Below are 55,601 nucleotides of genomic sequence, written 5' to 3'. Positions count from 1 at the left end.
CGACATGCTTCTCGACGCCTCCCAATCCCAACTCGTTCTGGTGGACTACCAGGAACGCCTGATGCCTGCCATCTTCGAAGCCGAGGCCGTGGCTCGCAACGCGGTGCGCCTGGGCCAACTGGCAAGGTTGCTGAAGGTGCCGGCCTTCGCCACCGAGGAGAACCCTTCGGGCCTGGGTCCGAATCTGGCCGAACTGAAGCCGCTGGTGCAGCGCACCCTGTCGAAGATGCAGTTCAGCGCGGTGGAGGAGGGGCTGGCCGAATGGCTGCGCGCCCCCGCGCCCGCCGCACCGCGCGGCAATGCCCGCAGCCTGCCCAAGCACCTGCAGAAGCCGGCGCAGGCCGCCGAGGAACGCAACCAGATCGTCATCGCCGGCTGCGAGGCGCACGTGTGCCTTTTGCAGACGGCGCTGGACCTCATCGAGGACGAGTTCGAGGTCTGGGTCGTCACCGACGCCTGCAGTTCGCGCACCGAGCGCAACCGCGATGCCGCCTTCGACCGCCTGGCCGGCGCCGGCGCGGAACTGGTGACCACCGAGATGGTGGCCTTCGAATGGCTGCGTGGGTGCGAGCACCCGGCCTTTCGCGAGGTGCTGGCGCTGGTGCGCTGAGGGGCAGGGCCTGAGGTCCTGGCACTACGGCGGAGCCGGCGCGGAGCTGGCGCTTGGAAGCGGCTGGAGGCGCTGACTGACTAACGGGCAGCCCGGGACGCCGCCTTGTCAGCTTCCCGAAAGCCCAAGTCTCATAATTATGAATTCAGTTTCGGCTCAAATGCCGGGCCCTGAAGTCAACGAAGCAGGAGACAGCCAAGATGAGCGCCAGCAGCTATGCCGAGTTCTACCGCCGTTCGATCGACTCCCCCGAGGCGTTCTGGGCCGAGCAGGCCCGCCTGATCGACTGGCAGACGCCGCCGGCGCGCATCCTGGACGATTCCAGGCCGCCTTTCGTGCACTGGTTCGCGGGCGGCAAGACCAACCTGTGCCACAACGCGGTCGACCGGCACCTGGCGCAGCGCGCCGACCAGCCGGCGCTGATCCACGTCTCCACCGAGACCGGCAGCGAGCGGACCTACTCCTTTGGTCAACTGCACGAGGAAGTGCAGCGGGTGGCGGCCAGCCTGCGCGCGCTGGGCGTCGCCAAAGGCGACCGGGTGCTCATCTACATGCCCATGATTCCCGAAGCCGCCTTCGCGATGCTGGCCTGTGCGCGCATCGGCGCCATCCACTGCGTGGTCTTCGGCGGCTTCGCCAGCGGCGCGCTGGCCTCGCGCATCGAGGACGCAGCGCCCAAGGTGGTGGTGAGCGCCGATGCGGGCTCGCGCGGCGGCAAGGTGGTGGCGTACAAGCCGCTGCTGGACGAGGCGATCCGGCTGTCGAAGCACAAGCCCGAGGCGGTGCTGCTGACCGACCGCGGCCTGGCCCCGATGGAATTGAACCCCGGGCGCGACCACCTCGACAGCGATCTGGCGGCGGGCCTCAAGTCCACCGACGTTCCTTGCGAATGGCTGGACGCCACCGACATCAGCTACACCATCTACACCAGCGGCACCACCGGCCGCCCCAAGGGCGTGCAGCGCGACACCGGCGGATACGCGGTGGCGCTGGCGGCCAGCATGAAGCACATCTTCGACGGCCGGCCAGGGGAAACCTACTTCTCCACCAGCGACATCGGCTGGGTGGTGGGCCAAAGCTACATCGTCTACGGCCCGCTCATCGCGGGGATGGCCACGCTGATGTACGAGGGCCTGCCCACGCAAGGCATGGACCGCGGGCCGGACGGCGGCATCTGGTGGCAGCTGGTCCAGAAGTACAAGGTGACGGTGATGTTCAGCGCGCCCACCGCGGTGCGCGTGCTCAAGAAGCAGGATCCGGCGCTGCTCAAGAAATACGACCTGTCGTCGCTGCGCGCGCTGTTCCTGGCGGGCGAACCGCTTGACGAGCCTACCGCCCGCTGGATCAGCGAGGGCCTGGGAGTGCCCATCATCGACAACTACTGGCAGACCGAATCGGGCTGGCCGATCATCACGCTGGCCAGCGGCGTCGAGAACAAGCAAGCCAAGTTCGGCAGCCCCGGCGTCCCGATGTACGGCTACAAGGTGAAGATCCTGCACGAATCCACCGGCGAAGAGCTGACGGCGCCCAACGAAAAGGGCGTGGTCGTCATCGAAGGCCCGACACCGCCGGGCTTCATGCAGACCGTGTGGAAGGACGACGACCGCTTCGTCAACACCTACTGGAAGAGCGTGCCCGGGCGCATGGTCTATTCCACCTTCGACTGGGGCATCCGCGATGAAGACGGCTACTTCTACATCCTGGGCCGCACCGACGACGTGATCAACGTGGCCGGCCACCGACTGGGCACCCGCGAGATCGAGGAATGCATCTCGGGCCACAACGGCGTGGCTGAAGTGGCGGTGGTGGGCGTTGCCGATGCGCTCAAGGGGCAGGTGGCCATGGCCTTCGCGGTGCCCAAGGACTCGCTCGCATTGACCGACCCGGCACGCGCCCTGGCGCTGGAAGGCGAGGTGATGCAGCGCGTGAACGACGAACTGGGTGCCGTCGCGCGGCCGGCACGGGTGCGCTTCGTCTCGGCCCTGCCCAAGACGCGCAGCGGCAAGCTCCTGCGCCGGGCCATCCAGGCCGTGTGCGAGCAGCGCGACCCGGGCGACCTCACCACGATGGACGATCCGACTTCCCTACAACAGATCCGCCAACTCGTGCAAGGGTAAGGAGAAGGGCGGGTCTGGATTAATTGGATACCGCCGTCATCTGCTCGTAGTGGCACAATGCGAGGGTACTCAGGCCCTTCCAGCCACAGTCGCATCCGCCAACCGGTTCAGCCGTGTCGCGGAAGGTTTTCCAGCCAACTCGTGCTTCCTCAAGGGAAGCGAAGGTCAGCGCAACATGAGCGATTCATCGTCGTCGACGCCCGGCTCGGGCGTCTATCAAGCCTATCAGGGCAACACCTATCTCTTCGGGGGCAACGCGCCCTACGTCGAAGAGATGTACGAGAACTACCTCGCCAACCCCACCAGCGTGCCCGACAACTGGCGCTCGTATTTCGACGCGCTCCAGAACGTGCCCGCCACCGACGGGACCAATACCAAGGACGTCCCGCACCTGCCGGTCGTCAACGCATTCGCCGACCTGGCCAAGAAGGGCACCACGCGCGTGGTGCAGGCCAGCGGTGCCGATTCCGAACTGGGCCGCAAGCGCACCGCCGTCCAGCAGCTGATCGCCGCCTACCGCAACGTCGGCGCCCGCTGGGCCGACCTGGACCCGCTCAAGCGCACCGAGCGTCCCGCCATTCCCGAGCTGGAGCCCTCGTTCTACGACTTCAAGGACGCCGACCTCGAGACGGTGTTCAACACCAGCAACACCTTCTTCGGCAAGGACACCATGTCCTTGCGCGAGCTGCTCAACGCGCTGCGTGAAACCTACTGCGGCTCCATCGGCGCCGAGTACATGTACATCACCGACCAGGCGCAGAAGCGCTGGTGGCAGCAGAAGCTCGAGAGCGCCCGCACCAACCCGCAGCTGAGCGTCGACGAGAAGAAGCATGTGCTCGACCGGCTGACCGCCGCCGAGGGCCTGGAGCGCTTCCTGCACACCAAGTACGTCGGCCAGAAGCGTTTCTCGCTGGAAGGCGGCGAGAGCTTCATCGTTTCGATGGACGAACTGATCAACCAGGCCGGCCTCAAGGGCGTGCAGGAAATCGTGATCGGCATGGCCCACCGCGGCCGCCTGAACGTTCTGGTGAACTCGCTGGGCAAGATGCCCGCCGACCTGTTCGCCGAGTTCGACCACACCGCGCCCGAAGACCTGCCCTCGGGCGACGTGAAGTACCACCAGGGCTTCAGCTCCGACGTCACCACCGCCGGCGGCCCGGTGCACCTGAGCCTGGCCTTCAACCCCTCGCACCTGGAAATCGTGAACCCGGTGGTCGAAGGCTCGGTGCGTGCCCGCATGGACCGCCGCGGCGACCCGCACGGCAAGCAGGTGCTGCCGGTGCTGGTGCACGGCGACGCCGCCTTCGCAGGCCAGGGCGTGGTCATGGAAACGCTGGCGCTGGCCGAGACCCGGGGCTACTTCACCGGTGGCACCGTGCACCTGGTCATCAACAACCAGATCGGCTTCACCACCAGCGACCCGCGCGACAGCCGCTCCACGCTGTACTGCACCGACATCGTCAAGATGATCGATGCGCCGGTGCTGCACGTGAACGGCGACGACCCCGAAGCCGTGGTGCTGGCCACCCAGCTCGCCCTGGAGTTCCGCATGGAGTTCCAGAAGGACGTGGTGGTGGACATCATCTGCTTCCGCAAGCTGGGCCACAACGAGCAGGACACCCCCTCGCTCACCCAGCCGCTGATGTACAAGAAGATCGCCAAGCACCCCGGCACGCGCAAGCTGTACGCCGACAAGCTGGCCACCCAAGGCCTGGGCGAGACGCTGGGCGACGACATGGTCAAGGCCTACCGCGCCGCCATGGACGACGGCAAGCACACCATCGACCCGGTGCTGACCAACTTCAAGAGCAAGTACGCGGTCGACTGGAGCCCCTTCCTCAATAAGAAGTGGACCGACGCCGGCGACACGGCGATCCCGCTGGCCGAGTGGAAGCGCCTGGGCGAACGCATCACCACCACGCCCGCCAACTTCACCGTGCATCCGCTGGTCAAGAAGGTGCTGGACGACCGCGCCGCGATGGGCCGCGGCGAGGCCAACGTGGACTGGGGCATGGGCGAGCACATGGCCTTCGCCTCGCTGGTGTCCAGCGGCTACCCGGTGCGCCTGTCGGGCGAGGACTGCGGCCGCGGCACCTTCACGCACCGCCATGCCGTGCTGCATGACCAGAACCGCGAGAAGTTCGACGAAGGCACCTTCGTGCCGCTGCAGAACGTGGCCGACAACCAGGCGCCGTTCGTGGTCATCGACTCCATCCTGTCGGAAGAAGCGGTGCTGGCCTTCGAGTACGGCTACGCCTCCAACGACCCCAACACCCTGGTGATCTGGGAAGCGCAGTTCGGCGACTTCGCCAACGGCGCGCAGGTCGTCATCGACCAGTTCATCGCCTCGGGCGAAGTGAAGTGGGGCCGCGTCAACGGCATCACGCTGATGCTGCCGCATGGCTACGAAGGCCAGGGCCCCGAGCACAGCTCGGCCCGCCTGGAGCGCTTCATGCAGCTGGCCGCCGACACCAACATGCAGGTGGTCCAGCCCACCACGGCCAGCCAGATCTTCCACGTGCTGCGTCGGCAGATGGTGCGCAACCTGCGCAAGCCGCTGATCATCATGACGCCCAAGTCGCTGCTGCGTAACAAGGACGCGACCTCGCCGCTGTCCGAGTTCACCAAGGGCGGCTTCCAGACCGTGATTCCGGACAGCCGCGACCTCAAGGCCGAGAAGGTCAAGCGCGTCGTCGCCTGCTCGGGCAAGGTGTACTACGACCTGGCCAAGAAACGCGAGGAACTGGGCCGCGACGACGTGGCGGTCATCCGCGTCGAGCAGCTCTATCCCTTCCCGCACAAGGCCTTCGCGACGGAACTGAAGAAGTACCCGAACCTGGTCGACGTGGTGTGGAGCCAGGACGAGCCGCAGAACCAGGGCGCCTGGTTCTTCGTGCAGCACCAGATCCACGAGAACATGCAGGAAGGCCAGAAGCTGGGCTACTCCGGCCGCGCCGCCTCGGCCTCGCCGGCGGTGGGTTACTCGCACCTGCACCAGGAACAGCAAAAGGCGCTGGTCGACGGCGCATTCGGCAAGCTCAAGGGCTTCGTGCTGACCAAGTAAGAACGACGAGCCATCGTCAAACAAGAAACACGAAGCGCAAGGACCCTTCAAATGTCTATCGTAGAAGTCAAAGTTCCCCAGTTGTCCGAATCGGTGGCCGAAGCCACGATGCTGCAATGGAAGAAGAAGCCCGGCGAAGCCGTGGCCATCGATGAGATCCTGATCGAGATCGAGACCGACAAGGTCGTGCTGGAAGTGCCGGCGCCCGCCGCCGGCGTGCTGGCCGAAATCATCGCCGGCGACGGCGCCACGGTGGTGGCCGAGCAGGTCATCGCCAGGATCGACACCGCCGCCAAGGCCGGCGCAGCGGCCCCGGCCGCTGCTGCAGCGGCGCCCGCTGCTGCCGCACCCGCGCCCGCCGCGGCTGCTGCCGCGCCGTCCGGCACCTCGAAGTCCGACGTCGCCATGCCCGCCGCTGCCAAGCTGCTGGCCGACAACAACCTGAGCACTTCGCAGGTTGCCGGCACTGGCAAGGACGGCCGCGTGACCAAGGGCGACGTGCTGTCCGCCGTGGCCGGCGGCGCCAAGCCCGCGCCTGCCGTGCAGATCCCCACCGGCGCGCCCAAGACCAGCCTGCAGCAAGTGGCCGCCCCCGCCGGCGCGCCCGACCTTGGCGAGCGCCCCGAGCAGCGCGTGCCCATGAGCCGCCTGCGTGCCCGCATCGCCGAGCGCCTGCTGCAGTCGCAGTCCACCAACGCCATCCTGACCACCTTCAACGAAGTCAACATGGCCCCGGTCATGGAGATGCGCAAGAAGTTCCAGGACCAGTTCACCAAGGAACACGGCGTCAAGATCGGCTTCATGAGCTTCTTCGTGAAAGCGGCCGTGCATGCGCTCAAGAAGTTCCCGGTGCTCAACGCCTCGGTGGATGGCAATGACATCCTCTACCACGGCTACTTCGACATCGGCATCGCCGTCGGCTCGCCGCGCGGCCTGGTCGTGCCCATCCTGCGCAATGCCGACCAGATGAGCTTTGCCGACATCGAGAAGAAGATCGCCGAGTACGGCAAGAAGGCCCAGGAAGGAAAGCTCGGCATCGAAGAGATGACCGGCGGCACCTTCTCGATCTCCAACGGCGGCACCTTCGGCTCGATGCTGTCTACCCCCATCATCAACCCGCCGCAGTCGGCCATCCTGGGCGTGCATGCCACCAAGGATCGCGCTGTCGTCGAGAACGGCCAGATCGTCATTCGCCCGATGAACTACCTGGCCATGAGCTACGACCACCGCATCATCGACGGCCGCGAAGCCGTGCTGGGCCTGGTGGCCATGAAGGAAGCGCTGGAAGATCCTGCTCGCCTCCTGTTCGATATCTGAGAGGGCGAGTTCAATGGCTGACAAGCAATTCGACGTCGTCGTCATCGGCGGCGGTCCCGGCGGCTACATCGCCGCCATCCGCGCGGCCCAGCTGGGCTTCAACGTGGCCTGCATCGACGAGTGGAAGAACGCCAAGGGCGGCCCCGCCCTGGGCGGCACCTGCACCAACGTGGGCTGCATTCCCTCCAAGGCGCTGCTGCAATCGTCCGAGCACTACGAGCACGCCGGCAAGCACTTCGCCGACCATGGCATCCAGGTCGAGGGCCTGGGCCTGGACATCGCCAAGATGCTCGGCCGCAAAGATACCGTGGTGAAGCAGAACAACGACGGCATCCAGTTCCTCTTCAAGAAGAACAAGGTCGCCTCGTTCCACGGCCGCGGCTCCTTCGTGAAAGCGACGGATGCCGGCTACGAGATCAAGGTCAGCGGCGCTGCCGAAGAGACCATCGTGGGCCAGCACATCATCGTGGCCACGGGCTCCAACGCCCGCGCGCTGCCCGGCACACCTTTCGATGAAGAGAACGTGCTGTCCAACGACGGCGCGCTGCGCATCGGCGCCGTGCCGAAGAAGCTGGCACTGATCGGTTCGGGCGTCATCGGCCTGGAGATGGGCTCGGTGTGGCGCCGCCTGGGTTCCGAAGTGACCGTGCTCGAAGCCCTGCCCACTTTCCTCGGTGCGGTGGACGAGCAGATCGCCAAGGAAGCCAAGAAGGCCTTCGACAAGCAGGGCCTGAAGATCGAGCTGGGCGTGAAGGTCGGCGAAGTGAAGGCGTCCAAGAAGGGCGTGAGCATTGCCTACGAGAACGCCAAGGGCGAGGCGCAAAGCCTGGACGTGGACAAGCTGATCGTCTCGATCGGCCGGGTGCCCAACACCATCGGCCTGAACCCCGAGGCGGTGGGCCTGAAGCTGGACGAGCGCGGCGCCATCGTGGTGGACGACGAGTGCAAGACCAGCCTGCCCAAGGTCTGGGCCATCGGCGACGTGGTGCGCGGCCCCATGCTGGCGCACAAGGCCGAGGAAGAGGGCGTTGCCGTGGCCGAGCGCATTGCCGGGCAGCACGGCCATGTCAACTTCAACACGATCCCCTGGGTGATCTACACCTCGCCGGAAATCGCGTGGGTGGGCCAGACCGAGCAGCAGCTGAAGGCTTCGGGCCGCGCCTACAAGGCCGGCACCTTCCCCTTCCTGGCCAACGGCCGCGCGCGCGCGCTGGGCGACACCACCGGCATGGTGAAGTTCCTGGCCGACGCAACCTCCGACGAGATCCTGGGCGTGCACATCGTGGGCCCCATGGCCAGCGAGCTGATCTCCGAGGCCGTGGTCGCGATGGAGTTCAAGGCCAGCGCCGAGGACATCGCACGCATCTGCCACGCGCATCCGTCCCTGAGCGAAGCGACCAAGGAAGCCGCCCTGGCGGTCGACAAGCGCACGCTGAACTTCTGAGTGTGACGGACGCAAGCGCACCCTCGGTGCGCTCCGTCTACGAGGCGGAGCTGAAGGCGCGGGGTTTCGAGAGCGACCCCGCGCAGCTGCGCGCCATCGACGCGCTGGAGCGCTGCTGCCAGGACTGGGCCGAGTACAAGGCCCAGCGCTCCAACGCCTTCAAGAAGCTCATCAACCGCCCCGACATTCCGCGCGGCGTGTACATGTTCGGCGGAGTGGGGCGCGGCAAGAGCTTCCTGATGGACTGCTTCTACACGGCCGTGCCGCTGCGTCGCAAGACGCGGCTGCATTTCCACGAGTTCATGCGCGAGGTGCACCGCGAACTGGCCGACCTGCAGGGCACGGTAAACCCGCTGGACGAACTGGGCCGGCGCATGGCCAAGCGCTACCGGCTGATCTGCTTCGACGAATTCCACGTCGCGGACATCACCGACGCGATGATCCTGCACCGGCTGCTGGTGTCGCTGTTCGAAAACGGCGTGGGCTTCGTCACCACCTCGAACTTCAAGCCGGACGACCTGTACCCCGGCGGGCTGCACCGCGACCGCATACTGCCGGCCATCCAGTTGCTCAACGAGCGGCTGGAAGTCATCAACGTGGACAACGGCACCGACTATCGGCGCCGCACGCTGGAGCAGGTGCGGCTGTACCTCACGCCCAACGGCGCCGAGGCCGACGCCGAGATGCGCGACGCCTTCCGCCGCCTGGCCGAGAAGGCCGACGACGAGAACCCGGTGCTTCACATCGAGGCACGAGAAATACGCGCCCGGCGCAAGGCCGGCGGCGTGGTCTGGTTCGACTTCAAGACGCTGTGCGGCGGGCCGCGCTCGCAGAACGACTACCTGGAGATTGCGAGCCAGTTTCACACGGTGCTGCTTTCGGACGTTCCGCACATGCCGGTGCGCATGGCCTCGGAGGCCCGGCGCTTCACATGGCTGGTCGACGTCCTGTACGACCGGCGTGTCAAACTCATCATGTCGGCGGCGGTGCCGCCTGAAGAGTTGTATACCGAGGGCCCCCTGGCCCACGAGTTCCCGCGCACGGTTTCGCGGCTGCACGAGATGCAGTCCGCCGAGTTCCTGGCGCTGGAGCCGCGCTCGGTCGACACCCGCATCACATGAATTTGAGGCCTTTCATTCCCTACCTGCTGGCCATCGCGGCATGGCCGGCCTGCGCGCAGGCGCCCACGCCCGAGGCGGAAGCCGACGCCCAGAAGGCGCGCATCTCGACCGAGCGAAAGGCGGTGGAGGCGCGCTACGACCAGGATCGCGCCGTCTGCTTCCAGAAGTTCGCGGTCCAGGATTGCCTCAACGACGCCCGCCGCAAGCGGCGCACGCAGGTCGAAGACCTGAAGCGCCAGGAAGCCGCCATCAACGACGCCGACCGCCAGCGCCGTGCGGCGGCACAGCTCGACAAGCTCGACCAGAAGGCGCAGCCGTCGGCCGACGAAGCGGCGAATCGCGAGCGCGCCCTGCAGTCGCAGAAGGATCGGGAGCAGCGGGCGGCCGACCGCGAGACCAGCCGCCAGGAAAGGGAAGCGCAGGAGGCGGCCAACCGCCAGGCCTTCCAGAACAAGCAGCGTGCCAACGCGCAGGAGCAGGCCAGGTTGGCGGAGCGGCGTGCGCAGGAGGCGGTCGAGCGCCAGCGCTACGAAGACCGGCTAAAGAAGGCCGAGCAGGACAAGGCCGAGCTGGACGAGCGCAACGCCAAGCGCACCAAGCCGCGCGGAGCGCCATTGCCCACGCCGCCCTGAAAAAGAAAAGACTCAGCCGTTGCCCTTGGGCAGCGGCTCGAGTTTGAGAATGGCCAGCGAGATGTTGTCACCCGTCCCGCGGGCACGCATGCGGGCCTCTTCGATCAGCAGTTCGACCGATTCGCGCGGCGTGCGCTCGGCGATCAACGCACCCATTTCTTCCGGGGTGAAGTAATGCCAAAGGCCGTCGCTGCAGGCGAGCAAGGCATCGCCAGGCTGGAGCTGCGGGATGGAATGCGTGTCGATCGGCGGCGGCGCGGTGGACATGCCCAGGCAGCCCAGAAGGATGTTGGCTTGGGGGTGGTCCTCGATCTCTTCCGCGCTCAATTCGCCGCGGTCGACCAGGGCCTGCACGTAGGAATGGTCGCGCGTGCGTTTGGCCAGCCGGCCGTTCTGGAAGTGGTAGAGGCGCGAATCGCCTACGTGGATCCAGGTGCACTCGCCGCGCGGGTTCATGATGAACGCGGCCACGGTGCTGTGCGGCTCCTGCTCGGCCGACACGGCGGTGAGCTTGATGACCATGTGCGAGTCTTCCACCAACTGCTTGAGCAGGCCAGGGGCACTGTCGGTCTCGGGTGAATACTTGGCGAAGAGCTGCTTGGCCGTCAGCAGCACCTGGTCGGAGGCCTTGCGCCCGCCGCTGCGTCCACCCATGCCGTCCGCCACCACGCCCATCAGGCATCCCTGGAAATGGGGATGACCGATCATCATGACCTGGTCTTGCTGGTAAGGGCGGTCGCCCTGGTGAAGGCCGCTGGCGGCCGCGAGTCGAAAGCCTCTTGTCATCGGTGCTGCTGCGAGCGCCGGTGGCGCTGAGTGCCTTTCTTGGGTCGGGGGTATTGGACTATTATCAAGCGAAGAGGGTCCGCGTCCCATGTGAGTGTGCGCGCGGCGCAACTTTGGACTCGAATCTCCACTCTATTTCACGCCAATTGATCGAATGTCGCATGGAACATGCGGACCTGGACGCCACCATCGATCGATTGGCGGAGACTGCTCCGCCCGATGAACTGCTGCTGCGGCGGCTGAAGAAGCGTCGTCTCGCGCTGCGAGACCAGATCGCGCGGCTGGAACGCGAACTGGACCCGCAAGAGCCGGCCTGATGAATCCACTTGAAGAACGGGTGCGCGAAGTCTTCGCGCAGGGAGGCGCCCTGTCTCGCGCCGCAGAGGAATTCCGCGAGCGCGATGGACAGACGCGGATGGCGCTCGCCGTCGCGCAGGCCATCGAGCAGGGTGGGGCGCTCGTTGTCGAGGCGGGCACCGGCGTCGGGAAAACCTTCTCCTATCTGGTGCCTGCGCTGCTGAGCGGTGAGCGAGTACTTCTGTCGACGGCCACCAAGACGCTGCAGGATCAGCTCTTCGGCCGCGACCTGCCGCGCCTGGTGGAGTCTCTGGGCCTGCCGGTGCGCACCGCCTTGCTCAAGGGCCGCGCCAGCTACCTGTGCCTGCACCGCCTTGAACTGGCACGCCGCGATGCCTCGCCCGAGCGCGCCTCGCAACGGGCGCTGGCGAAGATCGAGCTGTGGTCCCAGTCCACCCGCACCGGCGACCTGGCGGAGCTGCCGGGCCTGGACGAGCGCTCGCCGCTCATTCCCTTGGTGACTTCCACCCGCGACAACTGCCTGGGTGCGCAATGCCCGCAGTTCCGCGCCTGCCATGTCAACCTGGCGCGGCGCGAGGCCTTGGCCGCCGACGTGGTGGTGGTCAACCACCACCTGTTCTTCGCCGACCTGGCGGTGCGCGAATCCGGTATGGCCGAGCTGCTGCCCTCAGTGCGGGTGGTGGTGTTCGACGAGGCGCACCAGCTCAACGAGACCGGCGTGCAGTTCCTGGGTGTGCAGCTGGGCAGCGCGCAGGCACTGGATTTCTCACGCGACCTGCTGGCCGCCGGCCTGCAGCATGCCCGCGGTCTGGTCGACTGGCAGACGCTCGCGGCCGGCGTGGAGCGCGCCGCGCGTGAGTTGCGGCTCGTCGTCGGGAAGCAGTGGCCCGGTGCCAAGCTGCGCTGGACCGATGCGGCCCCAGAAGGACTGCCCGAGCAGCCTTGGCAAAACGCGCTGGAAGAGGTGCAGCAGGCCTTCGAGCACGCCGCCGACGGCCTGGCGATGGTCAGCGAGCTCTCGCCCGATTTCGTCCGCCTGCACGAGCGCGCGTCCGAGCTCATCCGTCGAGCCGAGCGCTTTGCCCAGCCCTGTGCCGCCGAATCGGTGCGCTGGGTGGACGTGGGTAATCACCAGCTGCGCCTGATGGAGTCGCCGCTGGACATCGCCGAAGCCGTGAAGCGGCGCATGCTCAAGAGCGGCTCGGAGGAAGAGGCCGTCCAGGGCCGCAGCTGGATCTTCACCTCCGCCACGCTGGGCGATGAGCCGAAGCTGCGCTGGTTCACCGAGCCCTGCGGCCTGGAGGAGGCGACGGTACTGCGCGTGTCCAGTCCCTTCGACTACCTGCAGCAGGCGGCGCTCTACGTGCCGCGCAACTTCCCCAAGCCCAACGACCCGTCGCACAGCGCCCAGGTGGCGCGCCTGGCCGGAAGAGGAGCGGCGCTGCTGGGCGGGCGCACGCTGGTGCTGACCACCACGCTGCGCGCGCTACGCACCATCGGCGACGACCTGCGCCGCCAGTTCGAGCAGAGCGACACCGCCCGCTCGCTGGAGGTGCTGGTGCAGGGCGAGCTGCCCAAGCGCGTGCTGATGGAGCGCTTTCGCGAAGGGGCGGGCCAGGGGCGCCCCGGCTGCGTGCTGGTGGCGTCGGCGTCGTTCTGGGAAGGTTTCGATGCACCGGGCGACGTGCTGCAGCTGGTGGTGATCGACAAGCTGCCCTTTCCGCCGCCCAACGATCCGCTGGTGGAGGCCCGCTCCAAGCGCCTGGAGTCCCAGGGCCGCAGCGCCTTCAGCGACTACTTCCTGCCGGAGGCGGCGGTGGCGTTGAAGCAGGGCGCAGGCCGGCTGATCCGCCGCGAGAGCGACCGCGGCGTGCTGGCCATCTGCGACACGCGCCTCACGGCCATGGGCTATGGCAAGCGCCTGCTGGGCGCGGTGCCCGGCATGCGAAGGCTGGAGAGCGAATCGGCGTTCGACGCCGCATTGGCCGAGCTGGTCCAGCCGGCCGAGTGATCGGAATCAGAGCCGGCTGAGGCTTACCAGAGCTTCCACCACGGATCATCCTTGCCGCGGAAGCCGTTGCTGAGGTAGCTGCTCTGCGGGTAGTTGGTGGTGAGCACGCGCTGGGTGTCGTCGCGCAGCTGCGTCATGCCCAGGGCGTCGTAGGAGCGCAGCATGATGTAGAGCGCTTCCTCCACCGCCGGCACCTCGCGGTAGTCCGAGATGGCCAGCTGCGAGCGGTTGATGGCCGCCAGGTAGGCGCCGCGGTTGAAGTAGTAGCGCGCCACGTGCACTTCGTACTGCGCCAGCGAATTGACGATGTAGTTCATGCGCGCCCGTGCATCGGGTGCGTAGCGCGAGGCCGGGAAACGCGTGACCAGTTCCTTGAAGGACTCGAAGGATTCCTTGGCCGCCTTCTGGTCGCGCTCGGACAGGTCCTGGCGCGTGAAGGAGGAGAACATGCCCAGGTCGTCGTTGAAGTTGACGATGCCGCGCATGTACAGGGCGTAGTCGAAGGCAGGGCTGGCCGGATGCAGCTTCATGAAGCGATCGAGCGTGGCGACCGCGGCAGGGCGGTCGCCGCCCTTGTACTGCGCATAGGCCTTCTCGAGCTGGGCCTGCTGGGCCAGGGGCGTGCCGGCGGCGCGGCCCTCGAGCTTCTCGTACAGTGGCACGGCCTTGTCGAAGGCGCCGGAGTCGAACTCGTCCTTGGCCTCGGTGTAGATGCGGTTCGGGCTCCAGTTGGCCGTCTTGTCGACGTTGTCGCTCGCGCATCCAGCTGCCAGCACGACTGTCGCGGCAAGCGCGAGCCAGCAGGGGACAGCGGATAATTTGGTGCGAACCATCACTAGAAGCTTTCGTGAATCAGGAGCCCTCAATTATATCGACCGACCCTCTGGATGAAGCCGCCGACGCCTGGGGCCACGGCGAGGCGGAGCAGGCCAGCGAAATCCGCGAATTCAGCATTCCATCCGGGTTGCACAAGGAGCGGCTGGACCGTGTGCTGGCCGAGCTGATCCCGGAGTTCTCGCGCAACTACCTGCGCCAGCTGCTCGAGGCGGGCGCCGTGCAGCTCAAGGGCAGGGTGGTGACCAAACCCGCCACCCGCGTTCTGGCCGGCGAGCCCGGCCAGATCGAGCTGCGGCCCACCCCGCAAAGCCAGGCCTTCACGCCGGAGCCCATGGACCTGCGCGTCGTGTACGAGGATGCCCATCTGCGAGTCATCGACAAGCCGGTCGGTCTGGTGGTGCATCCGGCGCCGGGTCACTGGAGCGGCACGCTGCTCAATGGCCTGCTGGCGCACGACGCCCAGGCCGGCCACCTGCCGCGCGCAGGCATCGTGCACCGCCTCGACCGCGACACCAGCGGCCTCATGGTGGTGGCGCGCACGCGTGCCGCCATGGACGCGCTGGTGGCCATGATCGGCGCGCGCGAGGTCACCCGGCAGTACCTGGCCCTGGCGAACCGGGCCTGGCAGGGTGCGGACGCACGGCATGTGGACGCACCCATAGGGCGCGACCCGCGCAACCGGCTGCGCATGGCGGTTGTCGACCTGGCGCGCCATTCCGGGAAGACCGCACGAACGCTGATCGAGAAGGTCGACGGCTGCGACGAAGGCTGCCTGGTTCGCTGCACGCTGGAGACCGGGCGCACCCACCAGATCCGGGTGCACATGGCCTCCATCGGGCACCCGCTGGTGGGCGATGCCCTCTACGGCGGAGTGGCCACGCCCGAGCTGGACCGCCAGGCACTGCACGCGTTCCGCCTCGCGTTCCGGCATCCGGTGACGCAGGAGAACCTCGAACTGCGCTCCGAGCCGCCCGAGGACCTGCTGGCCGGAATGCGGGCCTGGGGGCTGGACTACAATCGCGCGTGAATGGGCCCGCTGGGACCCTGCCGGCCTTGCAAGCCGGCCCGCGTTGCACTTGCCCAAGTGCCGGCAACGCCTCCCTCGTACCTCCATCTGAACGCGCCTCCCAAGGCGCTCACCGGGATCCACGCGAAACATGAATACGGCGGATGCCAAGCGCATTCTCGAAACCGCCTTGATCTGTTCGGCCCAGCCGCTGCCCGTGCGCGAGCTGCGCGTGCTGTTCGACGACGAACTCGGCGCCGACACGATCAAGAGCTTGCTGGCCGAACTGCAGGAGGAATGGACGCAGCGCGGGATGGAACTGGTCAGCGTGGCCAGCGGATGGCGCTTCCAGAGCCGCCCCGACATGCGCGACCACCTGGACCGCATGCATCCCGAAAAGCCGCCGCGCTACACGCGCGCCGCGCTCGAGACCCTGGCCATCATCGCGTACCGGCAGCCGGTCACGCGCGGCGACATGGAGGACATCCGTGGCGTCACCATCAACTCGCAGATTCTCAAGCAGCTGGAAGATCGCAGCTGGGTCGAGGTCATCGGCCACCGCGAGACGGTGGGCCGGCCCGCCCTGTACGCGACCACCAAGCAGTTCCTCGACGACCTCGGCCTGGAGTCGCTGGATCAACTGCCCCTGATCGAATCGCCCGCGCAGCAGGGCGCCTACGCCGGTTCGCTTGCAGGGGCGATGCCTGACCAAGCCGCGCTGCCGATCGACGAAGCTGCTGCCGCAGAAGCGGCGGCCCCCGACTCGCCCGCGGCGCCGGTCCCTGCAGAGCAAGGTGCGGCGGTCGACGTGTCGCAGGCGGCCGCCGAGCCCGTCGCCGGGGATGCTGCGCCCGAAGACTCGGTCGAAGCGTCTTTCGGGCCCGAGCCCGACGAAGCGGGGGCTTCAGCGCAAGCGCCCGCCGAGGATGAAGCCGCCCCCCAGGCCGCGAACGAACAACAACACCCCAGCGAAGAAGAACCCGCTGCCGCCCACCTGCCTGCCCACGCCGTGGCGTCGAACGACCCGGCGCTGCCCGAATCGCCCGACGAAGAAGACGAAGGCGACGATACCGCTGGCAAGGCGCCCTCCGGAATTCCATCATGACCCCTGAAGATCCCGTCGTTCCCGAGTCCGTGCCCGAGCACGAAGCCGCGCCCCAGACCTCATCGGAGAATGCGCAGACGGCTGGCAGCGAAGAGGGAGCCGCCGGCGAGGCCACGCCCCCCAAGCGCCGTCCGCGCCGCCGCAAGGCCGACGCCGTGAGCGAGCCGGTGGCAGAAGAAGCGCCGGTTGAAGCGCCTGTTGCCGAAGCGACCCAGGCCGAGCCCGAGCCGGAACGCAAGCCGGAACGCAAGCCGGAACGCAAGCCCGAGCCCGAGTCTGAAGCGCAGACCGCAGCGCCCGCCGTGCAGCCGCAGCCGCGCCCCGAGCCCCGGCAGCAGGATGACCGGGATGACGAGTCCTTCGACGATGAGGATGAGGACGAGGAGGACGAGGACGAGGACGACCTCGATCGCGCCCGTCGCGCTGCCGATCGCGAGGCCCGCAATGCGCCGGCGCCCGAGCCCATCAAGTTCAGCGACGTGGTCTCCGGCCAGTTCGATGCCGACGAGGAAAGCCCCGACGTCGCGCCACTCAAGCGCGTACTGCTGCCTGAAGCCGATTCGCCCAAGCTGCACAAGGTGCTGGCCCAGGCGGGCCTGGGGTCGCGGCTGGAGATGGAGCAGCTCATCCTGCAGGGCCGCATCTCGGTCAACAACGAGCCGGCCCACATCGGCCAGCGCATCCAGTGGGGCGACCAGGTCAAGTTCAACGGCAGGCCGATCCGCTTCCGCATCGCGCCGCCGCCGGCGCGCATCATTGCCTATCACAAGCCAGCTGGTGAAGTCGTCACCCATGACGACCCGCAGAACCGCCCGACGGTGTTCCGCAAGTTGCCCCGCCTTCAGCAGGGCAAGTGGCAGTCCGTCGGGCGGCTGGACCTCAACACCGAGGGCCTGCTGCTCTTCACGAGTTCCGGCGAACTGGCCAACCAGCTGATGCACCCGCGTTTCGGCCTCGAGCGCGAGTACGCGGTCCGGGTGCTGGGCGCCCTCAGCAAGGAAGAGAAGCAGCAACTGCTCGATGGCGTGCGGCTGGAAGACGGCATGGCCCGCTTCGGCAGCATCGAGGACGGCGGCGGCGAAGGATCCAACTGCTGGTACCGCGTCACCATCTCCGAGGGCCGCAATCGCGAAGTGCGGCGCATGTGCGAGGCGGTGGGCCACGCGGTCAGCCGGCTGATCCGCATCCGCTATGGCGCCATGGTGCTGCCGCGCGGCCTCAAGCGCGGCGCCTGGATGGAGCTGGACGAGCGCGACATCCGCGCGCTGACCCAGGCCGCCGGCGGCCTGGCCGAGCGCCCGCAGCATCGCGGCGACCAGGAGGGCGGTCGTGGCAACAACAAGCGCAACAACAAGCAGCGGCGGCGCGGCCAGGGCCAGGGTCAGGGTCAGGGCGGTGGCAACAGCGGTGCCCGTGGCGAGGGCGGCTCGCAGATCCCCAATCCCATGGGTGACGGGCAGCGCAACCGCAACAACCGCAAGCGCGGCGGCCCTGGCGGCGGGCCGGGGGGCGGCCAAGGCCTCGGTGACGGCCAGCGTCGCGGCAATGGCGGCGGCGGCGGCAACCGGGGCGACAACCGCGGTGACCGCGCCCAGGGCGCCCAGCCGGACCCGATGAAGACCTCGCTGGGCTACATCGGCGCCGATAGCTTCTCGCGCCAGCGGCGCGAAGGCCGCGGTGGCGGTGGCGGCGGTGGTGGTGGCGGCGGCTTCGGCGGTGGCGGTGGCGGTGGCGGGAACTCCCGTCGCGGCGGCGGCGGTGGCGGCGGGCAGGGCGGCGGTGGCCGCCGGCGCGGCCGCTGAAACCGACTGGCCAATATCCCTGCGGCTTCGCCCCTCGGTCTTCGAGGGTGCCCGGGCCCGGTTAAAATAAAAAGCTTTGTCAAGGTGGGCAACCGCAGGAAACCCCCGTGACGAAATATCTCCAAAATCAACGCTCAGGAAAGCATTTCCAAATGGCCATCGAACGCACCCTCTCCATCATCAAGCCCGACGCTGTCGCCAAGAACGTCATCGGCAAGATCGTCTCCCGTTTCGAAGCCGCCGGCCTGAAGATCGTCGCCGCCAAGCTGATCCACCTGTCGCGCGCCGAAGCAGAGCAGTTCTACGCCGTGCACAAGGAGCGTCCCTTCTTCAAGGACCTGGTCGACTTCATGATCTCGGGCCCCGTGTTCGTGCAAGTGCTGCAAGGCGACAACGCCATCGCCAAGAACCGCGACCTGATGGGCGCCACCGACCCGAAGAAGGCCGCCGCCGGCACCATTCGCGCCGACTTCGCCGACAGCATCGACGCCAACGCCGTGCACGGCTCGGACGCGGCTGAAACCGCCGCCGTAGAGATCGGCTTCTTCTTCCCCGGCCACAACGTCTACGCTCGCTGAAAGGCGAGCCCTGCCTGACGCAATGACGACGGTCAACCTGCTCGACTTCGATCTGGAGGGGTTGGCCGCGTTCTGCGAACGGCTCGGCGAGAAGCGCTTCCGCGCCACGCAGCTCTTCCGCTGGATCCACCAGCGCGGCGAGAGCGACTTCACCCGGATGACCGACCTGGCGAAGTCGCTGCGCGAGAAGCTCGCCACCACGGCCCATGTCCAGGGCCTTCCGGTTCTTACCCGCAATGATTCCACCGACGGCACCATCAAGTGGCTGTTCGACGTGGGCGACGGCAATGCCGTCGAAGCGGTCTTCATTCCCGAGGACGACCGCGGCACGCTGTGCGTGTCGTCCCAGGCCGGGTGTGCGGTGGGCTGCCGTTTCTGCTCCACCGGCCACCAGGGCTTCAGCCGCAACCTGAGCACCGGCGAGATCGTCGCCCAGCTCTGGTATGCCGAGCATTTCCTTCGCAAGCACCTCAATCGCGACGAGCGCGTCATCTCCAACGTGGTGATGATGGGCATGGGCGAGCCGCTGCAGAACTACGCGGCCCTGGTGCCGGCGCTGCGCACCATGCTGGACGACAACGCCTACGGCCTCTCGCGCCGCCGCGTCACCGTGTCCACCTCCGGCGTGGTCCCGATGATCGATCGCCTGGGCACCGACTGCCCGGTGGCATTGGCGGTGTCGCTGCACGCGCCCAACGATGCGCTGCGCGACGACCTGGTGCCGCTCAATCGCAAGTACCCGATTGCCGAACTGCTGGACGCCTGCAATCGCTACCTGGCGCACGCGCCGCGCGACTTCATCACCTTCGAGTACTGCATGCTCGACGGCGTCAACGACACGCCCGGGCACGCCCGCGAGCTGATCGCGCTGGTGAAGAAGCATGCGGGGCAGGGCGTGTCCTGCAAGTTCAACCTGATTCCCTTCAACCCCTTCCCGGCGTCCGGCCTGCTGCGTTCCCCGCAGCCGCGCGTGACCGCCTTCGCCAAGCTGCTCAGCGAAGCAGGCGTGATCACCACCGTGCGCAAGACCCGCGGCGACGACATCGATGCCGCCTGCGGCCAGCTGGCCGGCGACGTGAAGGACCGCACGCGCGCCGCCGAACGCATGGCGCAGCGACGCGCCACGGCCGACGGCACGCTGCGTCCCGTTGTCATCCATCCGGCCCGCAAGCCCGCTGCCCATTCCAATCCTCAGGAGCGCTGAACCGATGAGCCTTGCTTTTCCGATTCCCCGCATTGCGGCGTCCCGGCTGCTGATGGCAGCCACTGCTCTCCTGGTGCTGGCGGGCTGCGTCGGCAAGGGACCCCTGGGCAGCACACCCGGCGCGCGCGCGGAACCGGAAATCATCACGGACTCGGACGAAAGCCCGGGCCGAAAACGGGCACGCATCCGGCTCGAGCTGGCCATGGGCTATTTCGAGCAGAACAAGAACACGGTCGCGCTCGACGAGATCAAGCAGGCGCTGTCGGCCGACCCGAACTACTCGGACGCCTACAACCTGCGGGGCCTGGTCTACATGCGCTTGGACGACCCGGCCTTGGCCGAAGACAGCTTCCGGCGTGCCGTCGCCCTCAATCCGCGCGACGGCAACGCCATGCACAACTACGGCTGGCTGTTGTGCCAGCAGAAGCGCTACGCCGACGCCAGCCAGCAATTCACGCGCGCGCTTGATACCCCCGGCTACACGGACCGCACCAAGACCCTGATGACGCAGGGCGTGTGCCAGATGCAGGCCGGCCAGAAGGCCGAGGCCGAGAAGAGCCTCACGCAGGCCTACGAGCTGGACGCGGGCAACCCGGTCATCGGCTACAACCTGGCGCTCCTGCTGTCGCAGCGCCAGGAGTGGACGCGAGCGCAGTTCTACATCCGGCGCGTGAACAACTCGCAAGCGGCCAATGCGGAGTCGCTCTGGCTGGGCGTGAAGATCGAACGCCAGCTGAACAACCGCGATTCGGTCGCCAGCCTGGGCGGCCAGTTGCAGCGGCGCTTCCCCCAGTCGAAGGAAGCCCAGGCCTACGAGCGCGGAAACTTCAATGATTGAACGGGCGAGCGAATTCGGCGCATCGGCGGCTGCGCCGCTGATCAGCGGTGACTCGAGTCTCCAGAGCGCAGGCGACATGCTGCGCGCGGCGCGCGAGGCCCATGGCCTGGACGTGGCCGTGGTGGCCGCCGCGCTGAAGGTGCCGCCGCAGAAGATCGAAGCCCTCGAAGACGACGACATCGATGCCTTGCCCGACCCGGTCTTCGCCCGCGCCCTGGCCGCCAGCATGTGCCGTGCGCTGCGCATCGATCCCAAGCCGGTGCTGGCCAAGCTTCCTGACGCGCGCAATCCCGGCCTGCACACGCGGCCGGCCATGAGCCAGGGCTTTCATACGGACGTGCCGCGCTCCGGCAATGGCGGTGCGGGTTCCCGCACGCTGCTCACCGTGGTGGGCTTGCTGGTGGTGGGCGCCGCGGTGCTGTTCTGGCTTCCGCAATCCATGCTGGACCAACTGTCGGCCTCGGTCGACCGCATCATGTCGCGCGAGTCCGGCGCCGAATCGAAACCGCAGGCCGAGGCGCCTGCCGTGGTTGGCACAGCGCCCGCCGCCGTGGCCGAGCCCGCCCCCACTGCCGCGACCGCCGCCGGCGTACAGCCCGCCACCCCGCAACTGGCGGCCATTGCGCCTGCCGCGTCTGCTGCGTCTGCTGCGGCGCCGGCAGCTGCACCCTCCACGCCCGCTGCCGCCGAAAGCGGCCAGCTGGTGGTTTTCAACGTGCGCACCGAATCCTGGATCTCCGTGACCGAGGCCGGTGGCAAGCAACTGGTGCATCGTGTCGTGCCGGCCGGCGAGACCGTGGCCCTCAGCGGCACGCCGCCGCTGCAGGTGGTGGTGGGTCGCGCCGCAGGCGTGGATGTGCAGGTGCGCGGCAAGGCCTTCGACCTGGCTCCGCTCACCCGCGGCGGCACCGTGGCACGCTTCGAGATCAAGCCATGACAGACGACCGCAGCGACACCCCCGGCAACTGCCTCCCGATCGAGGCCGCCGCGCCGCGTCCGCGCCGCTCGCGCCAGTCGCAGGTGGTGTGGGGCTCGCGCATCGTGACCGTGGGCGGCAATGCGCCGGTGCGCATCCAGTCCATGACCAACACCGACACGGTGGACGCCATCGGCACCGCCATCCAGGTCAAGGAACTGGCCGCTGCCGGCTCGGAGATGGTGCGCATCACCGTCAACACGCCCGAGGCCGCCGCACAGGTGCCCTACATCCGCGAGCAGCTCGACCGCATGGGCGTGGACGTGCCGCTGATCGGTGACTTCCACTACAACGGCCACCGGCTGCTCACCGAGTTTCCCGATTGCGCGCAGGCGCTGTCCAAGTACCGCATCAATCCCGGCAACGTGGGCAAGGGCGACAAGAAGGACAAGCAGTTCGGCCAGATGATCGAAGCCGCCATGCGCTGGAACAAGGCCGTGCGCATCGGCGTGAACTGGGGCAGCCTCGACCAGGAACTGCTGGCCAGCCTCATGGACGAGAACAGCCGGCGCGCCCAGCCCTGGGACGCCAGGCAGGTGATGTACGAGGCGCTCATCAGCTCGGCCATCGGCTCGGCGAAGCTCGCCGAGTCCATGGGCCTGGGCGGCGAGCAGATCGTGCTGAGCTGCAAGGTGAGCGGCGTGCAGGACCTGATCTCGGTCTACCGCGAACTGGCCCGCCGCTGCGACTACGCGCTGCACCTGGGCCTGACCGAGGCCGGCATGGGCACCAAGGGCACGGTGGCATCGGCCACGGCCCTGTCGATCCTGCTGCAGGAAGGCATCGGCGACACCATCCGCGTGTCGCTCACGCCGCAGCCGGGCGAGTCGCGCACGCAGGAGGTGGTGATCGCCTCCGAGATCCTGCAGGCCCTGGGCATGCGGGTGTTCGTGCCCAGCGTCACCGCCTGCCCGGGTTGCGGCCGCACCACCAGCACCACCTTCCAGGAACTGGCCAAGCAGATCGACGACTACCTGCGCATGCAGATGCCGGTCTGGCGCGAGAAGTATCCTGGCGTGGAGACGATGAAGGTGGCCGTGATGGGTTGCATCGTCAATGGTCCTGGCGAGAGCAAGCATGCCGACATCGGCATCAGCCTGCCGGGCACCGGCGAGGCACCGGCGGCGCCGGTCTTCATCGACGGAGAGAAGGCGCTTACCCTGCGCGGCGACAACATCGCCAACGAATTCCATGCCCTGGTGGAGCGCTATGTCGAGCAGCGCTTCGGCAGCGGCAGCAGCAACAACAAGACGCAGGCCGCCGAGACGGCCTGAGCCAGGAACCATGTCCCAAGAGCAAGCTCCGGGCGCGCAGGCGCCCGTTTTTCCATCGAAACAGCCCGCCAAGGCGCCGAAGCTCTCGGCCGTGAAGGGCATGAACGACCTGCTGCCGCCGGAGTCGGCGCGCTGGGAATGGCTGGAGGCCACGGTGCGCGAGCAGATGGCGCGCTTTGCCTTCCGCGACATCCGCACGCCCATCCTGGAGCACACCGCGCTCTTCGTGCGCGGCATCGGCGAGGTGACCGACATCGTCGAGAAGGAGATGTACTCCTTCGAGGACCGCTCCGACAAGCACGGCCAGGCCGAGCACCTGACGATGCGCCCCGAGGGCACGGCCGCCGTCGCGCGTGCGGTCATCGAGAACAACCTGCTGTACGACGGCGGCAAGCGCCTGTTCTACATGGGCCCCATGTTCCGCCGCGAGAAGCCGCAGCGTGGCCGCTACCGCCAGTTCCACCAGGTCGGCGTCGAGTGCCTGGGTTTCGCCGGGCCCGAGGCGGATGCCGAGGTGATCCTGCTGGCCGCTGCGCTGTGGAAGGCCATCGGCCTGACGGACGTGCGTCTCGAACTCAACACCCTGGGCCAGCCGGACGAACGCGCGAAGCACCGTGCACGACTGATCGCGCACTTCGAGAAGCACGCCGACAAGCTCGACGAGGAAGCCCGCCGGCGCCTGCACACGAACCCGCTGCGCATCCTGGACACCAAGAACCCCGCGATGCGCGACGTGGTCGAGTCGGCCCCGCGCCTGCTGGACTTCCTGGGCGCCGAATCCCTGGCGCACTTCGACGGCCTCAAGGCCATCCTGGATGCGAACAGCGTGGCCTACACCATCAACCCGCGCCTGGTGCGCGGGCTGGACTACTACAACCTCACGGCCTTCGAATTCGTGACCGACCGGCTGGGCTCGCAGGGCACGGTGTGCGGCGGCGGCCGCTACGACGACCTGTTCGTGCAGATCGGCGGCAAGCCCACCCCGGCCGTCGGCTGGGCCCTGGGCGTGGAGCGCGTCCTCGAGTTGCTGAAGGAGCAGGGGGGCCAGGTTCCGGTGCCGGTGCTTCACGCCTATGCCGTAGTGCCCGACGCGGCCGCCATGCCGGTGGTGCTGCGCACGCTGCAGCAACTGCGCGAGCAGGGCGTGCGGGTGCAGATGCATGCCAGCAGCGCCGACGGCCTGGGCAGCTTCAAGTCGCAGTTCAAGAAGGCCGACGCCAGCGGCGCAGCCTTCGCCCTCGTCTTCGGTGCCGACGAACTGGCGCGCGGCGAAGTCGCGCTGAAGTCGCTGCGCGACGGCCAGGGCGAGCAGAGCGCGCACCCGTTGGCGGAACTTGCGGCTCTCGCGGCCCACCTACAATCTTCGGCTCCCAAGGACTGACTGCGCATGGCAACCCATCTCGATCTCGAAGAACAGGAACAGCTCGACCAGCTGAAGCATTTCTGGAACACCTACGGCACGCTGATCACCACCGTGATCGTCGTGCTGGCCCTGGCCTTCGCCAGCTGGAACGGCTGGCAGTACTGGCAGCGCAGCAAGGCGGCGGGTGCTGCGGCGCTCTACGACGAGCTGCAGCGTGGCGCTGAAGCCGGCGACACCGCACGCGTCGAGCGCGCGCTGGCCGACATGAAGGACAAGTTCGGCGGCACCGCCTATGCGCAGCAGGCCGGCCTGCTGGCCGCCAAGGCGCTGCACGACAAGGGCAGTGTCGATGCGTCGCGTGCGGCGCTCACGTGGGTGGCCGAGAAGGCTTCCGACCCTGGCTACCAAGCGATCGCGCGCCTGCGCCTCGCGGGTGAACTGATGGACAGCAAGTCCTACGACGAGGCCCTCAAGCAACTGGCCGTGGCCGTGCCCAAGGAATTCGAAGCCCTGGTGGCCGATCGCAAGGGCGACATCTACCTGGCGCAGGGCAAGCGCGACGAGGCCAAGGCCGCCTACCAGCAGGCCTGGAGCGGCTTCGAAGCCGGCTCGGACTACCGCCGCCTGGTGGAGATCAAGCTCAACGCGGTGGGCGTGGACCCGCAGACGCTGGGCAAGGCCGCGGTCGCGTCGGCCAAGTGAGCACAAGAAATCCAAGGTCTCGCAACATGAAATTCAAGCGTTTCGTGCCGTCCGGTGGCACGCGCCTGCTTCGCGGCGCGGCCGTGGCGGCATCGATCGTCGTTCTGGCTGCGTGCTCAGGCACGGCCAAGCCCAAGCCGGCAGAGATGCCGGCCAAGGTCGAGGTCCTGGGCGTGCGCAAGGCCTGGAACATCCAGATCCCGCAGGTCAACTTCCCCCTGGTGGCCAACGTCGCGAACGACGTGGTCACGGTGGCCGGGTCCGACGGCACGGTGGTGGCCATCGATGCCCGCAACGGGACCGAGATGTGGCGTGGCAAGGCCGGCGCGCCGCTGACGGCCGGTGTCGGCAGCGACGGCACGATTGCCGCCGTCGTCACGGAGGAAAACAACCTGGTGGCCCTTCAAGGCGGCAAGGTGCTGTGGACGCAGCGTCTGAGCGCCGAGACCTTCACGCCGCCGCTGGTGTCGGGCCGCCGCGTGTTCGTGCAGACCGCCGACCGCTCCACCATCGCCTTCGACGGCCAGAGCGGCCGCCGCCTGTGGACGCAGACTCGCAACACCGGCGACAACCTGGTGCTCAAACGGCCGGGCGTGCTGCTGGGCCTGGGCGACACCCTGGTCGCCGGCGTGAGCGGCCGCCTGGTGGGCATCAACCCCGCCAACGGTTCCTCGCGCTGGGAGGCGCCCATCGCCTCGCCGCGCGGCACCAACGACGTCGAGCGCCTGGTGGACCTGACCGGCACCGTGAGCCGCGTGGACAACATCCTGTGCGCCCGCGCCTATTACGCCAGCATCGGCTGCGTGGACACCAGCCGCGGCGTGCTGACCTGGACCAAGCCTGCCCAGGGCTCGGACGGCCTGAGCGGCGACGACCGTGCCGTGTACGGCACCGAATCCAACGGCGTGATCAACGCCTGGCGCCGCAGCGACGGCGAGCGCGTCTGGAGCGTTGACGCCTACAAGTTCCGCACCCTGACCGCACCGCTGGCCGTGGGCCGCACGGTCATCGTGGGGGAGGGCACGGGCCAACTGCTGTTCCTGAACCGCGAAGATGGCACTGCGCTCAACCGCGTGTCGCCTGACGCCTCGGCCATCGCGGCCGATCCGGTGATGGCCGCCAACACGGTGGTGGTGGTCACCCGCAAGGGTGGCGTTTTCGGCTACCGGCCTGAGTAAGGCGGTTGCCCCGACCTGAGGACAAGAAGAACAACATGAAACCGGTGATCGCCCTGGTCGGGCGCCCCAACGTGGGCAAATCGACGCTCTTCAACCGCCTCACGCAGACGCGTGACGCCATCGTGGCCGACTTCGCCGGCCTCACCCGCGACCGCCATTACGGCAACGGCCGCGCCGGCAAGCACGAGTACATCGTGATCGATACCGGTGGCTTCGAGCCTGACGCCGGCAGCGGCATCTTCAGCGAGATGGCCAAGCAGACCCGCCAGGCCGTGGCCGAGGCGGACGTGGTGATCTTCGTGGTGGATGCGCGCGACGGCCTCTCGGCGCAGGACCACGACATCGCCACCGAGTTGCGCCGCCTGGGCAAGCCCTGCCTGCTGGCGGCCAACAAGGCCGAGGGCATGAAGAGCGGCGCAAAGCTGGTCGACTTCTACGAGTTGGGCTTCGGCGAGGTGCATGCCATTTCCGCCGCGCACGGCCAGGGCATCCGCGACCTGGTCGACCTGGCGCTGGAACCGCTGAACCTGTCCGAGCCCGAGGAAGAGGACGAGGAAGACGCCGCCACCAAGCCCATCCGCCTGACCGTGGCGGGCCGGCCGAACGTGGGCAAGTCCACCCTCATCAACACCTGGCTGGGTGAAGAACGCCTGGTGGCCTTCGACATGCCGGGCACCACGCGCGACGCGATCTCGGTGCCCTTCGAGCGCAACGGCCAGCGCTTCGAGCTGATTGACACCGCCGGCCTGCGCCGCAAGGGCAAGGTGTTCGAGGCGATCGAGAAGTTCTCGGTGGTCAAGACGCTGCAGGCTATCGAGTCGGCCAACGTGGTGCTGCTGCTGCTCGACGCCACCCAGGGCGTGACCGATCAGGACGCGCACATCGCCGGCTACATCCTTGAAAGCGGCCGCGCCGTCGTGATCGCGATCAACAAGTGGGACGCGGTGGACAGCTACCAGCGCGAGCAGCTGCACCGGCAGATCGAGACCCGCCTGGCCTTCCTGAAGTACGCCTCGCTGCACTTCATCTCGGCCAAGAAGCGCCAGGGCCTGGGCCCGCTGTGGCAGGCCATCGCGCAGGCGCACAAGTCGGCCACGCGCAAGATGTCCACTCCGGTGCTCACCCGGCTGCTGCTCGAGGCGATCCAGTTCCAGGCGCCCAAGAAGAGCGGCATGTACCGCCCCAAGATGCGCTACGCGCACCAGGGGGGCATGAACCCCCCGGTGATCGTGATCCATGGCAATTCGCTCGAGCACGTCACCGATGCTTACAAGCGGTTCCTGGAAGGGCGCTTCCGCAAGGAATTCGACCTGGTCGGCACGCCCTTGCGCATCGAGTTCAAGACCTCCCAGAATCCCTTCGCAGGCAAGGACGACTAGCGGCGGGCCTGGCGACGTGCGGGCGCAAGTGCGAAGGTTCCGCGCGATGAGTGACTTTATTTTTCGAAGGCCTTTGGGAAGGTCTGCTGCACCGCGGAAACCCTGTGTTAAGGTTGCCCGTCCAACAACAACCTCTTGAACACGGAGAATATCGTGAGCAACAAAGGGCAGCTTCTTCAAGACCCATTCCTGAACACCTTGCGCCGTGAACACGTGCCGGTGTCGATCTATCTGGTCAACGGCATCAAGCTGCAAGGCCAGATCGAGTCCTTCGACCAGTACGTCGTCCTCCTGCGCAACACGGTGACTCAGATGGTCTACAAGCACGCAATCTCCACCATCGTGCCAGGGCGCGCGGTCAACTTCTCGGCCAACGAGAGCGACGACGCGGCCGCCTGACCGGCACGGCGCGGCGCCCTCGCAAAAAGGGGCGCCGCGTTCTTTGAACGGTCTTACCCCGCTTGTCTGAAAACACACCTCAACAAGAAGGCGCCGCGATCCTCGTCGGCGTCGATTTCGGTCTCCCGCATTTCGACAGCGAGCTCGAAGAATTGGGCTTGCTCGCCCAGACCGCCGGCCTGACGCCGGCGGAGCGGCTCACCTGCAAGCGCAAGGCACCCGACGCCGCCCTGTTCGTGGGCAGTGGCAAGGCGGACGAGATCCGCGAGCTGGCCCAGATGCACGGCGCCAGCGAAGTCATCTTCGACCAGGCCCTGAGCCCCGCCCAGCAGCGCAACCTCGAGCGGGCCATCGGCGTGGCCGTCTACGACCGCACCTTCCTCATCCTGGAGATCTTCGCGCAGCGAGCGCGAAGCCACGAGGGCAAGCTGCAGGTCGAACTGGCGCGCCTTCAGTACCTCAGCACCCGCCTCGTGCGACGGTGGTCCCACCTGGAGCGCCAGCGCGGCGGCATCGGCACCCGCGGCGGTCCTGGCGAAACCCAGATCGAGCTGGACCGCCGGATGATCAACGAGGCCATCAAGCGCACGCGCGAGCGCCTGCTCAAGGTGCAGCGCCAGCGCGGCACCCAGCGGCGCCGGCGCGAGCGCCACGGCACCTTCAAGATCTCGCTGGTGGGCTACACCAACGCCGGGAAGTCCTCGCTGTTCAATGCCATGGTGAAGGCCCGCGCCTATGCGGCCGACCAGCTCTTCGCCACCCTGGACACCACCACGCGCCACCTGTACCTGGGCGAGGAAGCGGGGCAGGCATCGATCTCCGACACGGTGGGCTTCATCCGCGAGCTGCCGCACGGCCTGGTCGACGCCTTCAAGGCCACGCTGCAGGAGGCGGTGGACGCCGACCTGCTGCTGCACGTGGTGGATGCTTCCAACCCGCATCATCCCGAGCAGATGGCCGAGGTGCAGAGCGTGCTGCAGGAAATCGGCGCGGGGGCCATCCCGCAGCTGCTGGTCTTCAACAAGCTCGACGCCATCGATCCCGCCCAGCGCCCGGTGCGCCCGGCCGATTCGGTGGAGGTCGACGGCACCCAGGTCGAGCGCGTCTTCCTCAGTGCCCGTACCGGCGAGGGCCTGCCGGCGCTGCGCGAGCGGCTGGCCGAGCGCGCCCGGGCCGGCTCGCAGGCGGCGATGCCCCTTGCGGACACTGCGCCTTTGCATGGGGCCGTTCATTGATTGGCACAATCGGCGCCACTGAAATTCCTCAAGAGAAGAAAAGAAGCGAATGATTGCAAAGCCACTGTGGGGTCGTTTCCGCGGCATGTTCAATCTGAACGATGGCCGCTGGGGCCGCGGTGACGAGGGCGGCTCCGAGGGAGACCGCCCCGCCGGCCAACGGCCCGATGAGCCTCCGGGTCGTCCTCCCGCGCAGCCGGAGCGCCCGCGCGGCCAGGGCTCCAACCAGGGTCCGCCCGACCTGGACGAACTCTGGCGCGATTTCAACCGCAAGCTGGGCGGCCTGTTCGGCGGCGGCCGCGGCGGAAACCAGCAGCCCTCGGGCGGCAATGGCGGCAACGGCGGCTTCAAGCCCGACATGAAGAACGCGGGCTTCGGCCTGGGCCTGGTGGCCGTGGTGGCCCTGCTGATCTGGCTGGGCACGGGCTTCTTCATCGTGCAGGAAGGCTCGCAGGCGGTCATCACCCAGTTCGGCCGCTACAAGACCACCGTGGGTGCCGGCTTCAACTGGCGCCTGCCGTACCCCATCCAGCGCCACGAGATCGTGGTGGTGACTCAGATCCGATCGACCGACGTGGGCCGCGACAGCATCGTGCGTTCCACCGGCCTGCGCGAGTCGGCCATGCTCACCGAGGACGAGAACATCGTCGAGATCAAGTTCGCCGTGCAGTACCGCCTGAGCGACGCGCGTGCCTGGCTCTACGAGAGCAAGACGCCCGCCGACACCGTGGTGCAGGTGGCCGAGACCGCCGTGCGCGAGGTGGTGGGCAAGATGCGCATGGACGCCGCCCTGGCCGAGGAGCGCGACCAGATCGCGCCGCGCGTGCGCAACCTGATGCAGAACATCCTCGACCGCTACAAGGTGGGCGTGGAAGTGGTGGGCATCAACCTGCAGCAGGGTGGGGTGCGCCCGCCCGAGCAGGTGCAGGCGGCCTTCGACGACGTGCTCAAGGCCGGCCAGGAGCGCGAGCGCGCCAAGAACGAGGCCCAGGCCTACGCCAACGACGTGGTGCCCCGCGCCACCGGTACCGCCTCGCGCCTGAAGGAAGAGTCCGAAGCCTACAAGGCCCGCATCGTGGCCCAGGCACAGGGTGACGGGCAGCGCTTCGGCCAGGTGCTGGCCGAGTACCAGAAGGCGCCGCAGGTCACGCGCGACCGCATGTACGTGGACGCCATGCAGCAGATCTACAGCAACACCAGCAAGGTGCTGGTCGATTCGAAGCAGGGCTCCAACCTGCTTTACCTGCCGCTGGACAAGCTGATGCAGGCATCGGGCGGCGTGGCAGCGGGCGTGGGTGCCCCAGCCGATGCGCCGCCGGCCAGCGTGGCCGGCACCGCGCCGCCGCAGTCCTCGCTGGTGGCGCCGGGTGGCGGTGATCCGCGGGCACGAGACGGACGCTCGCGCGACCGTGACGCGCGCTGAGGCCACAAGCAGAAGAAGAAAAGCCTGACATGAACAGAATCGGATTCATCGCCACCTCCTTCCTCATCGCACTCATGCTCCTGAGTTCGACGCTCTTCGTGGTCGACCAGCGGCAGTTCGGCGTGGTCTACGCCCTGGGGCAGATCAAGGAAGTCATCACCGAGCCCGGCCTCAACTTCAAGCTGCCGCCGCCGTTCCAGAACGTGTCGTACATCGACAAGCGCCTGCTCACGCTGGCCAGCCTGGACACCGAGCCCATGCTCACGGCCGAAAAGCAGCGCGTGGTCATCGACTGGTACGTGCGCTGGCGCATCACCAACCCGTCGGAGTACATCCGCAACGTCGGCCTGGACGAGAACGCAGGCGCCAACCAGCTCAACCGGGTGGTGCGCAACGCCTTCCAGGAGAACATCAACAAGCGCACCGTGCGCGACCTGATCTCCGTGCGCCGCGAAGAGTTGATGAACGACGTCAAGCGCGAAGTGCTCGCCCAGGTCAAGGGTGCCAAGCCCTGGGGCATCGACGTCGTCGACGTGCGCATCACGCGCGTGGACTACGTGGAGGCCATCACCGAATCGGTCTATCGCCGCATGGAGGCCGAGCGCAAGCGCGTGGCGAATGAGTTGCGCTCGACCGGTATCGCAGAGGGCGAGAAGATCCGCGCCGACGCCGACCGCCAGCGCGAGGTGATCGTGGCCAACGCCTACCGCGATGCGCAGGTCGTCAAGGGCCAGGGCGACGCGCAGGCCGCCGGCATCTATGCCGACGCCTTCGGCCGCGACGCTCAGTTCGCCCAGTTCTACCGCAGTCTCGAGGCCTACAAGCAGAGCTTCAACAAGAAGAGCGACGTGATGGTGCTGGACCCGTCCAACAGCGACTTCTTCCGGGCCATGCAGGGCTCGGGCTCGAGCACGACCCCGGCGCCGCGTCGCTGAGGGCCGCGTTTTCCAGTCCCAGGGCTGAACCGGCGTGAGCAGCGATGTCTTCTGGAGCGCGCTGGCCATGGTGCTGGTGATCGAAGGGCTGCTGCCCTTTCTTTCTCCGGGCAGCTGGCGGCGCGGCTTCTCGCAACTGCTGCAGCTGCGCGACGGTCAGCTGCGCTTCTTCGGCCTGTGCAGCATCGTCTTTGGATTGCTGCTTCTCTGGCTCATCGGCTAGGCGAAGCGGCACGCCGCTTCGCGGGACTTGTGCGGCGCTTCGCCGGCAGGTGTAACGAGGCCTGTAAAATCCCTGTTTTAACAGCCCGGGACATTTGTTCCTCTGCCTCCACATGTCTGCCTGGGTACTCCCGGACCACATTGCCGATGTGCTGCCTTCCGAGGCCCGCCACATCGAGGAAGTCCGACGCCAGCTCCTCGATACCGCCCGCGGCTACGGCTACGAGCTGGTGATGCCGCCCCTGCTGGAGCACCTGGAGTCGCTGCTCTCGGGCACCGGCGAGGCGCTCGACCTGCAGACCTTCAAGCTGGTCGACCAGCTGTCCGGCCGCTCGATGGGCCTGCGGGCCGACACCACGCCCCAGGTGGCGCGCATCGACGCCCACCTGCTCAATCGCCAGGGCGTGGCCCGTCTGTGCTACTGCGGCCCGGTGCTGCACACCCGGCCTGACCGCCCGCATGCCACCCGCGAGCCGCTGCAATTCGGCGCCGAGATCTACGGCCATGCCGGCATCGAGGCCGACATCGAGACCCTGCGCCTGGCGCTGGACTGCCTGCAGGCCGCCGGCGTGCAAGGTGGCGCGGTGGTCGACCTGGCCGATGCCCGCATCGTGCGTGCGCTCCTGGCGGGCGCAACGCAGGACGCCGCTGTGGCAGCCCGCGTTCATGCGGCCCTGGCTGCCAAGGATGCGAGCGAATTGGCCAGGCTCACGAAGGATTTTCCCGCCGCCTCGCGCGAGGGCCTGCTGGCCCTGGTGCAGCTCTTCGGCGACGCCACGGTGCTGGACGAGGCGCACAAGGCGCTGGGCAGCGTGCCCGGCGTGGAGCACGCCCTGTCGGAGATGCGCCTGATGGCCCGCTACCTGGAAGGTGCGAGCCTGAGCTTCGATCTGGCCGACCTGCGCGGCTATGCCTACTACAGCGGCATGCGCTTCGGCATCTACGTGCCCGGCGCGGCCGATGCGCTGGTGCGCGGCGGCCGCTACGACGAGGTCGGTGCCGTCTTCGGCCGCAACCGGCCCGCCGTCGGCTTCAGCCTGGACGTGCGCGAGCTGGTCGGCGTCCTGCCGGCGCGCCCGCTGCGCGCCGCGGTGCGCGCCCCCTGGCGCGACGCTGCCGGCCTGCGCGCCGCCATCGCCCAACTGCGTGCGCAGGGCGAGACCGTGGTCTGCGTGCTGCCGGGCCACGACAGCGAAATCGACGAATTCCATTGCGACCGCGAGCTCATCGAGCAGGACGGCCAATGGCGCGTGAAACCCATCTGAATCTGAATCAGGCAATTGGAATGACTATGAGCGCAACCACCGGAAGAAACGTGGTCGTCGTCGGCACCCAGTGGGGCGACGAAGGCAAGGGCAAGCTGGTCGACTGGCTGACGGAGAGCGCCCAGGGCGTGGTCCGCTTCCAGGGCGGCCACAACGCGGGGCACACCCTGGTGATCAACGGCGTGAAGACCGCGCTGCACCTGATCCCCAGCGGCATCATGCGCCCCGGCGTGAAGTGCTACATCGGCAACGGCGTGGTGCTGTCGGCCGCCAAGCTCTTCGAGGAGATCGAGGGGCTGGAGAAGGTCGGCGTGGAGGTGCGCTCGCGCCTTCGCATCAGCGAGGCCTGCCCGCTGATCCTGCCCTTCCACGCCGCGTTGGACATCGCCCGCGAGGCCTACCGCGAGAAGGGCGGCGTCGCCAAGATCGGCACCACCGGCCGCGGCATCGGCCCCGCCTACGAGGACAAGATCGCCCGCCGCGCGCTGCGCGTGCAGGACCTCAAGCACCCCGAGCGCTTCGCCCAGAAGCTGCGCGTGCTGCTGGACCTGCACAACCACGTGCTGGTGGAAGTGCTGGGCGCCGAGGCGATCGACTTCGACACCGTCTACAACGAGGCGATGATCCACGCCGAGCTGCTCAAGCCCATGATGGCCGACGTCTCGCGCGAGCTGAACGAATCCAACCGCGACGGCGCCAACCTGCTGTTCGAGGGCGCGCAGGGCACGCTGCTGGACGTGGACCACGGCACCTACCCCTACGTCACCTCCAGCAACTGCGTGGCCGGCAACGCGGCTGCGGGCGCGGGCGTGGGCCCGGGCATGCTGCACTACATCCTGGGCATCACCAAGGCCTACTGCACCCGCGTGGGCGGCGGTCCGTTCCCCACCGAGCTCGACTGGGAAACGCCCGGCACCGTGGGCTACCACCTCTCCACGGTGGGCGCCGAACGGGGCGTGACCACAGGCCGCAGCCGCCGCTGCGGCTGGTTCGACGCGGCGCTGCTCAAGCGCTCGGCGCAGGTCAACGGCCTGTCGGGCCTGTGCATCACCAAGCTGGATGTGCTGGACGGCCTGAAGGAGCTGGAGCTGTGCACCGGCTACATGCTCGACGGCGAGTACACCGACATCCTGCCCATGGGCGCCGACGAGATCGAGCGCTGCACCCCCGTCTACGAGACGCTGGAAGGCTGGAGCGACAGCACCGTGGGCGTGACGCAGTTCGAGAAGCTGCCAGTGAACGCGCGCCTTTACCTGCAGCGCATCGAGCAGGTGACCGGCGTGCCCATCCACTTGGTGTCGACCAGCCCGGATCGGGATCACACCATCATGATGCGCCACCCCTATCTGGCAGACTGAGTCAGCCGCCCCGAGCAGAAACCCCACCTGGAGTCCCACCAACATGTTGACCGAAGACGGCAAGCACCTCTACGTTAGCCACGACGAATACAACAACCTGATCGAGAAGCTCGCCATCAAGGTGCACCAATCGGGCTGGGAGTTCGACAACATCCTGTGCCTGGCGCGCGGCGGCATGCGTCCGGGCGATGTGCTCTCGCGCATCTTCGACAAGCCGCTGGCCATCATGTCCACCAGCTCCTACCGCGCCGAGGCCGGCACGGTGCAGGGCCACCTGGACATCGCCCACTACATCACCACGCCCAAGGGCGAGATCGCCGGGCGCGTGCTGCTGGTGGACGACCTGGCCGATTCGGGCCACACGCTCAACGCCGTGGTCGAGTTGCTGCGCACCAAGTACAAGCCCATCACCGAGCTGCGCACCGCGGTGCTGTGGACCAAGGGCCTGTCGACCTTCACCGCCGACTACTCGGTGGAAGAGCTGCCCACCAACCCCTGGATCCACCAGCCCTTCGAGTCCTACGACTCGCTGCGCCCGGAGAAGCTGATCGAGAAGTGGTCGGTCTGAGCGCGCATCGCGTGCAAGGCTGAAGAAGGCGCGGCAGGTCCGCGCCTTTTTTCATGGAGCGGCGACTCAGCCGTCGGGGTTCTCGTCGTAGCGCCGCTGCATTTCCTCGGTTGTCACGTCCTCGATGTGATGGCCGACGTTCCAGCGGTGGCCGAAGGGGTCGAAGAAGCTGCCCGAGCGTTCGCCGTAGAAATGGTTGGTCAGCGGCATGTGGAGGGTGGCGCCGCGCGCCAGGGCCCGCTCGACGATCTCGTCGGCGTTGTCCACGTGCAGGTGCACGGTGACGGCGGTGCCGCCCAGGGACTTGGGGCTGCGAATGCCGTATTCCGGAAACTCCTCGCACACCATGAGGATGCTGGTGCCGAATTCCAGCTCCACGTGCCCGAGGCGCCCGCCGGGCTCGGTGAGGCGGAATTTCTCGGTCATGCCGAAGACCTGCGTGTAGAACTCGACGGCCGCCTGGCCGTCGGACACGCAGAGGTAGGGGTACATCTCCTGGGTTGCCATTCGCGCATTCCTTCAAGTGATCGACGGGATGGCGCCATTGTGGGCAGGCGGCCTCCGTGGCGTCTTGTACGAAATTGAACTGGCCGGCGGCTAGCGCGGCACATGCCGTGGGGCGCCGCCCGCGGCCGCAAGCCGCCAGGCCCGCGGCGACAGGCCGGCGATTTCGCCGAACTCGCGCGTCAGGTGCGACTGGTCGGCAAAGCCTGCCTCGTGCGCGATGTCGGCCCAGCCCAGCGCCGGGTCGGCCGCCAGGCCCAGCACGCGGCCCAGGCGATGCACGCGCGCATAGGTCTTCGGCGCCAGGCCGGTGGCGCCGCGAAAGAGGGCGATGAAGCGCTTGTGGCTGTAGCCGCTCAGTGACGCCAGCTCGCGCACGGGCCGTGCGCCCAGGCGCAGCGGCGCCAGCGATTGCGCCACGGCCGGATGCAGTCCGTGCAGGCGGTCGCCCAGGCGCTGCAGCAACAGGGCCTCGAAGACATCGAGGCGCGATTCCAGGCTGGGTGCTTCCTGCAGGCGCTCCAATGCCAGCCCCGCCCGCAAGCCCCACAGCGCGTCCAGGGCAAAGTGTCCGCCGGCCAGGGCGTCTTCCGGTGCACCGAGCAGGGGCAGGGCCACGCCGGGATGCAGGAGCGCGCCCACCGAGGCACAGGGCTGCGAAACGTCGCGCACGTAGAAGCGCTCGCGCGCTCCGCCCACCAGGGCATGGCCCACGCTGTGGCCAGCCGCATCATCTAGTCCGTCGAAAATCCGCAGCTGCGGCCCCGACAGCCGGAACACCAGGTGCATCGCCCCCGTGGGCAGCACATGCTCGCGAGCACCCGGCCGCGGAGCTTCTTCGGGCTCCGGAACGCTCGCCCACAGCATCTGCACGAAAGGGCGCAGGCGGGCCAGGCGAGGGCGTTCGCGTAGGAGCTGCATGGCGGCATTCTGCGCGCGAGCTAGCATCGCGTCATGAGCAAGCCCATCACCCAGCTGATCCACCACCCCTACAAGCCGCCAGAGCGCTTCGGCGCGCCGCAGCCGGGGGTCTACAAGGCCTCCACCGTGTTCTTCGCCGACGTGGCCGCCATGCGGGCACGCGACTGGCGCAGCAAGGCCGGCTACACCTACGGCCTGCACGGCACGCCCACCACCTTCATGCTGGAGGAGCGGCTGGCGGACCTGGAAGACGGCAGCGAATGCCTGCTGGCGCCCAGCGGGCTGGCGGCGATCTCGCTGGTCTCGCTGGCGCTGCTCAAGACCGGCGACGAAGTGCTGATTCCCGACAACGCCTATGGCCCCAACAAGGCACTGGCGGCCGGCGAACTGGCGAACTTCGGCATCACGCACCGCCTGTACGACTCGATGAACCCGGCCGACCTGGCCGAGAAGATCAACGACAGAACCCGCCTGGTGTGGGTGGAGGCGCCCGGCTCGGTGACCATGGAGTTCCCTGACCTGCCTGCGCTGGCGCGCGTGTGCCGCGGGCGCGGCGTGACGAGCGCCCTGGACAACACCTGGGGCACGGGCCTGGCCTTCAAGCCCTTCGACCTGGAAGGCGATGGAGAGGGCGTGGACATCTCGGTGCAGGCCCTGACCAAGTACCCCAGCGGCGGCGGCGACGTGCTGATGGGCAGCGTGGTCACCAAGGACCCGGCGCTGCACCTGAAGATCAAGCTGACCCACATGCGCCTGGGTTTGGGCGTGGGCGTGGACGACGTGCAGGAGGTGATGCGCTCGCTGCCCAGTATCGCGCTGCGCTACCGGGCGCACGACGAATGCGCCCGCGTGCTGGCCCGCTGGCTGGCCCGGCGCGACGAGATCGCCCAGGTGCTGCACCCGGCCCTCGAAGGCTCCCCTGGCCACGAGAACTGGCGTGCGCTGTGCGGCGAGGACGGCGCGGCGGCGGGGCTGTTCTCCGTGGTCTTCGACGAGCGCTATGGCACCGAGCAGATCGACGGCTTCTGCGACGCGCTCAAGCTCTTCAGGCTGGGCTATTCCTGGGGCGGCCCGATCAGCCTGGTGGTGCCCTACGACATCGGCCTGATGCGCGACGCCAAGGTCGCGCCCTGGCCGTACAAGGGCACGCTGGTGCGCTTCTCCATTGGCCTGGAGGCGGTGGAAGACCTGCAGGCCGACCTGGACCAGGCCCTGGCCACCCTGGCCGAGGAGGACTGACGGGGCATGCCGGGCCACAAAAGAGCCGTGGCATAGCGCGTTTCGCTTACATTGTGGGCGTTGCCGTCGATCGGTTTGTCAAGGAGAAGTTGTGGCTACACCCAATTACGGCTACGAGAAGCGCCAGAAGGAACTGGCCAAGAAGCGGAAGAAGGAAGACAAGTTGCGCGAGAAGGCAGAGCGCAAGCTGGGCAGCAGCCCGGGTCTCGCGCCGGACGATCCGGAGACGGACGTGGCCTCTCTGGAGCACGACCCGCCAACCGTTCCGGAGCTGCCCACCAAGAACGGCTGAGCACGGCGCACCACGTGCGCCGCCCTTTGCGTCAAAGAAGTTTCTTCAGCTCCGGCCAGACGTTGTCCAGCATCTTCGTCTGCGCCACCGCCGCCGGATGGATGCGGTCCGCCTGGAACAGGCTGGCCGCATCCGGCACGTCCGCGATGCCCTTGAGCAGGAAGGGCACCAGCGCCGCCTTGTTGGCGTCCGCCACCGCCTTGAACAGCCCCTCGAACTTGCGCGTGTAGTCGCCGCCATAGTTGGGCGGCACCTGCATGCCCACGATGAGCACCTTGGCGCCGGCCGCCTGCGCGGCCTTTGTCATGGCATCGAGGTTGTCCTGCGTGCTCTTCAGGGGCAGTCCCCGCAGTGCATCGTTGCCGCCCAGTTCCAGGATCACCAGCGTGGGCTTGTGCTGCGCCAGCAGGCCGGGCAGGCGCGAGCGTCCGCCCGAGGTGGTGTCGCCGCTGATGCTGGCGTTGACCACCGTGGCCGGGAGGCGCTGCTCGGCGATGCGCTGTTGCAGCAGCGGCACCCAGCCTTCGCCACGCTTGAGGCCGTACTCGGCGCTGAGCGAGTCGCCCACCACCAGGATCACCGCGCCGCGCTTGCCGGCGGGCGCGGTCTGCGCCAGCGCGCCCACAGGCCATACGGTCAATGCCGCGGCTGCGGCGCCGAGCAAGATAAAGTCGCGGCGATCCACCTTCTTCAGCCCATCACCCTTCATGTCGCCTAATCCTTCCGTTGCGGTTCGCTCGAGCGATGACGCCATCGTGGCCGTCGAGCATGTCTTCAAGTCGGTGTCCGATTCCACCGGCACGCTGGACATTCTGCAGGACATCCATTTCACCCTGGGCGCGCGTCAGACGGCGGCCATCGTCGGTGCCTCGGGCTCGGGCAAGAGCACGCTGCTGTCCATCATCGCCGGGCTGGATACGCCCACCCGCGGCACGGTGCGCCTGGCCGGGCAGGACCTGTTCGCCATCGACGAGGACGCCCGGGCCGCGCTGCGCGCGCAGAAGGTGGGTTTCGTGTTCCAGAGCTTCCAGCTGCTGGGCAACCTGACCGCGCTCGAGAACGTGATGCTGCCGTTGGAACTGGCCGACCGCAAGGACGCACGCAAGACCGCCACCGAGATGCTGGGCCGCGTCGGCCTGGGCCAGCGCCTGGCCCATTACCCCAAGGTGCTGTCCGGCGGCGAGCAGCAGCGCGTGGCCCTGGCCCGCGCCTTCGTCGTGCAGCCGGCGCTGCTGCTGGCCGACGAGCCCACCGGCAGCCTGGACTTCGCGACCGGCGAGCAGGTGATGCGCCTCATGTTCGACCTCAACCGCGAATTGGGAACCACGCTCGTGCTGGTGACGCACGACCGCGGCATTGCGGCGCAGTGCGAGAAGCGGGTGACGATCGAAGCCGGGCGGGTGGTCGCTGGCGACGAGATCGAGGTCTAGCTCTGATTTGGCCATCGTCCGTGAGTACCAGGCCCACACCGCGGAACCGGCTTTGCCGGGCCGCAGGTGAGGTCCCCTCCTCGGGAGGTGGCGAACTACACGGAGCGAAGCGCAGTGAGAAGCCGGGAGGCCTTGATAATCAGGGGATGTCTTCCCCCAAAGTGATCTTCGGCTTCCACGCCGTGGGCGTTCGCATCAAGACCGCACCGCAATCGGTGATCGAGGTTCTGTTCGACGCCAGCCGGCGCGATGCGCGCATGAAGCAGTTCATGGCCCGTGCACAGGAGGCCGGTGTGCGCCTCATCGAGGCCGATGGCCTGCGTCTTGCGAAACTGGCCGGCAGCCATGGCCACCAGGGCGTGGCTGCGCGCGTGAATCCCGTCGCCCAGATCCATTCGCTGGACGAATTGCTCGAGTCGCTGGAGGCCGCCGGCACCGTGCCCCTGCTGCTGGTGCTCGACGGCGTGACCGACCCCCACAACCTGGGCGCATGCCTGCGCGTGGCCGACGGCGCCGGTGCGCATGCGGTGATCGCGCCCAAGGACCATGCGGCCGGCATCAACGCCACCGTGGCCAAGGTGGCCAGCGGCGCGGCCGAGACGGTGCCGTACTTCATGGTGACCAACCTGGCGCGCACCATGGGCGAACTGCAGGAGCGCAACATCTGGTGCGTGGGCACCAGCGACGACGCGCCCGGCACGATCTACCAGACCGACCTGAAGCGCCCGGTGGCGCTGGTGCTGGGCGCCGAGGGCGACGGCATGCGCCAGCTCACGCGCAAGCGCTGCGACGAGCTGGTCAGCATCCCGATGGCCGGTGCGGTGGAAAGCCTCAACGTCTCGGTGGCCAGCGGCGTGTGCCTCTACGAGGCGCTGCGCCAGCGCACGGCCGTCGTCAAAGCAGGGTGAAGAAGCGCATCACCACCTGCGCCGGATGCCGCACGCCGGCGCCGACGAAGATGCGCTCGTTCACCCACTTCAGCGCGGCGCTGGAGGTCTCCAGGCTGGGGCTGCAGCGGAAGTAGATGCTGGCCGGGTCCACCGGCTCGCCGCGCAGCAGCCTGGCCATGACCTCGGCCGGCGCGGCTCGCACCGCGCGGTTCTGCACGTAGATGAGGTCACCGGCGTCCGTCTCCAGGCCGTAGCGGGCATCCAGGTGCGAGAGGGTGTCGGAGAGGATCAGCTGGAAGTCGCTGCCGCCGGGCATCACGCGGGCGGTCCAGCCCGTGCCCTGCGCGCTGCCACCCAGGATGGGCACCACGCGGCGCAGGCCCCGCGGGCCCTGGCCCAGCACCTGCGGCGTGCCCACCTCGACCTGCAGGTCGGCGAAGTATTCCAGCCGGGGCGGGGCGAGCGGGTCCGGCGCGCTCATCGGCGTACCTTCGTGCTTCGCACTGCGGTGCGAGCTTGCCTGGGGCGGTCCGGCGCGGCGCTCATGCCTTCAGGCTGCTTTGGTTTCTTCGCTGGCCGCATCCAGCGCGGCGAGCGTGCCTGCGTCCAGCTTCAGCTGGGCGGCGGCCATCAATTCGTTGAGCTGCCCCATCGAGGTGGCGCTGGCGATGGGCGCCGTGATCGAGGGCCTCGCCACCTGCCAGGCGATGGCGATCTGTCCCGGCGTGCAGCCGTACTGCTTGGCGGCCTTGTCCAGCGCGTCCAGGATGCGCAGGCCGCGCGGGTTGAGGTACTTCTCGGTCACGCCGCTGCCGCGCGGGCTCTTGGCCGCATCGGCCGCGCTGCGGTACTTGCCGGTGAGGAAGCCCGAGGCCAGGGCGTAGAAGCTGATGACGCCCACGTCCTCGCGCTCGCACAGCGGCTCCAGCTCGGCCTCGTACACGGCGCGGTCGTACAGGTTGTACAGCGGCTGCAGGCATTCGTAGCGGGGCAGGCCCTCGCGCCTGGACACCGCCAGCGCCTGCGCCAGCCGCGGCGCGCTGTAGTTCGAGGCGCCGATGGCCCGCACCTTGCCGACCTTGATCAGTTCGCCGAAGGCGCCAAGCGTGTCTTCCAGCGGCACGCTGGCGTCGTCGTCATGCGCCTGGTAGAGGTCGATGTAGTCCACCTTCAGCCGCCGCAGCGAGGCGTCGACCGCCTCGCGGATGTACTCGGGCGACAGCCCCACCTTGCGCTCGCCCATGGGCTTGCCCACCTTGGTGGCCAGCACCACGCGCTTGCGCTTGCCGCTCTGACGCAGCCACTTGCCGATGATGGTCTCCGACTCGCCACCGGTGTGCCCTGGCGCCCAGCGCGAGTACACGTCGGCGGTGTCGACGAAGTTGAAGCCGGCGTCGACCCAGGCGTCGAGCAGGCGAAAGCTGGTGGCCTCGTCGACGGTCCAGCCGAACACATTGCCGCCAAAGCACAGCGGCGAGACTTGGAGGCCGGATCGGCCCAGGGGTCGCATGTCCATGAGTCAGTTGCTCCTTGCTTGCTCTCGAGTTTCTTCCATTTCCGCCTCAGACGATGCCCAGTGCGCCCAAGACCGCACCGGCGCCCAGCAGCCACAGCAGGTGGATGCGGGTGCGCCACACGATCACCGCGGCCACGGCGGTCAGCAGCCACAGGTGCCAGGGCGTCGCGCTGGCGGCGCCGTTGCCGGCTGCCAGCACCCAGCCGGTGGCCGTCAGCAGGCCGATCACGACCGGGGCCATGCCCTGCTTGAAGGCGCGCACGCCGCGCCGCTCGCGGTTGCGGTGGCCCCAGCGGGTGGCGAAATAGGTGAGGGTGGTGCTGGGCAACATGATGCCCACCAGGGTCACCAGCAGGCCGAACAGGCCCAGCGGCCAGGCGTGGATGCCTGCCTGGACGCCGCCCGCGGCGTTGATGCCCACGTTCCAGCCCATCAGCGCCACGAACAGCACGTTGGGCCCCGGCGCCGCCTGCGCGATCGCCACCGAGGAGCTGAACTGCGCGTCGGTCAGCCAGTTCTGCTGCGTGACCAGGTAGCGGTGCATGTCCGGCACGGTGGTGATGGCGCCGCTGATGGAGATCAGCGAGAGGAACATGTACTGCAGGAACAGCGCCAGCCAGTCGCCCCAGGCCATGTGGATGCTCACGGGGCGATCCTCCGCCAGGTCCACACGCAGGCCACGCCGCCGAAGAGGACCAGCACCGCGATCAGCGGCCAGCGCAATATCGCGACCGCGCAGAACACGAGCGCCACGAAGACCGCCGCCGTGCGCAGGCCCAGCGGATGCCGCCGCAGCGTGGGCAGCAGCTTGATGCCGGTGGCGGCGATCAGCCCGGCGGCCACCGCCCCCATGCCCCGCAGCGCGCCCGCCACCTGCGGATGGCCGGCGTACTGGGCGTAGACCAGCGCCAGCACGATGATCAGCAGCGTGGGCAGGGCCAGCATGCCCGCCACCGCCGTCGCGGCGCCGCGAAGCCCGAAGTAGCGGTCGCCCAGCATCAGCGCCAGGTTGATCACGTTGGGTCCGGGCAGCACCTGCGCCACGGCCCATTCCTCGACGAATTCTTCCGGCGTGAGCCAGCCCTTCTGCTCGACGATGCCGCGCTGGACCACCGCCAGCACCCCGCCGAATCCCTGCATCGCGAGGCCGTTGAAGGTCCAGAAGACTTCCGCAAGGGATTGGGGACGGGGTCTTTCGCTCAGGGGACGGGGGACGACGGAATCCGGTGGCATCGTCCGATCATAGGTCGCCGCCTCGCGCGGGGTGCAGGCGCGGCGCTCTTGCGCGAGACTCGCGGCATGAAGCTGTTGTCACTCGTCGATCTCTGCAAGAAAGCCGTGATGTCCTGGCTGGCGGATTACGCGCCCAGCATGGGCGCGGCGCTGGCCTACTACACGGTGTTCTCGATCGCGCCGCTGCTGCTCATCGTGATCTCGGTGGCTGGCCTGGTGTTCGGCGAAGCGGCCGCGCGCGGCGCCATCTTCGAGCAGCTCTCCGGGCTGATGGGGGAGCAGGGTGCCCTGGCGGTGCAGGGGCTGCTGAACTCGGTGAACAAGCCGGCAGAGGGCATCGTGGCCACGGTCACCGGCGTCGCGCTGCTCATCCTGGGCGCCACCACTGTGTTCCGCGAATTGCAGGACGCGCTGGACCGCATCTGGCGCGCGCCCGCGCAGCCCATGGGCGGCGCATGGAAGATGGTGCGCACGCGCCTGCTGTCCTTCGGGCTGATCATGGGCATCGGCTTCCTGCTCATGGTATCGCTGGTGGCCAGTGCCGCCTTCGCGGCGCTGGGCAAGTGGTGGGCGCCCATGTTCGGCGGCTGGGCCGTGGTGGGGCAGACCATCAACTTCGTGTTCGGCTTCGCGGTCACGGTGGTGGGTTTCGCCATGATCTACAAGCTGATGCCCCGCGCGCAGGTGCAGTGGCGTGACGTGTGGATCGGCGCGGCCGTGACGGCGCTGCTGTTTTCCGTCGGCAAGCACCTCATCGGCCTGTACATCGGCAAGAGCAGCGTGAGCTCCGGCTTCGGCGCGGCAGGCTCGCTGGTGGTGGTGCTGGTGTGGGTGTACTACTCTGCGCAGATCTTCCTGCTGGGCGCCGAATTCACCTGGGTCTATGCGCATGAGCACGGTTCGCTCAAGGGAGAGAAGCGCCCCGAGCCGGCGGTGCCGATGCGCGGCTGAGCTGGCCCCGCAAGCGCGAAAGGCGCAAAAGGCGCAAAAGGCGCCGCTTCCGTGAAGAGCTTCGCGGCCGGGCGAAGCCAAGGTCCCGGCAGTCCGCCGGACCGTGTCCATCCCCTTCCTAGAATCGCGCGCCGCCCCGCCATCCGGGCGCGGCGGCGCTTCGTCAACATAAAAAGGAAATCAGGGATGAACAACACTTTCAGGAAGTGGTCGGCCGAATTCGCCGGTACCTTCTGGCTCACCTTCGGCGGCTGCGGCGCGGCCGTCCTGGCGGCCGCTTTTCCAGACCTGGGCATCGGCTTCGCGGGCGTGTCGCTGGCCTTCGGGCTCACGGTGCTCACGGGTGCCTACGCCTTCGGGCCGGTCTCGGGCGGGCATTTCAATCCGGCGGTGTCGGTGGGGCTGGCGGTGGCGGGGCGCTTCCGCTGGTCCGAGCTTGCCGGCTACGTGATCGCGCAGGTCCTGGGGGCGGTGCTGGCAGCGGCGGTGCTCTATCTCATCGCAAGCGGCAAGCCAGGCTTCGAGGCAGGCGGCTTCGCGAGCAACGGCTTCGGCGAACTGTCGCCAGGCGGCTACGGCGTGCAGGCGGCCATGCTGTGCGAAGTGGTGCTGACCGCGATTTTCCTGCTCGTCATCCTCGGGGCCACCTCCACGCGCGCGGCCGGCGGCTTCGCGGGGCTGAGCATCGGCCTGTGCCAGACGCTGATCCACCTGGTGTCCATTCCGGTGACCAACACCTCGGTGAACCCGGCGCGCAGCACCGGCCCGGCGCTGTTCGCCGAGACCGCTGCGCTGGACCAGCTGTGGCTGTTCTGGGTGGCGCCCCTCATCGGCGCGATCCTGGGCGCGGTGATCCATCGGCTGATGCTGGCGGACGGCGAGTCCTGAGATGCGTCGCGGCTTGATGGTCCAATGGCAGCCATGAGCAAACGCAGCACTTCCGGCGCCAACGGACCCAGTGAACAGCGCCGCGCCGCCATGCGCCGCGCGCACCGCGCCTTGGTTCTGCAGGGCGGCGGCGCGCTGGGTGCCTACCAGGCGGGGGTCTACGCGGCCCTGTGCGAGACCGAGCGGCCGCCGGACTGGATCGCCGGTGTCTCCATCGGCGCCATCAATGCCGCGCTGATCGCCGGCAATCCGCAGGAGAAGCGGGTGGAGCGCCTGCGCGAGTTCTGGGAACTGGTCTCCTCCGGCCCGGCGCAGCGCCTGCCGCCCTGGCTGGCCACGCGCGAGATGCTCAACCAGTGGAGCGCCAGCATGGCCGCGCTGGTGGGCGTGCCCGGCTTCTTCGAGCCGCGGCGCACGCCTGCGCTGCTGCTGGGGGGCGCGGCGCCGCTCACCAGCATCTACGACACGGCGCCGCTCAAGAGCACGCTGGAGCGCCTGGTGGACTTCGACCGCCTCAACGACGACGGCATCCGCATGAGCGTGGGCGCGGTCAACGTGCGCACCGGCAACTCGGTCTACTTCGACAACCACAGCGGGCGCCTCGGGCCCGAGCACATCATGGCCTCGGGCGCGCTGCCGCCGGGCTTCCCGCCGGTGACCATCGACGGCGAGGACTACTGGGACGGCGGCATCGTCTCCAACACGCCGCTGCAGTACGTGCTGGACCTGCATCCGCGCACCGAGCCGCTGGTGGTGCTGCAGGTGGACCTGTTCAGCGCACGCGGCCTGATGCCCGCCAGCCTGTCGGAGGTGATGGAGCGGCAGAAGGACATCACCTATTCCAGCCGCACCCGCATGAACACCGACGTGATGGCGGCCAACATGAACCTGCAGCAGGCCATCGCCGACCTCATCACCAAGCTGCCGCCGCAGATGCGCCTGGACCCCAGCGTGGCACAGGTGCAGGCCATGCTCACGCACCAGCCCATCGACGTTTACCACCTCATCTACCGCGACAAGCCCTACGAACTGGAATCGAAGGACTACGAGTTCTCGCGCGCCGCGGTCGACGAGCACTGGGAAGCCGGCATGCGCGACATGCGCCGCACCCTGGCGCACCCGGAACTGCTGCTGGGCTCGCCGGCGATGAACGGCGTGACCACCTACGACCTGTGCGAGGAGGGCACGCCGCCGCGCGTGAAGCATCCCATGGTGGACCCGACGGTCACCGTGAGCGCGGGCCGCCGCAGCGGCCGCCCATCAGCTACAGCCTGAGCGACCACGTCTCGCCCACCAGTTGCTGGCCGAAGCCCTCGTAGGCTTCAGACTTGTCCAGCTTGAAGCCGCGCGCCGCGTAGATGCCGCGGGCGGCGCTCAGGCAGCTGTTGGTCCACAGCACCATTTTCCGGTAGCCCTTGGCGCGGGCGAAGGCGATGCATTCGTCGGTGAGGCGTCCGCCCAGGCCCATGCCGCGGGCACGCGGCGCCAGCAGCAGCATGCGCAGCTGCGCGGTGGTTGCCGACTTGCGCACCAGGAAGACGGCGCCCACGCGCTCGCCGTCCAGTTCGGCGATCCAGCACTTCTCCCACTCGGGCTGGAAACTGCGCAGGAACTTGGCGGCGATGTCGGCCACCAGGGCCTCGAACTCGCTGTTCCAACCGTACTCGCGCGCGTAGATCTCGCCGTGCTGCTGCACCACCCAGCCGATGTCGCCCGGCTGGGGGTCGCGCAGGATGACGGTGCGCGGCTTGCCGGCGGCGGTGCCGCCGCCTCCGGGGGGCGCCAGGAGGGATTGAAGCGTCTGCATGGCGTGGATGAGCCGCTGCTGGTCCGCCGGCACGAGCCGCGCGAGCAGGGCGGCCGCCTCGTCGCGCGACTTCTGCTGCAGCGGCGCGAAGGCCTCGTGGCCGGCGGGCGTCAGGCTCAGCACGCTCTGGCGGCCGTCTTCCGCGTGCGGCGCGCGGCTGAGCCAGCCCTGGGACTCGAAGCGGCGCAGGATGCGGCTCAGGTAGCCCCCGTCCAGGCCCAGGTCGCGCGCCAGTTCGCTGGCCACCAGCTTCTCGCGGTGGGCCAGTTCGTAGAGCACGCGCACCTCGGTCAGCGGCATGGGCCCGCCCAGGTAGGGGTCCAGCGCGCCGATTTCCTTGGTGTAGAAGCGGTTGAACTGGCGCACGGCCTTGACGGCGGCGGTGTCGGGCAGGGGACTGTCGGCGAGGTTCATGCTTGCCATTGTCATCAATCTGGTTGACTGAGGCAAGCAGTTGGCTTTCCGGGATGCCGTCCGGCCATTGAGGGCTTGCAGGACAAAACCTGTGGAAAACCCTAAAATCGAGGGTTGCCCGCCAAGGCGTGTCGCAGAGCACGCACCACACTCCCCACATGAACGCCCCCGTCGACGTTTCCTTCTTCACGCGCGCCGCGAAGCCGCTGACCAGCTACCGCAAGTACTGGGCGCAGCGCTTCGGCACGGCCAAGTTCCTGCCCACCTCGCGGGCGGAGATGGATGCGCTCGGCTGGGACAGTTGCGACATCATCGTGGTCACCGGCGACGCCTACGTCGACCACCCCAGCTTCGGCATGGCCGTGATCGGCCGCATGCTGGAGGCGCAGGGCTTCCGCGTGGGCATCATCGCCCAGCCCGACTGGCAGAGCGCCGAGCCCTTCAAGGTGCTGGGCAAGCCGAACCTGTTCTTCGGCGTGACCGCGGGCAACATGGATTCGATGATCAACCGGTACACCGCCGACCGGAAGATCCGCAGCGACGATGCCTACACGCCCGGCGACGTGGGCGGCGCACGGCCCGACCGCGCGGCCGTCGTCTACTCGCAGCGCTGCCGCGAGGCCTGGAACGACGTGCCCATCGTGCTCGGCGGCATCGAAGGCAGCCTGCGCCGCATCGCGCACTACGACTACTGGCAGGACAAGGTGCGCCGCTCCATCGTGGTGGACGCCAAGTGCGACCTGCTGCTGTACGGCAACGCCGAGCGCGCCATCGTCGAGGTAGCGCACCGCCTGGCCGCGCGCGAGCCGGTGCACAGCATCACCGACGTGCGCGGCACGGCCTTCGTGCGGCGTGACACGCCCGAGGACTGGTTCGCCATCGACTCCACCAGCGTGGACGAGCCCGGCCGTGTCGAGGCCCACGTGAACCCCTACCTGATGGTGTCGGAGCAGGCCAAGGCGCAGGGCGCCAGCTGCGCCCGCGAGGACGAGGCACAGGCCGTGGCCGACGCCGCCAACGTCGCCAATCCGGCCATCAAGCCCATTTCGTTCGTGCCGAACCCCGCGCTCAGGGGCAAGGGCACGCACAAGGTGCCGCCGCGCGACCGCACCGTGATCCGCCTGCCTTCCTACGAGCAGGTGCGCGCCGACCCGGTGCTGTATGCGCACGCCAACCGCGTGCTGCACCTGGAGACCAACCCCGGCAACGCACGCGCGCTGGTGCAGGCGCACGGCGAGGGCACCACCGCGCGCGACGTCTGGATCAACCCGCCGCCCATCCCGCTCACCACGGCCGAGATGGACCACGTGTTCGACCTGCCGTACGCCCGCAGCCCGCATCCGCGCTATGCCGACGAGAACGGCAGCCACGACGGCGCGACCAAGATCCCCGCCTGGGAGATGATCCGCTTCAGCGTGAACATCATGCGCGGCTGCTTCGGCGGCTGCACCTTCTGCTCCATCACGGAGCACGAGGGTCGCATCATCCAGAGCCGCTCGGAAGACTCGATCATCAAGGAGGTCGAGGCCATCCGCGATTCGGTCAAGGGCTTCACCGGCACCATCTCCGACCTGGGCGGGCCCACGGCCAACATGTACCGCATCGGCTGCAAGAGCCCCGAGATCGAGGCCGCCTGCCGCAAGCCCAGCTGCGTGTATCCGGGCATCTGCCAGAACCTCAACACGAATCACGACCCGCTCATCAAGATCTACCGCCGGGCGCGCGCGCTCAAGGGCATCAAGAAGATCCTGATCGGCTCGGGCCTTCGCTACGACCTGGCGGTGCAGTCGCCCGAGTACGTGAAGGAACTGGTGCAGCACCACGTGGGCGGCTACCTGAAGATCGCGCCCGAGCACACCGAGCAGGGCCCGCTGTCGAAGATGATGAAGCCGGGCATCGGCAGCTACGACCGCTTCAAGCAGATGTTCGAGAAGTACTCGGCCGAGGCGGGCAAGAAGCAGTACCTGATCCCGTACTTCATTGCCGCGCATCCGGGCACCAGCGACGAGGACATGATGAACCTCGCCATCTGGCTCAAGAAGAACGGTTTTCGCGCCGATCAGGTGCAGACCTTCTACCCGAGCCCCATGGCCACGGCCACCACGATGTACCACAGCAACCGCAACCCGCTGCGCAAGATCACGCGCGAGAGCGAGTCGGTGGACATCGTGCGCGGCGACAAGCGCAGGCGCCTGCACAAGGCCTTCCTGCGCTACCACGACGCCAACAACTGGCCGCTGCTGCGCGATGCGCTCAAGGCCATGGGCCGGGCCGACCTCATCGGCAACGGCAAGCAGCACCTCATCCCGAGCTGGCAGCCGCTGACCGACGGCAGCTACCAGAGCGCGCGGCGCAAGAACTCCAGCGCCGCGGCGGACACGGTGGCACCGGCCAAGCGCGGCAGCAGCACGCCGCCCCAGGGCCGCATCCTGACGCAGCACACCGGGCTGCCACCGCGCGACAACGGCGGCGGCGGCCGTGCTGCTGCCAAGCCTTCCGCCCGCGCCGCCACGCGCAAGGGTCGCAGCTAGGCCGGACGTGGGCAGCCAGCGGTTCGAGGACTTCATCGGATTTCGCTGCTGGCGCCGGCATCTGGCGTTCATTCTTTCCTTCCTGCTCCTGAGCGCGCCGGGGATGCCTCTGCAGGCCCAGCCGGGCCCGCGTGCCGAAGGCCTGCTGGCGCGCTACGCCGCCATGCAGGCGCCCTTGGCGGCGAGCCCCATGGGCCGGCCGCTGCTGGTGCAATCCGAGGAACTGGACGGCGGCCTGCAGGGCGAGGTCTTCGCCCTGATCGACCAGCCCTTCGCCCAGGTGGTGCAGGCCCTCTCCAAGCCCGGCAACTGGTGCGACATGCTCCTGCTGCACGTCAACAACCGACGCTGCCGGCTGGTGGAGGGCGAGGGCGGCGGCAAGGCGGTGGAGCTTGCCGTGGTGCGACGCTACGACATGGCGGTGGAATCGGCCTTCATCCTGCAGATGGCGCTGCGCATCGACGCCAGCGCGCCCGACTACCTGCTGGTGGAACTGGGCTCGGAGAACGGGCCCCTGGGCACCAGCCAGCACCGCGTGCAGGTGGAAGCCGTGCCCCTGCCGTCGGCGGGCAAGACCTTCCTTCACTTCAGCTACTCGTACCAGCACAACACGCTGGCGCGCCTGGCCTCGCAGGCCTACCTGGCCACCTTCGGCCGGCACAAGGTGGGCTTCACCGAAACGGGGCAGGGCGCGAACGGCCCCGAGTACATCCGCGGCCTGCGCGGACTGGTGGAGCGCAACGCGGTGCGCTACTTCCTCACCGTCGATGCCTTCCTCGACGCCATGGACGCGCCGCCTGCGCAGCGGGCCGAGCGTCGGGCGGCCTACTGGTATGCCGCCAGCGAACGCTATCCGCGGCAGCTGATGGAGTTCGACCGGGCCACGTACATGGCGCTCAAGCGCAGCGACCGGGCCCGCGCGCAAGCCGCTCCCTGAGCGGGCAGGGCGCATTTCTCCCCCACGCGAGGGAGAGCTGAAACAGCGCATTGCAAGCGCGCCACCGTTTAAGGAATTGTTAGTAAACGCCTAAGCATTTCTTAAAGGCGCGGCGGGGTTGCGCTTCCTAGACTTCCTTCACCGGGCCGCCGAGCGCATGGGGCGCACGAAGAGAGACCCGGCGATCAACCGAGGAAGTGGACACATCATGAAGAACGATTCCCGCGAGTTGCAGCAGGTCGAAAGCGCAGCCGCGAGCGCGGCAATTCAAGCGCCGCGCGTGGACCTCTACGCCGGCATCCACAAGGCGCTGCGTGCCCTGCTGGCCGACACTTTGGTGGCCGTGGGCCGCATGGATTGCGACGATGCGCTGGAGCTGGCGCAGACCACCCAGCGCGTGCTGCAGCTGCTCGATTTCATGCGCTCTCATCTGCGGCACGAGAACGAGTTCATCCATCCGGCGCTGGAAGCCCGCGCGCCCGGCGCCAGCGGCGTGATCGCGAACGAGCACGAGGAGCACGAGGCCGAGATCGCCGCCCTGGCCACCGACACCAGTGCGCTGCTTGTCCTGCAGCCCGCCGAGCGGCCCGCCGCGGTGCTGGCGCTGTACCGCCGACTGTCGCTCTTCGTCGCGCACAACTACGAGCACATGCACGTGGAAGAGACGGCGCACAACGCGGTGCTCTGGGCCCGCTACACCGACGAGGAACTCATCGCGCTGCACAACGCCCTGGTGGCCTCCATCCCGCCCGAGGAGATGATGTTCGCCATGCGCTGGATGGTGCCCTTCATGAACCCGCAGGAGCGCGCCGGCATGCTGTCGGACATGCGCGCCAATGCCCCCGCGCCGGCCTTCGCGGCGGTGTTGGCCATGGTCAGGCCGCACCTGGGCGCAAGGGAATGGGAGAAGCTGATGGCCAGCCTGGGGATGCCCCTGGAAGGCTGAAGGCCACAAACGAAGAAGGGCGCCGATGGCGCCCTTCTTCTGTGGGGGACTGTCTCAGTGCACGCGGAGGAAAGGTGCGAGCGCCGGCGGGTCGAAGCGCTTGAGCGCCAGGAAGTTGCTGATGCTGAGATCGTCCGGCACGGTTTCGGACATCTGCTCCATGTAGGGGCTGCACGCCAGCTTGCGCATGGCCTGGCGGCGCTGGCGGCGGGCGTTGATGTCGGCGCAGCGCTTGCGCAGCAGTTCGAGGACACGGGCTTCGGCGGCGAGCAGGCGCTGGCGGGCGTGCAGCCAGGGCGCGAAGTCGGCGGTGGTGGGCCATGACTTGGGCGGCTGCAAGGCCCAGAAGTCCTTGCTGCGCCGGTTCAGGCCCACGTAGGCCAGCTTGTCGGCGAGATAGGCGGACTCCAGGGTGCGGTAGGCCTGAACGTATTCATCTCGCGGTGAAGTCATGGTGAATATTCCCCTTGTTCAGGCTCGAGTATGAATGTTTAAAAGAGTAACTGCACGTCAGTTCAATGACTTCGCCAAAGAAATTGCAATAGGGCGGCCGAACTTAAATCCTTCGTTTGTAGGGAAATTGCGAAGGGTGTTGCAACGGCGTTGCTCAGGCCCCGATCTCGGCCAGGCGAAGGGGTCGCGCGACACACAGCCGGAAGCGGCCGCGCCCCGTTTTCTCGAGGTGAATACCACTTTGGCTCTCCTGCAGGCGACGCTGCAGAAGCACCAGGCGGGCTTCCAGGTTGTCGGCCACATCGGGAAGTCCGAGGGCCGGGTCAAGGCGCAATTCGCGGTTGTTGAATTCGCAGCGGCCGTCCTGCGTGTATTCGCGCAGCAGCTTCCAGAGAATTGCGCCAGCCACGCCTTTAATTAAATAGTTCTCGTCGATGAAGACGCTGTCGTTGGCGGCGTAGTGGCGCACCAGCAGGGCGCCGGCGCCGGCGCCGGTGTCCGGCGCGGGCGCGGTCGCGGTCGCGGCCGCGGCGCTTGCCGCCGGTGCAGGTTCGGGCGCTGGATTGCGTTCCTCGGTCGGCGCCGCCGCCGGCTCGGCCGCGGCCTGCAGCAGGTCCAGCGCGGTGCCCAGGTGGCTGGCCATGGCCACCAGCGCATCCTCGTCCTCGAAGCCGAAGCGCATGTCCTGCGGACTCTCGACGAAGAGCACGCCCAGTACCCGTCCTGCCGACACGATGGGCGCTGCCAGCTGGCTGTGCGGTTCCGCCAGCCCCGGATACGGAATGTCGGTTCCGGGCAAGAGGCCGGGTTCCTGTTCCAGCATGCTGGCGCGCATCGCGTGGCTGTAGCTCGCTGCGTGGGTCATGTGGCTGATGCGCACCGGCGTGCATTCGCGCGCCGCCACGCCGATCACGCCGTGGCCGATCTCGATCTCCGAGCCCACCCCCGAGCGGGCGTAGCCACAGCTTGCAACGGTGTACAGGCGCTGGGCGCCGGCATCGAGCATCAGCACCATGGCGTGGCGCACGTCGAAGTGGTCGGCAAGGGCGTCCAGCGCGGCCTGCAGCAGTTCGTCGGTGGCCGTGCAGGCTGACACGCGCTGGGCGAAATGGCGCAGCCCTGCCAGCACGGCAGGGCGCGGCGGCAGCTCGGGCAGGCGGCTGCCCCCGACGTCGTCCAGGCCCTGCACCTCGTACACGTCGGAGCCGCGCAGCACGAACACGTCCGCCATGCCGCTGTGCGAGGCGATGCCCGCCAGCTGCGCCTTCATGCCCTCGAAGAGCGCACCGCCGGTCTCGGTGCGCAGGTAGCGCAGGTGCAGCCGGTAGAAGCCGCCGCTGTGCGGATGCATCACCAGCAGCGTGCCGTAGGGGTTGGCGAGGATGTTGCGCCGCGTGGTGTTGAAGAACTGGAAGGACAGCGCGACGTGCCGCTCGTCCACGTAGTAGACCTGCGAGAGGTAGGCCACGTTGGGCACGCCCTCGGCAGTGCAGGTGGCCATCATGGCCGGGATGGCGCCGTCGAAGCAGGCGCGGATGGTGTTGAGCGCGACCGCGAAGCCGGGCGGGCTCATGGCGCGGCCTCGGCAGCCGGCAGGGCGCTGCCGGCCTTGGGGCCCGGCGTCTGGTCGAAGGCCTCGACCGGCGTGAAGCTGATGGCCACCAGGTCCTGCAGGTCGAAGGCGAGCATGGCGCGCACGATGGCCGCGGTGTGGCCGATGCTGCAGATCTCGTACTCCATGGCCTCCAGGTAGCGCTGCAGCGCCGGCAGGTCGTCCGCGCTGGCGGGGCGGCCGTTGATGCCGCGGCCCTTGACCTGCACCGTGCGGTGCGTGGTGGGCCGGCTGAACACCACCGCGATCTGCCCGGTGGCCGCAAGGTCCTGCAGCAGCTGGCGCGACTGGCTGCGCGCCAGGAAGACGGTGATCTCGCTGCCGTCCGGCGTGATGGTGCTGCCCACGGCGCGCATCAGGCTGGGCCGCAGCGCCGCATCGCGCGACGCGACGATGGCCGACACGCCCCGGTCGATCATCGCCACGTGCTCCGGGCCGAGGAGCGGGCGGGCTGCGGGGGCGGCCGGTTCGGTCATGGTGCGGAGTCGGTGTCTTCGGTGGGCATGGTGAAGAGCGGAATGTCCTCGTCGCGGGCCAGCGCGTCCAGTTCGGCGCAGCTGCGCTGCAGCAGGAACGATGCCACCGCCGCGTGCGTGGCCGAGCGGAACATCACGCCATGCCCGTCGCCCTCGGCCTGCAGGCCGGCCGCGGCGCACAGGCTCCTGGCGAAGTGCGGCTCCAGCGCCGCCACCGCCACCCGGCCGTCGGCGCAGGGATAGACGCGGTAGCCCGCGTGCGCACCGCCCACCGCGCCGGTGCGCTGCGTCAGGCCCCAGCGGCGCGGCAGCGCGAGGTAGTCGGCTGCGGCCGACAGCGCCACCTCGACGTGCACGCCCTTGCCGCCGACTGCGCGCCGCAGCAGGGCCTGCAGCACCGCCTCGCTGGCCATCACCGAGCCGGCCATGTCGGCGTAGAGCGTGGGTGGCAGATCCAGGCCGGTGACCAGGCCGCTTTCGGCCAGGTAGGTGAGGTCGTGGCCGGGTTCATCGGCCCGCGCGCCCGGCGCGCCGACGATCTCCACCAGCGAGAGTTGCGGATGGCGCGCATGCAGGCTGGCCCAGTCCACGCCCAGCTTGGCCGATGCTGAAGGGCGGAAGGAGGTGAGCAGCACGTCCGTCTGCGCCAGCAGCGCATGCAGGGCGGTCTGGCCCTCGGGCGTCTTCAGGTTGGCGTGGACGACTTCCACCCCGTCGTGCAGTGCCGCGTAGGCGGGCGGGTTGTAGGCGCCCATCGGGTCGGCGGAGGCCATGCCCGCCGGCGGCGGAGGCTCGAGCTTGATGCAGGTGGCGCCCATTCGGCGGCAGCGCATCAGCGCCGCCGGTCCGGGCAGGTTCAGCGCCAGGCTGAGCACGCGAACGCCAGCCAGGGTCTTGTCGGAAGCGGAAGTGGTCATTCAGGAAGCCTTGTCGTCGGGGCTGTTGCCCACGATGTCGGCGCCGCGCTCGGCGAGCAGGGCGCGCAGCACCGAGCGGTGGCAATGCGATTCGTCCTCGCAATAGCAGCCCACCGAGAGGTGGCTGTGGTGCGAGAGGGCGGCCAGCAGGTCCAGGCTGCGGCTGGCGTCGGGCTCGTTCATCTCGCTGCGGAACTTGCGGATGAAGGCCTTCCATTCGGCCGGCGTCGTCGCTTCCTGCGCCTGCTTCATGGTGTCGACAGAAGGCGCAAGATTGGGATACCAGACGTCGTACCAGTCCTGCTTGGCGAACTGTTCCTTGGGCACGCCGCGCGGCGGGCGGCGCACGGTGCCGATGCGCAGGCCTTCGCCTGCGGCGCGCGGCGTTCCGAGGCGGACGATTCGAATGGCCATGTTGTCGTGGGTCCTGTCGGTGACGGCGGCTGCCGAATTTGCCGAAGATACTCGCGAAAAGCCATCCCAGGAGATGTAATGGATGCCTCCCTCCCTACGGGGACAGCAAGAGCAGGAGCACGGAGATGAGCAGCTTGGCTGTTCTGGGCGGCTGGCTTGCCTG

At 68.1% G+C, this 55,601-nt stretch carries 54 protein-coding genes; 39 read left to right on the top strand and 15 right to left on the bottom strand.

The window, feature by feature from the left end; translation table 11 throughout:
* Positions 1–4: 4 nt before the first annotated feature.
* The 7 genes from BM345_RS09835 (at position 5) to BM345_RS09805 (ending at position 10,305) form a co-directional block, all read left to right on the top strand.
* Complete coding sequence (locus BM345_RS09835) at positions 5–610, top strand: isochorismatase family protein (RefSeq protein ID WP_093379416.1); 606 nt, start codon at positions 5–7, stop codon at positions 608–610.
* A 170-nt stretch (positions 611–780) separates the two neighbouring features.
* Positions 781–2,727: a propionate--CoA ligase gene (locus BM345_RS09830; RefSeq protein WP_302847527.1), complete on the top strand. Its 1,947-nt coding sequence runs from the start codon at positions 781–783 to the stop codon at positions 2,725–2,727.
* Between the two features lie 175 nt (positions 2,728–2,902).
* Positions 2,903–5,791 (top strand): 2-oxoglutarate dehydrogenase E1 component, encoded by a 2,889-nt coding sequence (locus BM345_RS09825; protein ID WP_093378588.1) that lies wholly within the window; start codon positions 2,903–2,905, stop codon positions 5,789–5,791.
* A 51-nt stretch (positions 5,792–5,842) separates the two neighbouring features.
* A complete protein-coding gene (gene odhB / locus BM345_RS09820; RefSeq protein WP_093378586.1) occupies positions 5,843–7,108 on the top strand; it encodes a 2-oxoglutarate dehydrogenase complex dihydrolipoyllysine-residue succinyltransferase in 1,266 nt (421 codons plus the stop codon).
* A gap of 13 nt (positions 7,109–7,121) precedes the next feature.
* Positions 7,122–8,552, top strand: coding sequence for a dihydrolipoyl dehydrogenase (gene lpdA, locus BM345_RS09815; protein ID WP_093378583.1), 1,431 nt, complete (start codon positions 7,122–7,124; stop codon positions 8,550–8,552).
* A complete protein-coding gene (gene zapE, locus BM345_RS09810) occupies positions 8,549–9,673 on the top strand; it encodes a cell division protein ZapE (RefSeq protein ID WP_175544973.1) in 1,125 nt (374 codons plus the stop codon). The genes lpdA and zapE overlap by 4 nt, the downstream gene beginning before the upstream one ends.
* Complete coding sequence (locus tag BM345_RS09805; protein WP_139237492.1) at positions 9,670–10,305, top strand: hypothetical protein; 636 nt, start codon at positions 9,670–9,672, stop codon at positions 10,303–10,305. Before zapE ends, BM345_RS09805 begins: the two co-directional genes overlap by 4 nt.
* 12 nt (positions 10,306–10,317) lie before the next feature.
* On the opposite strand, the gene BM345_RS09800 is transcribed toward BM345_RS09805, so the two are convergent.
* Positions 10,318–11,091 carry a PP2C family protein-serine/threonine phosphatase gene (locus tag BM345_RS09800; RefSeq protein ID WP_093378574.1) on the bottom strand — a complete coding sequence of 258 codons (774 nt, stop codon included), beginning with the start codon at positions 11,089–11,091 and terminating at the stop codon, positions 10,318–10,320.
* Positions 11,092–11,204: 113 nt separating this feature from the next.
* Between BM345_RS09800 and BM345_RS09795 the strand changes: the two genes are divergently transcribed.
* Complete coding sequence (locus tag BM345_RS09795) at positions 11,205–11,408, top strand: YdcH family protein (RefSeq protein WP_093379412.1); 204 nt, start codon at positions 11,205–11,207, stop codon at positions 11,406–11,408.
* Complete coding sequence (locus tag BM345_RS09790) at positions 11,408–13,420, top strand: DNA repair helicase YoaA (protein ID WP_175544961.1); 2,013 nt, start codon at positions 11,408–11,410, stop codon at positions 13,418–13,420. Before BM345_RS09795 ends, BM345_RS09790 begins: the two co-directional genes overlap by 1 nt.
* A 23-nt stretch (positions 13,421–13,443) precedes the next feature.
* Here BM345_RS09790 and BM345_RS09785 read toward each other — a convergent pair whose 3' ends face one another.
* Entirely contained in the window at positions 13,444–14,253 is an 810-nt protein-coding gene (locus BM345_RS09785) for an outer membrane protein assembly factor BamD (RefSeq protein ID WP_093378568.1), read from the bottom strand.
* Positions 14,254–14,303: 50 nt separating this feature from the next.
* Here BM345_RS09785 and BM345_RS09780 point away from each other — a divergent pair, with 50 nt between their 5' ends.
* The 20 genes from BM345_RS09780 to BM345_RS09685 all read left to right on the top strand — a co-directional run bounded on the left by BM345_RS09780 (position 14,304) and on the right by BM345_RS09685 (position 35,067).
* The gene (locus BM345_RS09780; protein WP_254789690.1) at positions 14,304–15,284 is read left to right on the top strand and encodes an RluA family pseudouridine synthase; all 981 of its coding nucleotides are present in this window, start codon (positions 14,304–14,306) and stop codon (positions 15,282–15,284) included.
* Between the two features lie 130 nt (positions 15,285–15,414).
* Positions 15,415–16,368, top strand: coding sequence for an SMC-Scp complex subunit ScpB (gene scpB, locus BM345_RS09775; protein ID WP_093378565.1), 954 nt, complete (start codon positions 15,415–15,417; stop codon positions 16,366–16,368).
* Entirely contained in the window at positions 16,365–18,170 is a 1,806-nt protein-coding gene (locus BM345_RS09770) for a pseudouridine synthase (protein WP_093378562.1), read from the top strand. Before scpB ends, BM345_RS09770 begins: the two co-directional genes overlap by 4 nt.
* Before the next feature lie 152 nt (positions 18,171–18,322).
* Positions 18,323–18,748 (top strand): nucleoside-diphosphate kinase, encoded by a 426-nt coding sequence (gene ndk, locus BM345_RS09765; protein WP_093378559.1) that lies wholly within the window; start codon positions 18,323–18,325, stop codon positions 18,746–18,748.
* A gap of 22 nt (positions 18,749–18,770) precedes the next feature.
* Positions 18,771–19,952, top strand: a complete 1,182-nt coding sequence (gene rlmN, locus BM345_RS09760; RefSeq protein WP_093378556.1) for a dual-specificity RNA methyltransferase RlmN — start codon at positions 18,771–18,773, stop codon at positions 19,950–19,952.
* A 4-nt stretch (positions 19,953–19,956) separates the two neighbouring features.
* Positions 19,957–20,790 (top strand): type IV pilus biogenesis/stability protein PilW, encoded by an 834-nt coding sequence (gene pilW, locus BM345_RS09755; RefSeq protein ID WP_093378554.1) that lies wholly within the window; start codon positions 19,957–19,959, stop codon positions 20,788–20,790.
* Positions 20,783–21,727 carry a helix-turn-helix domain-containing protein gene (locus tag BM345_RS09750; protein WP_093378551.1) on the top strand — a complete coding sequence of 315 codons (945 nt, stop codon included), beginning with the start codon at positions 20,783–20,785 and terminating at the stop codon, positions 21,725–21,727. Before pilW ends, BM345_RS09750 begins: the two co-directional genes overlap by 8 nt.
* Positions 21,724–23,040: a flavodoxin-dependent (E)-4-hydroxy-3-methylbut-2-enyl-diphosphate synthase gene (gene ispG / locus BM345_RS09745; protein WP_093378549.1), complete on the top strand. Its 1,317-nt coding sequence runs from the start codon at positions 21,724–21,726 to the stop codon at positions 23,038–23,040. Before BM345_RS09750 ends, ispG begins: the two co-directional genes overlap by 4 nt.
* 100 nt (positions 23,041–23,140) lie before the next feature.
* A complete protein-coding gene (gene hisS, locus BM345_RS09740; RefSeq protein WP_254789689.1) occupies positions 23,141–24,421 on the top strand; it encodes a histidine--tRNA ligase in 1,281 nt (426 codons plus the stop codon).
* A 6-nt stretch (positions 24,422–24,427) separates the two neighbouring features.
* Positions 24,428–25,105, top strand: coding sequence for a YfgM family protein (locus tag BM345_RS09735; RefSeq protein WP_093378543.1), 678 nt, complete (start codon positions 24,428–24,430; stop codon positions 25,103–25,105).
* 26 nt (positions 25,106–25,131) lie between these two features.
* Positions 25,132–26,283 carry an outer membrane protein assembly factor BamB gene (gene bamB / locus BM345_RS09730; RefSeq protein ID WP_093378540.1) on the top strand — a complete coding sequence of 384 codons (1,152 nt, stop codon included), beginning with the start codon at positions 25,132–25,134 and terminating at the stop codon, positions 26,281–26,283.
* 35 nt (positions 26,284–26,318) lie between these two features.
* Positions 26,319–27,662: a ribosome biogenesis GTPase Der gene (gene der, locus BM345_RS09725; RefSeq protein WP_093378538.1), complete on the top strand. Its 1,344-nt coding sequence runs from the start codon at positions 26,319–26,321 to the stop codon at positions 27,660–27,662.
* Between the two features lie 135 nt (positions 27,663–27,797).
* A complete protein-coding gene (gene hfq, locus BM345_RS09720; protein WP_175544960.1) occupies positions 27,798–28,061 on the top strand; it encodes an RNA chaperone Hfq in 264 nt (87 codons plus the stop codon).
* A gap of 62 nt (positions 28,062–28,123) precedes the next feature.
* Complete coding sequence (gene hflX, locus BM345_RS09715) at positions 28,124–29,296, top strand: GTPase HflX (protein ID WP_093378532.1); 1,173 nt, start codon at positions 28,124–28,126, stop codon at positions 29,294–29,296.
* 85 nt (positions 29,297–29,381) lie between these two features.
* On the top strand, positions 29,382–30,719 hold the full coding sequence (gene hflK / locus BM345_RS09710; protein ID WP_093378529.1) for an FtsH protease activity modulator HflK: 1,338 nt from the start codon (positions 29,382–29,384) through the stop codon (positions 30,717–30,719).
* A gap of 29 nt (positions 30,720–30,748) precedes the next feature.
* Positions 30,749–31,654: a protease modulator HflC gene (hflC, locus tag BM345_RS09705; RefSeq protein ID WP_093378526.1), complete on the top strand. Its 906-nt coding sequence runs from the start codon at positions 30,749–30,751 to the stop codon at positions 31,652–31,654.
* A 34-nt stretch (positions 31,655–31,688) separates the two neighbouring features.
* Positions 31,689–31,877, top strand: a complete 189-nt coding sequence (locus BM345_RS09700) for a DUF2065 domain-containing protein (RefSeq protein WP_093378524.1) — start codon at positions 31,689–31,691, stop codon at positions 31,875–31,877.
* Between the two features lie 112 nt (positions 31,878–31,989).
* Positions 31,990–33,141, top strand: a complete 1,152-nt coding sequence (locus BM345_RS09695; RefSeq protein ID WP_093378521.1) for an ATP phosphoribosyltransferase regulatory subunit — start codon at positions 31,990–31,992, stop codon at positions 33,139–33,141.
* A 26-nt stretch (positions 33,142–33,167) separates the two neighbouring features.
* The gene (locus BM345_RS09690; protein WP_093378519.1) at positions 33,168–34,499 is read left to right on the top strand and encodes an adenylosuccinate synthase; all 1,332 of its coding nucleotides are present in this window, start codon (positions 33,168–33,170) and stop codon (positions 34,497–34,499) included.
* A gap of 43 nt (positions 34,500–34,542) precedes the next feature.
* The gene (locus BM345_RS09685; RefSeq protein ID WP_093378515.1) at positions 34,543–35,067 is read left to right on the top strand and encodes a phosphoribosyltransferase; all 525 of its coding nucleotides are present in this window, start codon (positions 34,543–34,545) and stop codon (positions 35,065–35,067) included.
* A 66-nt stretch (positions 35,068–35,133) separates the two neighbouring features.
* Here the strand turns inward: BM345_RS09685 and BM345_RS09680 are convergent, their stop codons facing one another.
* Together BM345_RS09680 and BM345_RS09675 are read right to left on the bottom strand one after the other, a co-directional pair.
* Positions 35,134–35,574: a VOC family protein gene (locus tag BM345_RS09680; protein WP_093378513.1), complete on the bottom strand. Its 441-nt coding sequence runs from the start codon at positions 35,572–35,574 to the stop codon at positions 35,134–35,136.
* Between the two features lie 90 nt (positions 35,575–35,664).
* Positions 35,665–36,492, bottom strand: a complete 828-nt coding sequence (locus BM345_RS09675; protein WP_093378510.1) for a helix-turn-helix domain-containing protein — start codon at positions 36,490–36,492, stop codon at positions 35,665–35,667.
* Positions 36,493–36,525: 33 nt separating this feature from the next.
* Between BM345_RS09675 and BM345_RS09670 the strand changes: the two genes are divergently transcribed.
* Positions 36,526–37,731, top strand: coding sequence for a PLP-dependent transferase (locus BM345_RS09670; protein WP_093378508.1), 1,206 nt, complete (start codon positions 36,526–36,528; stop codon positions 37,729–37,731).
* Between the two features lie 91 nt (positions 37,732–37,822).
* The gene (locus tag BM345_RS09665; RefSeq protein WP_093378505.1) at positions 37,823–38,023 is read left to right on the top strand and encodes a hypothetical protein; all 201 of its coding nucleotides are present in this window, start codon (positions 37,823–37,825) and stop codon (positions 38,021–38,023) included.
* Between the two features lie 31 nt (positions 38,024–38,054).
* Here BM345_RS09665 and BM345_RS09660 read toward each other — a convergent pair whose 3' ends face one another.
* Positions 38,055–38,732, bottom strand: coding sequence for an arylesterase (locus BM345_RS09660; RefSeq protein WP_093378502.1), 678 nt, complete (start codon positions 38,730–38,732; stop codon positions 38,055–38,057).
* Here BM345_RS09660 and BM345_RS09655 point away from each other — a divergent pair.
* Entirely contained in the window at positions 38,731–39,453 is a 723-nt protein-coding gene (locus tag BM345_RS09655; RefSeq protein ID WP_093378500.1) for an ABC transporter ATP-binding protein, read from the top strand. The genes BM345_RS09660 and BM345_RS09655 overlap by 2 nt on opposite strands.
* Positions 39,454–39,599: 146 nt before the next feature.
* A complete protein-coding gene (rlmB, locus tag BM345_RS09650) occupies positions 39,600–40,361 on the top strand; it encodes a 23S rRNA (guanosine(2251)-2'-O)-methyltransferase RlmB (RefSeq protein WP_093378497.1) in 762 nt (253 codons plus the stop codon).
* Here rlmB and BM345_RS09645 read toward each other — a convergent pair.
* From BM345_RS09645 to BM345_RS09630, 4 genes are all read right to left on the bottom strand, one after another.
* Positions 40,348–40,824, bottom strand: a complete 477-nt coding sequence (locus BM345_RS09645; RefSeq protein ID WP_093378495.1) for a DUF3237 domain-containing protein — start codon at positions 40,822–40,824, stop codon at positions 40,348–40,350. The genes rlmB and BM345_RS09645 overlap by 14 nt on opposite strands.
* Positions 40,825–40,893: 69 nt before the next feature.
* Positions 40,894–41,859: an aldo/keto reductase gene (locus BM345_RS09640; RefSeq protein ID WP_093378492.1), complete on the bottom strand. Its 966-nt coding sequence runs from the start codon at positions 41,857–41,859 to the stop codon at positions 40,894–40,896.
* Positions 41,860–41,905: 46 nt separating this feature from the next.
* On the bottom strand, positions 41,906–42,493 hold the full coding sequence (locus BM345_RS09635; protein WP_175544971.1) for a chromate transporter: 588 nt from the start codon (positions 42,491–42,493) through the stop codon (positions 41,906–41,908).
* 8 nt (positions 42,494–42,501) lie between these two features.
* Positions 42,502–43,092: a chromate transporter gene (locus BM345_RS09630; protein ID WP_093378490.1), complete on the bottom strand. Its 591-nt coding sequence runs from the start codon at positions 43,090–43,092 to the stop codon at positions 42,502–42,504.
* Between the two features lie 66 nt (positions 43,093–43,158).
* On the opposite strand from BM345_RS09630, the gene BM345_RS09625 reads away from it, so the two are divergent.
* The 3 genes from BM345_RS09625 to BM345_RS09615 all read left to right on the top strand — a co-directional run bounded on the left by BM345_RS09625 (position 43,159) and on the right by BM345_RS09615 (position 46,206).
* Complete coding sequence (locus BM345_RS09625) at positions 43,159–44,043, top strand: YihY/virulence factor BrkB family protein (protein WP_093378487.1); 885 nt, start codon at positions 43,159–43,161, stop codon at positions 44,041–44,043.
* Between the two features lie 186 nt (positions 44,044–44,229).
* The gene (gene aqpZ / locus BM345_RS09620) at positions 44,230–44,931 is read left to right on the top strand and encodes an aquaporin Z (protein WP_093378485.1); all 702 of its coding nucleotides are present in this window, start codon (positions 44,230–44,232) and stop codon (positions 44,929–44,931) included.
* A gap of 33 nt (positions 44,932–44,964) precedes the next feature.
* A complete protein-coding gene (locus tag BM345_RS09615; RefSeq protein ID WP_368086480.1) occupies positions 44,965–46,206 on the top strand; it encodes a patatin-like phospholipase family protein in 1,242 nt (413 codons plus the stop codon).
* Here BM345_RS09615 and BM345_RS09610 read toward each other — a convergent pair.
* The gene (locus tag BM345_RS09610; RefSeq protein ID WP_254789667.1) at positions 46,196–47,161 is read right to left on the bottom strand and encodes a bifunctional helix-turn-helix transcriptional regulator/GNAT family N-acetyltransferase; all 966 of its coding nucleotides are present in this window, start codon (positions 47,159–47,161) and stop codon (positions 46,196–46,198) included. The genes BM345_RS09615 and BM345_RS09610 overlap by 11 nt on opposite strands.
* A 149-nt stretch (positions 47,162–47,310) precedes the next feature.
* Between BM345_RS09610 and BM345_RS09605 the strand changes: the two genes are divergently transcribed.
* The 3 genes from BM345_RS09605 (at position 47,311) to BM345_RS09595 (ending at position 51,566) form a co-directional block, all read left to right on the top strand.
* Entirely contained in the window at positions 47,311–49,683 is a 2,373-nt protein-coding gene (locus BM345_RS09605) for a YgiQ family radical SAM protein (protein WP_093378477.1), read from the top strand.
* 103 nt (positions 49,684–49,786) lie between these two features.
* Positions 49,787–50,620: a hypothetical protein gene (locus BM345_RS09600; protein ID WP_254789666.1), complete on the top strand. Its 834-nt coding sequence runs from the start codon at positions 49,787–49,789 to the stop codon at positions 50,618–50,620.
* Between the two features lie 208 nt (positions 50,621–50,828).
* Positions 50,829–51,566: a hemerythrin domain-containing protein gene (locus BM345_RS09595; RefSeq protein ID WP_093378475.1), complete on the top strand. Its 738-nt coding sequence runs from the start codon at positions 50,829–50,831 to the stop codon at positions 51,564–51,566.
* A 54-nt stretch (positions 51,567–51,620) separates the two neighbouring features.
* On the opposite strand, the gene BM345_RS09590 is transcribed toward BM345_RS09595, so the two are convergent.
* From BM345_RS09590 to BM345_RS09570, 5 genes are all read right to left on the bottom strand, one after another.
* Positions 51,621–52,019, bottom strand: coding sequence for a hypothetical protein (locus tag BM345_RS09590; RefSeq protein WP_093378472.1), 399 nt, complete (start codon positions 52,017–52,019; stop codon positions 51,621–51,623).
* A gap of 154 nt (positions 52,020–52,173) precedes the next feature.
* A complete protein-coding gene (locus tag BM345_RS09585) occupies positions 52,174–53,592 on the bottom strand; it encodes a GAF domain-containing protein (protein WP_093378469.1) in 1,419 nt (472 codons plus the stop codon).
* Entirely contained in the window at positions 53,589–54,107 is a 519-nt protein-coding gene (locus BM345_RS09580; RefSeq protein WP_093378466.1) for a hypothetical protein, read from the bottom strand. Before BM345_RS09580 ends, BM345_RS09585 begins: the two co-directional genes overlap by 4 nt.
* Entirely contained in the window at positions 54,104–55,024 is a 921-nt protein-coding gene (locus tag BM345_RS09575) for a CoA transferase (RefSeq protein WP_093378463.1), read from the bottom strand. Before BM345_RS09575 ends, BM345_RS09580 begins: the two co-directional genes overlap by 4 nt.
* Positions 55,025–55,438, bottom strand: coding sequence for a DUF488 domain-containing protein (locus tag BM345_RS09570; protein WP_093378460.1), 414 nt, complete (start codon positions 55,436–55,438; stop codon positions 55,025–55,027).
* Positions 55,439–55,601: the final 163 nt, after the last annotated feature.

The sequence above is a fragment of the Variovorax sp. OV329 genome, assembly GCF_900114785.1.
In the GTDB taxonomy this organism is placed as follows: Bacteria; Pseudomonadota; Gammaproteobacteria; order Burkholderiales; family Burkholderiaceae_C; genus Variovorax.
This window is presented reverse-complemented; position numbering and strand designations above follow the sequence as displayed.

Excerpts from the sequence above, each read along its gene's own strand:
- BM345_RS09835 (WP_093379416.1), top strand. The coding sequence starts at position 5 with ATGCTTCTCGACGCCTCCCAATCCCAACTCGTTCTGGTGGACTACCAG.
- BM345_RS09825 (WP_093378588.1), top strand. The coding sequence starts at position 2,903 with ATGAGCGATTCATCGTCGTCGACGCCCGGCTCGGGCGTCTATCAAGCC.
- odhB (WP_093378586.1), top strand. The coding sequence starts at position 5,843 with ATGTCTATCGTAGAAGTCAAAGTTCCCCAGTTGTCCGAATCGGTGGCC.
- lpdA (WP_093378583.1), top strand. The coding sequence starts at position 7,122 with ATGGCTGACAAGCAATTCGACGTCGTCGTCATCGGCGGCGGTCCCGGC.
- BM345_RS09805 (WP_139237492.1), top strand. The coding sequence starts at position 9,670 with ATGAATTTGAGGCCTTTCATTCCCTACCTGCTGGCCATCGCGGCATGG.
- BM345_RS09800 (WP_093378574.1), bottom strand. The coding sequence starts at position 11,091 with ATGACAAGAGGCTTTCGACTCGCGGCCGCCAGCGGCCTTCACCAGGGC.
- BM345_RS09790 (WP_175544961.1), top strand. The coding sequence starts at position 11,408 with ATGAATCCACTTGAAGAACGGGTGCGCGAAGTCTTCGCGCAGGGAGGC.
- BM345_RS09785 (WP_093378568.1), bottom strand. The coding sequence starts at position 14,253 with ATGGTTCGCACCAAATTATCCGCTGTCCCCTGCTGGCTCGCGCTTGCC.
- scpB (WP_093378565.1), top strand. The coding sequence starts at position 15,415 with ATGAATACGGCGGATGCCAAGCGCATTCTCGAAACCGCCTTGATCTGT.
- BM345_RS09770 (WP_093378562.1), top strand. The coding sequence starts at position 16,365 with ATGACCCCTGAAGATCCCGTCGTTCCCGAGTCCGTGCCCGAGCACGAA.
- ndk (WP_093378559.1), top strand. The coding sequence starts at position 18,323 with ATGGCCATCGAACGCACCCTCTCCATCATCAAGCCCGACGCTGTCGCC.
- rlmN (WP_093378556.1), top strand. The coding sequence starts at position 18,771 with ATGACGACGGTCAACCTGCTCGACTTCGATCTGGAGGGGTTGGCCGCG.
- pilW (WP_093378554.1), top strand. The coding sequence starts at position 19,957 with ATGAGCCTTGCTTTTCCGATTCCCCGCATTGCGGCGTCCCGGCTGCTG.
- BM345_RS09750 (WP_093378551.1), top strand. The coding sequence starts at position 20,783 with ATGATTGAACGGGCGAGCGAATTCGGCGCATCGGCGGCTGCGCCGCTG.
- ispG (WP_093378549.1), top strand. The coding sequence starts at position 21,724 with ATGACAGACGACCGCAGCGACACCCCCGGCAACTGCCTCCCGATCGAG.
- hisS (WP_254789689.1), top strand. The coding sequence starts at position 23,141 with ATGAACGACCTGCTGCCGCCGGAGTCGGCGCGCTGGGAATGGCTGGAG.
- BM345_RS09735 (WP_093378543.1), top strand. The coding sequence starts at position 24,428 with ATGGCAACCCATCTCGATCTCGAAGAACAGGAACAGCTCGACCAGCTG.
- bamB (WP_093378540.1), top strand. The coding sequence starts at position 25,132 with ATGAAATTCAAGCGTTTCGTGCCGTCCGGTGGCACGCGCCTGCTTCGC.
- der (WP_093378538.1), top strand. The coding sequence starts at position 26,319 with ATGAAACCGGTGATCGCCCTGGTCGGGCGCCCCAACGTGGGCAAATCG.
- hflK (WP_093378529.1), top strand. The coding sequence starts at position 29,382 with ATGTTCAATCTGAACGATGGCCGCTGGGGCCGCGGTGACGAGGGCGGC.
- hflC (WP_093378526.1), top strand. The coding sequence starts at position 30,749 with ATGAACAGAATCGGATTCATCGCCACCTCCTTCCTCATCGCACTCATG.
- BM345_RS09695 (WP_093378521.1), top strand. The coding sequence starts at position 31,990 with ATGTCTGCCTGGGTACTCCCGGACCACATTGCCGATGTGCTGCCTTCC.
- BM345_RS09690 (WP_093378519.1), top strand. The coding sequence starts at position 33,168 with ATGAGCGCAACCACCGGAAGAAACGTGGTCGTCGTCGGCACCCAGTGG.
- BM345_RS09685 (WP_093378515.1), top strand. The coding sequence starts at position 34,543 with ATGTTGACCGAAGACGGCAAGCACCTCTACGTTAGCCACGACGAATAC.
- BM345_RS09680 (WP_093378513.1), bottom strand. The coding sequence starts at position 35,574 with ATGGCAACCCAGGAGATGTACCCCTACCTCTGCGTGTCCGACGGCCAG.
- BM345_RS09675 (WP_093378510.1), bottom strand. The coding sequence starts at position 36,492 with ATGCAGCTCCTACGCGAACGCCCTCGCCTGGCCCGCCTGCGCCCTTTC.
- BM345_RS09670 (WP_093378508.1), top strand. The coding sequence starts at position 36,526 with ATGAGCAAGCCCATCACCCAGCTGATCCACCACCCCTACAAGCCGCCA.
- BM345_RS09655 (WP_093378500.1), top strand. The coding sequence starts at position 38,731 with ATGTCGCCTAATCCTTCCGTTGCGGTTCGCTCGAGCGATGACGCCATC.
- BM345_RS09660 (WP_093378502.1), bottom strand. The coding sequence starts at position 38,732 with ATGAAGGGTGATGGGCTGAAGAAGGTGGATCGCCGCGACTTTATCTTG.
- rlmB (WP_093378497.1), top strand. The coding sequence starts at position 39,600 with ATGTCTTCCCCCAAAGTGATCTTCGGCTTCCACGCCGTGGGCGTTCGC.
- BM345_RS09645 (WP_093378495.1), bottom strand. The coding sequence starts at position 40,824 with ATGAGCGCGCCGGACCCGCTCGCCCCGCCCCGGCTGGAATACTTCGCC.
- BM345_RS09640 (WP_093378492.1), bottom strand. The coding sequence starts at position 41,859 with ATGGACATGCGACCCCTGGGCCGATCCGGCCTCCAAGTCTCGCCGCTG.
- BM345_RS09635 (WP_175544971.1), bottom strand. The coding sequence starts at position 42,493 with ATGGCCTGGGGCGACTGGCTGGCGCTGTTCCTGCAGTACATGTTCCTC.
- BM345_RS09630 (WP_093378490.1), bottom strand. The coding sequence starts at position 43,092 with ATGCCACCGGATTCCGTCGTCCCCCGTCCCCTGAGCGAAAGACCCCGT.
- BM345_RS09625 (WP_093378487.1), top strand. The coding sequence starts at position 43,159 with ATGAAGCTGTTGTCACTCGTCGATCTCTGCAAGAAAGCCGTGATGTCC.
- aqpZ (WP_093378485.1), top strand. The coding sequence starts at position 44,230 with ATGAACAACACTTTCAGGAAGTGGTCGGCCGAATTCGCCGGTACCTTC.
- BM345_RS09615 (WP_368086480.1), top strand. The coding sequence starts at position 44,965 with ATGAGCAAACGCAGCACTTCCGGCGCCAACGGACCCAGTGAACAGCGC.
- BM345_RS09610 (WP_254789667.1), bottom strand. The coding sequence starts at position 47,161 with ATGGCAAGCATGAACCTCGCCGACAGTCCCCTGCCCGACACCGCCGCC.
- BM345_RS09605 (WP_093378477.1), top strand. The coding sequence starts at position 47,311 with ATGAACGCCCCCGTCGACGTTTCCTTCTTCACGCGCGCCGCGAAGCCG.
- BM345_RS09600 (WP_254789666.1), top strand. The coding sequence starts at position 49,787 with ATGCCTCTGCAGGCCCAGCCGGGCCCGCGTGCCGAAGGCCTGCTGGCG.
- BM345_RS09595 (WP_093378475.1), top strand. The coding sequence starts at position 50,829 with ATGAAGAACGATTCCCGCGAGTTGCAGCAGGTCGAAAGCGCAGCCGCG.
- BM345_RS09590 (WP_093378472.1), bottom strand. The coding sequence starts at position 52,019 with ATGACTTCACCGCGAGATGAATACGTTCAGGCCTACCGCACCCTGGAG.
- BM345_RS09585 (WP_093378469.1), bottom strand. The coding sequence starts at position 53,592 with ATGAGCCCGCCCGGCTTCGCGGTCGCGCTCAACACCATCCGCGCCTGC.
- BM345_RS09580 (WP_093378466.1), bottom strand. The coding sequence starts at position 54,107 with ATGACCGAACCGGCCGCCCCCGCAGCCCGCCCGCTCCTCGGCCCGGAG.
- BM345_RS09575 (WP_093378463.1), bottom strand. The coding sequence starts at position 55,024 with ATGACCACTTCCGCTTCCGACAAGACCCTGGCTGGCGTTCGCGTGCTC.
- BM345_RS09570 (WP_093378460.1), bottom strand. The coding sequence starts at position 55,438 with ATGGCCATTCGAATCGTCCGCCTCGGAACGCCGCGCGCCGCAGGCGAA.